Raw genomic sequence first — 54,985 nt, forward strand, 5'->3', positions numbered from 1 at the left:
GCTGCGCCTCGAACAGAACCCGGACACCGGTCAGGTCGTCCTGTGGTGCCTGGGCGAGGCCCATCAGGAGGTGGCCCTGGAGCGGCTGCGCAGCCGTTACGGCGTCCAGGTCGACACGGAAGCGCACCGGGTGCCGCTGCGCGAGACGTTCGCCGGGCGGGCCGCCGGGCGCGGACGGCACGTCAAACAGTCGGGTGGGCACGGCCAGTTCGCGATCTGCGAGATCGAGGTGGAGCCGCTGCCGCCGGGCTCGGGCATCGAGTTCGTCGACAGGGTCGTCGGCGGTTCGGTGCCGCGTCGGTTCATCCTCTCGGTGGAGAAGGGCGTGCGGGCCCAGGCTGCCCGGGGGCTGGCCGCCGGGCGCCCGCTGGTCGACGTGCGCGTCACGCTGCTGGACGGCAAGGCGCACTCGGTGGACTCCTCGGACGCCGCCTTCCAGACCGCCGGGGCGCTCGCGCTGCGCGAGGCCGCGTCCGACACCCGCGTCCAACTCCTTGAACCGGTCTGCGAGGTGAGCGTCCTGGTCCCCGACGACTATGTGGGCCCGGTGATGAGCGACCTCTCGGGGCGGCGGGGCTGTGTCGTGGGAACCGAGCAGAGTCCGGGCGGGCGCACGCTCGTACGGGCCCAGGTGCCGGAGATCGAAGTCGGCCGGTACGCGGTGGACCTGCGCTCCCTGTCGCACGGCACGGGCCGCTTCGACCGCGCCTACGCCCGCCACGAGGCGATGCCGCCGCACGTGGCGGACCGGGTCCGGGCGGAGCGGGAGGACGGGTCCCCCGGCGCGTGACCGGCGCACGGTCGCACAGCCCGTTCGATGCACGCGGGCGACGGGTAGTGGGGTGATCAGGACGATACGCTGTGGTCGCAGCTCAGAAGGTATGCCGCGTACGGTAGTTGGGCACACCGCAGGAGCAGACGTGCGGCGAGTGGGGGCGACAGGTGGCCAACGACGGATTCGACTTCTCACCCGGGGCCCAGATCCCGATCCAGGGCTCGGGCGGCCAGACCGTGGCGACCAATGCCCTGGCCTCGGCGGCGTATCGGGACAGTCCGGTGGAGACGATCCTCGACGCCAACAGCGAGTGGCACAAATCGGTGGTGAAGCCGGGCTCCTCGAAACTCTTCAAGTCCGACTACTTCAAGCCGAATCTCGGCGAGGCGTTCGCCCGTGCCGTCCAGGAGCGGATGCTCGGCGGCGCCCGCAAGGCGCTCATCCAGTCCTTCGGCACGGACCCGCAGACCGTGGTGGAGCACTGCCTGTCGGCGAACAACCTGCGCAAGGCCCGTGACACCCGGCTCACCCTGGTGACCGTGGTGTTCGGCGTCCTGTTCCTGCCCGGCATGCTGGCCTGGGTGATCGCCTTCCGGGTCCGGGACGCGCTCAACAAGTCCAAGGACACGGCGTTCCGCGCGGTCGGCACGATCCTCCTGGCCGCCTTCGGGATCGGCGCGCTGGTTCTGATGGTCAAGCTCCCCCTGGACGGGCTTCTCGCGCTCTACGTCCGGGGCGCGCTCATCGCCCCGGTGATCGGCTGGCTGATCGCCAAGCGGATCGCGGAGACCTCGGCCAAGGACATGCGGGCCCGCTGGGAAGGCCTGCTCTCCGGCACCGGGGTGATCGCGAAGATCCCCGAGGCGGTGCCGAAGAACCCCAACGAGACCGCCCGCGAGGCCATGCGCCAGGGTCTGGAGAAGCTGTCGGCCGAGCAGCAGTCCAACGCCGTCTTCTACGCCGGTCCCAAGGGCGTCCTCGGGATGGGCACCCGCTGGGGCAGCTGGCAGCTGGCCGAGGAACTGCTCCCCAAGGACCCGACCAGGGAGATCCACCAGTTCCGCAGCTGGGACCTGATCCGGATCATCCACGACCAGCTGAAGATGCTGGAGCGCGGACCGCTGAACACCGGTGGCTTCCCGAAGCCGGCCGTGAAGCACTGGATCGTCTCGCCCATCGGGGAGAACGCCGATTCCGTGACGCGCCCCGAGGGCGAGGACGTCGCCACCTTCCAGGTGAAGCCCCACGAGATACAGCGGATCTGCAACCACCAGCAGTTCGGCAGCGGTGACCGGCACTACCTCGGCGTCCAGTTCACCCTGTGGGACGGCCAGCTGGTGATCACCATGATGATCAGCGTCACCGTGCTCCACGAGACCCTGCGCATCGAGGTCACGGGCCACGCGCTGGGACCGGTGCACGGCCTGTTCCTCTCCAAGCCGGCGGCGAAGACGAGGACGGTCAACAAGACCGTCCGCTTCTGGGAGACCCGGGACATCCAGCTGGCGCTGGTGGACGCCAAGGAGGTCGTCCGGCTCGCGCTGCGGGCCCCCCTCACCTGGTATCCGCCGCTGCTGGACTACCTGGGCGGGAAGATCGTGCTGCCCGAGCCCTTCGGGCTGCGGCACGCGTGGGCGGCCAAGCCCTGGAACCACCGCTTCATGGCGGACGACGCGATGCGCGCCGCCACCCCGGTGCTGCGGGCCGTCCACACGGCGGCGATGCGCGTCCTCGCGGAGAACGGCGTCGACACGGAGCGCTTCGACAACCGCTCGATGATACTGAGCGGCCTCGTCCAGGACCCGGCCCCGCGCAAGGCCGACGTCTACGACGCGTAGGGACACGCACGCGAGAGGGGGAGGCCCGGCCGGGCCTCCCCCTCTCGCGTACCGCGCTCAGCGGGCCGGCGGCCAGGCGTCGGCCAGCATCGCCCGGGTGTCGCCGAGCAACTGGGGCAGCACCCTGGTGTGGCCGATGACCGGCATGAAGTTGGCGTCCCCGCCCCAGCGCGGCACCAGATGCTGGTGCAGATGCGCGGCGATCCCGGCGCCGGCCACGGAGCCCTGGTTCATGCCGATGTTGAAGCCGTGCGCCCCGGAGGCCGCCCGCAGCGCGACCATCGCCCGCTTGGTGAAGTCCGCCAGCTCCGCCGTCTCCGGGCCGTCCAGTTCGGTGTAGTCGGCCACATGACGGTAGGGGACGACCATGAGGTGACCACCGTTGTACGGGTACAGGTTCAGCACCGCGTAGACGTGCTCGCCGCGCGCCACGAGGAGCCCGTCCTCGTCGGATTTCGCAGGGATCGAACAGAACGGACAACCGTCCTCGGCACCCGGGCCGCTCGGCTTGTTCTCGCCCTGGATGTACGCCATCCGGTGGGGAGTCCACAGGCGCTGGAATGCGTCGGGCGTCCCCACGCCGATCTGCTGCTCCGGCTCACTCGTCATGCCGATCAGCATATTGCGTCACCCGGGCGGAGCGTGTCGCCGGGGCCGCACCGCCCGGCCGCCCGCGATGCTGAGGCGATGAGCGACCGACCCGCCCCCGAACCACCCGCCCGGCTGACCCGCTGGGAGCGGCGCACGGAGGTTCCGCTCTTCGCCGCGGGGTTGCTCTTCCTGACGGGGTACGCGGTCCGGGTGCTGACCCCGCACGACGACGAGCCCTGGAGGGACCTCGCCCTGATCCTCGTCTGGTCGACCTGGCTGCTGTTCCTCGTGGACTACGGGACGCGGCTGCGGCTCAGCGGACTGGGCGCGCGCTTCCCGCGCACGCACTGGCTCGACACCCTGGTCCTGCTGCTGCCCCTGCTGCGCCCGCTGCGCATGGTCAAGGTGTACGCGGCGGTGCAGCAACGCCGCGACCGCCCGCGGCTCAGCCTGTACGCGCGAGTGATCTCGTACGCGAGTCTGACCGCCGCCCTGCTCGGCTTCGCCGCCTCGCTCGCGGTCTACCACCTGGAACACACGGCCCCCGGCGCCTCGATCCGCACGTTCGGCGACGCGGTGTGGTGGGCGTGCGCGACGCTCACGACGGTCGGTTACGGGGACGCCGCACCGGTCACGTTCTGGGGCCGGACGGTCGCGGCGGGGCTGATGGCCGGCGGCCTGGCGCTGCTCGGCGCGGTCACGGGGTCGTTCTCGTCCTGGCTGATCCAGGTGTTCACCCGGGAGGACGAGAAACGGCCCCCGGAGCGCGGTTGACGCTCCGGGGGCCGTTCCTCGAGTGACGGATCAGACCTGTACGCGGTCCTCGACGGCCTTCGCGATCTTGGCGAGGGCCTCGTCGACCGGGATGCCGTTCTCCTGCGAACCGTCGCGGTAGCGGAAGGAGACGGCGCCGTTGGCCATGTCCTCATCACCCGCGATGATCATGAAGGGCACCTTGGCCTTCTGCTGGTTGCGGATCTTCTTCTGCATCCGGTCCGAGGACGCGTCCACGTCCACCCGCAGCCCCTGCTTGCGCGCCTTGGCGGCGAACTCCTGGAGGTAGGGGATGTGGGCGTCGCCGATCGGGATGCCGACGGCCTGGACCGGCGCGAGCCAGACCGGGAACGCGCCCGCGTAGTGCTCCAGGAGCACGGCGAAGAAGCGCTCGATGGAGCCGAACAGGGCACGGTGGATCATGACCGGGCGCTGCTTGGAGCCGTCGGGCCCGGTGTACTCCAGGTCGAAGCGCTCCGGCAGGTTGAAGTCGAGCTGCACGGTCGACATCTGCCAGGTACGGCCGATGGCGTCCTTGCACTGCACGGAGATCTTCGGGCCGTAGAACGCGGCGCCGCCCGGGTCCGGGACCAGGGGCAGACCCTGCTTCTCGGCGACCTGACGCAGGGTCTCGGTGGCCTCTTCCCAGGTCTCGTCGGAGCCGACGTACTTCTCCGGGTCCTTGGTGGAGAGCTCCAGGTAGAAGTCGGTGAGCCCGTAGTCGCGGAGCAGGTTCAGCACGAAGGTGAGCGTGCGGTCGAGCTCCTCGGCCATCTGCTCCTTGGTGCAGTAGATGTGCGCGTCGTCCTGGGTGAAGCCGCGCGAGCGGGTCAGGCCGTGCACGACGCCCGACTTCTCGTACCGGTACACGGTGCCGAACTCGAAGAGGCGCAGCGGCAGTTCACGGTAGGAGCGGCCGCGCGCGTCGAAGATCAGGTTGTGCATGGGGCAGTTCATCGGCTTGAGGTAGTAGTCCACCCCGTCGTCGAGCTGCATGGGCGGGTACATGCCGTCGGCGTACCAGTCCAGGTGGCCGGACTTCTCGAAGAGCTTGCCCTTGGTGGCGTGCGGCGAGTAGACGAACTCGTAGCCCTCCTCCTCGTGACGGCGGCGCGAGTAGTCCTCCATGGCCCGGCGGATGACGCCGCCCTTGGGGTGGAAGACCGCGAGGCCGGGTCCGATCTCGTCCGGGAAGGAGAAGAGGTCCAGCTCGTTGCCGAGCTTGCGGTGGTCGCGCTTGGCGGCCTCCTCCAGGAACTCCAGGTGCGCCTTCAGCTCGTCCTTGGTCGGCCAGGCGGTGCCGTAGATGCGCTGGAGCATCGGGTTCTTCTCGCTGCCGCGCCAGTACGCCGCGGCGTTGCGCATCAGCTTGAACGCCGGGATGAACCGGGTGGTGGGCAGGTGCGGACCCCGGCAGAGGTCCTTCCAGGACAGGTCGCCGGTCTTCGGGTCGAGGTTGTCGTAGATGGTCAGCTCGCCGCCGCCCACCTCGACGTCCGCGCCGTCGTCCAAGGATGCGGAGCCCTTGATGCCGATGAGCTCCAGCTTGTACGGCTCGTCGGCCAGCTCCTCGCGGGCGGCCTCGTCGGAGACCACGCGGCGGGAGAACTTCTGGCCCCGCTTCTGGATCTCCTGCATCTTCTTCTCGATGGCCTTGAGGTCCTCGGGCGTGAACGGCTTCTCGACGTCGAAGTCGTAGTAGAAGCCGTCCTTGACCGGCGGGCCGATGCCGAGCTTGGCGTCGGGGAAGAGCTCCTGCACGGCCTGGGCCATGACGTGCGCGGTGGAGTGGCGCAGGATGTTCAGGCCGTCCTCGGAGGAGATCTCCACCGGCTCGACGCTCTCGCCGTCCCGGAGCTCGTAGGAGAGGTCCTTCAGCTCGCCGCCGATGCGCGCGGCGACGACGGTGCGCTGACCGGGGAAGAGCTCGCCGGCCGTCGTGCCCGTCGTCACCACGCGCTCTTCCCGCTCGGAATCGCGTTGGATGATCACACGGACGTCTGACACCGGTCTCTCCTGTCTGAGGGGGCGCCTGCCTTCACATGGCCAAGCAATGCGAATCGTACCGAGCCGTACGCCCCCGAAGCGAACGCCTTCCGGGCGGCGCTACCCCTCCTCCCCCGCGCACGCCTCCTCGAAGAAGTCGACGTTCTCCTGGAGGGCCTTCATCAGCCGGTCCCGCTCCGCCTCGTCGACCTGGACGGGCGCGACCTGCGAGGCCCCGGTGAGCCGCCGGAAGCCGCCCCGGTTCTCCAGCCGCCCCTCCACCCGCAGCGGCAGTCCGACCAGGTGGGCGTGGCCCGCGATGCGGTACGCCTCCTCGTCCAGCTCCACGCGGACGTGAGCGACCTCGGCCCCGGCCAGTACCCGCAGCCGTACGATCCCGGCGCCGCGCGGCCCCGACCGGCGCAGCCGGACCACCGCGCCGGTCAGCCGCACCTGCACGGCGGGCTCGTCGCGGAGGTAGCGGGCCCCGGCGGCGCGCAGGGCGGGCAGGTCGCCCGGGGAGAACTCGACGGGCGCGGGGCGGGCCGGGCAGCCGCCCGGGGTGCCTGCGGCGGGCGCCCACCGCAGGTCGATCCGGGCGCCCTCGGAGCCGCGCACCAGGGCGATCAGCGCCTCGGTCAGCTCCCGCCCGACACCTGCCGCGACCGCGCTGTCGAAGGCCTCCGTGCCGCCGGTGGCCCGCTGGTAGTCCACCGCCTCGCGGGTGGCGTGCAGGGCGTGGCAGAGCCGCACGGCGACGGCGCGGCCGGAGGCGACGGGGACGTACGCGGTGAGGCTCCGGCCGTCGGCCCCGGGCCCGATCAGGGCGTCGTCCAGGGCGGCGCGTGCTTTCCGGCGGTGCCGGGCCCCGTGGTAGCCGGCCCGGCCGCGGGCCGCGAGGGCCCCGGCCATGAGGACCTGGCGGGCGGCCGAGCGCAGTTCCTCCGCCTCGGTCCAGCCCGAGGCGCCCGCGGCTCCGGCGGCCGACTCGGGGACCTCGCGCCACCAGCGGATCTCGTCGCTGGGCAGAGTGAGGGAGAGGAGGATGTCGCGGGCTGAGGGGGCGGCGCTGCGGCCGAGGGCGTCGAGGGCCTCCTCGATCAGCTCCCCGCTGTCGGGGAAGGCCGCGTTCTCGGGCACCAGCAGGCTGGTGGTACCGCCGGCGGAACCGGGCGGGGTCCAGCGGCCGTAGCGTCCCGGTGCTCCCCCGCGCCGCTGCCAGCCGTGCCGGCGCAAAAGGGCCCCGAGGACGACGGGGTCGGGCAGCTCCCCACCTGCCCCGGCGAGGGGCGGGGGCCCGGGGTGGGCGCTGGGATGCGAGCGGGGGGCGGGCAGTCCCGCTCCGCCCGTGGGCTCGTCCATCGACCGGTGCATCAGGGTCTCCCTCCGGCCCCGACCCGGGCCATGATGTCGCAGAGTGCGCGGTCGTCGAAGATCCGCGAGGTCGGGATGCGCACAGTGGTCCGGTAGCGGCCCGTCACCGCGTGGCCGGCCAGATTGGTCCAGTAGCAGCAGTGGCGCAGGTCGAGGCCCCCGGGCCCGGCGCGCAGCCAGTCGTCCTGGCTGCGGGGGACGATCATCACGACCAGGATCTTGTGCACCGACACCGGGCTGCGGGCGAGCTTGACGAGGTGGGCGTTGTCGAGCGTGAAGGAGAACGCCCCGCCCGCCGGATGCGGTGGTATCTGGTAGGTGCATTTGAGCTGCACCTTGATGGTCACTTCGTCGTCGACGGTGTGGGCCGGGGCGCCGTGGCTGACGTGCCAGTCGATGCCGTTGTCGGGGAAGGGCTGGGACAGGGAGCATCCGGCCGCCGCCGCGACGGCGTGCAGGTAGCCCACCTGAAGGGTCTCCATGCAGGCGGTGGTGGCGAGGGAGCCGCGCAGCGGCGTGTCGGGCTGCTGCGGCAGCCGCGGCCCGAAGGCCTCGGCGCGGGCGGTTCCCCCGGGGTCGGGCTGCGCGAGCGCCATGGCTCCGTGTGCCTTCCGGGCGTGCCGATCGATGGCAGGGTGGCCTGCCGACGAGTGTCGTGGGCTGGACGGATCGACGGACGTCGGCAGCAACTTCCCGGCGTCCCACCTGTGTTGTCACCGCATCGGACCGCCCGCAAACGGCGTATCAGGCAAACAGCCCGGGTATCACCGAATCGGGCAGAGGAATCATTCCATCTGCCGTGCGGGTGCGAGGAGTTCGGGGATGATGCACTGGTTCGAGGGGCCGCTGGCCGCTTTTGACACGGAGACGACAGGCGTGGACGTCGAGCAGGACCGGATCGTTTCGGCCGCTCTCGTCGCGCAGGACACCGCGGGCGGTCGCGTCCGCGTCACGCGCTGGCTGGTCAATCCGGGGGTTCCGGTCCCGCCGGGGGCGACCGAGATCCACGGTCTGACCGACGGCCACCTTCAGCACAACGGGCGTTGGCCCGCCCCGGTGATGGACGAGATAGCCCGGGCCCTGGCGGAGAGCTGCGCGACGGGCCGTCCGCTGGTCGTGATGAACGCTCCCTTCGATCTGACGCTGCTGGACCGGGAGCTGAAGCGGCATCGGGCGTCGTCGCTGGCCGGGTATCTCGACGGGGTGCCGATGCGGGTGGTGGACCCGAGGGTGCTGGACAAGCACCTGGACCGCTACCGCAAGGGCCGCCGTACGCTCACGGATCTGTGCGCGAGTTACGAGGTGGTGCTCGACGGGGCCCATGACGCGGCGGCCGACGCGACGGCTTCACTGGAGCTGGTACGGGCGGTGTGCCGGCGCTTCTCGACACGGCTGGAGCGGTTGTCGCCGTCCGAGCTGCACGCCCTTCAGGCGACCTGGCACGCGGCCCAGGCGCGCGGCCTGGAGGCGTGGTTCGCGAAGAGCGGGACGCCGGAGACGGTGGATCCGGCGTGGCCGCTGCGCCCGGAACTGCCCGCGGCCGCGTAGGGGGTTCGAGGGGCGGGACATGCGAAAGCCGGTCCGCGTGATGCTGACGGACCGGCTTTCCCCGGTGGGCGATACTGGGTTCGAACCAGTGACCTCTTCGGTGTGAACGAAGCGCTCTCCCACTGAGCTAATCGCCCGGGAACGGGTTGAACCATACAGGGCTTCGAGGGCTTCGTTCAAACCGCTTCTGGTGGGGCTCTACTCAGGGCGGTGCCCGCGGGAGGTGAGTACCGGGAAGTGAGTATCCGAGCGCATGTACGGGCCGGGTGGCCGGGGCCACACTCCCGTACATGGAACACGTGCCCCCGCCCGCCGAGGAACTGGCCCGCCTCGACCGAGAACTGGCCGAGCTGGACGCCCGCCGGGCCCAGCTGCTGACCAGGCGCACCTGGCTGCTCGCCGCGCTGCGGCCGCCCGTGCCGACGACCGCCCCGGGCTGGAACCCGTCCGGCTGGGGAGCACCCCCCGGCACCCCCGCGCAGCCGTGGGGCTATGTGCCGAAGCAGCCGCCCGCCCCGCGCGGCGCGCAGAACGTCCTGCTGACGCTCGGCGGTCTGCTGCTGACGGTCGCGGCCGTCGCGTTCACACTGGTGAGCTGGGGCTCGATGGGGATCGGCGGCCGGTCGGCCGTGCTGGCCTCGGTGACCCTGGGCGCGCTGATCGCCCCGGCGGTGCTGCTGCGGCGGGGCCTCGCGGCCACCGCCGAGGCGCTGGCGGCCCTGGCCCTGGTGCTGACGCTGCTGGACGTCTACGCGGTCCACGCGGTGGCCGCGCCCGACACCGACGGGCTCGGTTTCACGGCCGTCGCCTCGGCGGTGCTCGCGGCGCTGTGGGCGGCGTACGGGCTGGCGCTGGGCAAGCTGCGCCTGCCGTTGCCGGCCGCCGTGGTGCTGGCACAGTGGCCGCTGCTCTTCTGGGCCTGGGCCGCGGGCGCACCGGCGCTGGTGGTCGGGTGGGCGCTGCTGGCGACCGCGGTGCTGGACGGAGCGATCGCGCTGTGGGGCAAGGGCGCCGGGGTGCGGGTCACGGCGTGCGTCGGTGGATCGGCGATGGGCCTCTCGGCCCTGGTGGTGGGCCTGGCACTGTCCACGACGGCCTCCGGGCCGCTCGGGGCGGCGGGACCGGGGGCGCTGCTGCTGGCCGCGGCCGCGGCGGCCCTGGCCGGGGCGTGGCGCACGCCGAAGGGTTTCGCGCGGACGGGCGGTGTGGTGGCGGGCCTCGCCGCGGTGGCCGCGGTGGGCGGCGTACCGGCCGCCGCGCTGCCGGACGGCTGGCGGGTGCTCGCGTATCTGCTGTGCGGCCTCGCCCTGGCCGGGGTCGTACGGGCAGGGGTGCCCAGGGACGCGGCCCGCGGGGTGCTGGCGGCGTCGGGTGCGGTGGTGGCCGGCTCCCTGGCGTGGGCGCTGCCGCCGCTCGCGGCGGTGCTGCTGGGTCCGGTGACGCTGCTGTCGGACGTGTGGGCGGGGTCTCCGGAGGGCTTCCGCTCCGCGCTGGGGTCGACGCTGCCGTGGTCGGAGCTGGCCGCGGCCCCGCTGATGCTCGCCCTGGTGGCCGGGCTGCTGGGGTCGGCGTACCGGTGGTGGCCCTCGGTCGTGCGGATCACGGCGCCGTTGGCCGCGCCGAGGGCGGCGGACACCGGCACGCCGGGAGCGGGAGCGCCGGGAGCGGTCGGGGCCGCGGCGCCTTGGCCCGGCTGGTCCGGCTGGTCCGGCTGGTCCGGTGCTGGGTCCGATGCCCGCAGGAGGCCTTCCGCGACAACGCTGCGCGGGGCCGCCGGTGCGGGGGCGGTGGCCCTCGGCTGGGGTGCGCTGATGCTGGCCGGGGTCGTGCTGGATGTGCCCTACGCGGTCGCGGTGGCCGGGGAGACGGCCCTGGTGGGCGTGTTGCTCGCGCTGGCGGTCCGGGGTGCAGGGAGCGGCCGGAGCGCGTCGGCGGTGCCGGTGATCGCGTTGGTGGGGGCGGTGGCCGGGGCGGTGAGCGTCGGGGTGCTGTCGCTGGCGTCCGAGGGCGCCTCCTACGCGGTGTTCGGCGCGCTGGCGGTGCTGTTCGCCGGGGCGGCGGTCCGGGCGGGGGCCGAGGTGCCGCGTGCGGTGTTCGCGGTCGCCGCGGTGGTCTGGGGCACCGTGCTCACGGGGTTCGCGGGCCGGTCCCTGGGCCTCGCACCGCATGAGTCCGCGCCGTTGATGCTTCTGGTGCCGGCGCTGACGATGCTGCTCGGGGCACGGTTGCGGCGGAACCCGGTGGCGTTGCCGGTGGAGCTGACGGGCGCGCTGGGTGCACTCGTCGCCGTGGGGCTCGCGGTGTCCGACGCGCCGTTCCTGGCCCTGGTGCTGGCGTTGTGCGGGGTGATGGCGTCGGGCGCGGCGGTGCGGCCGGAGCGGCGGCCCGTGGCCGGCTACCTGGCGGCGGCGCTGTTCGTGCTGGCCACCTGGGTGCGGCTGGCCGCCTCGGAGGTGTCGTTCCCGGAGGCGTACACGCTGCCGGTGACCGTGCCCGCGCTGGTGGTCGGGGTGCTGCGGCGGCGCGGGGACCCGGAGGCCTCGTCGTGGACGGCGTACGGGCCGGGGCTCGCGGCGACGCTGTTGCCGAGCCTGGCGGTCGCCTGGACCGACACGGACTGGCTGCGGCCGCTGCTGCTGGGGGTCGCTGCGCTGGTGATCACGCTGCTGGGCGCGCGCTACCGCCTCCAGGCGCTGCTGCTGCTCGGTGGGGCCGTTCTGGCACTGGACGGGCTGCACGAGCTGGCGCCGTACGTGGTGCAGGTCGCGGGCGCGCTCCCCCGCTGGCTGCCGCCGGCCCTGGCCGGGCTGCTGTTGCTGGTGGTCGGAGCGACGTACGAGCAGCGACTGCGCGACGCCCGTCGGCTGAGGGACGCGCTGGGGCGGATGCGGTGAGCCACGCCCGGTCCGGGGCGCGCTGGTCACAGCGCCTCCCGGGCCGGGACCCAGGGCGCAACGCAGAGGGCCCGGGAGACGGAATCCGTCTCCCGGGCCCTCTGTCCGGGTGGGCGATACTGGGTTCGAACCAGTGACCTCTTCGGTGTGAACGAAGCGCTCTCCCACTGAGCTAATCGCCCGGGCGCACCGCAAACATTACCCCATGTCAGCGGTGCTCCCGGACCGTCCCCGGGCTACTCGCTGATCTTCCACGGCATGGTGAGCCCGAACTTCCAGACGTAGATCCCGGCCAGCACCGCCATGATCACGAGCCCCAGTGTGGTGAGGATGATGTTGCGTCGCCGGACCTTGGGATCGAGGGCCCGCTGCGCGGCCTCGGTGACCTTGCGCTTGGTCCAGCGCAGCACCAGCTGGGCCCAGACGAACTCGGTCGCCCAGATCGCCATGCCGCCGAAGATCACCAGCCAGCCGGGCCCCGGCAGCACGAGCATGAGCACGCCCGCGATGACCACACCGAGCCCGACGATGAAGACGCCGACCTGCCAGCTCAGATGGAGCGCTTTGGACGCCTTGATGAAACCCGGCGCCCGCGAGCCCAGCTCGCGCTCCGCCCGGTCCGATTCCCCCGTGGCGGATGCCGGTGCCGCCTGGTCGGCGACCTCGCTCCGCTCGTCACTCTCCGCGTTCATGAAGCTCAACTTACCCGACCTGTCTTCGTCACTGGAATGGGCGCATAACTCAAAGTTACACGCCGCTGAGCGAGGGACCCGAAGCATCACAAATGGGTCAGAGGGGTTTACAACGCCACCGTAGGTGGCATGTCGATTTCGCCGACGTGCGAATCCCCGAGCGCACACTGAGCGAAAGGCCCTGGCGCTTATGAACACCACGGTCAGCTGCGAGCTGCACCTGCGCCTCGTTGTGTCGAGCGAGTCCTCACTGCCTGTACCCGCGGGCCTGCGGTATGACACGGCCGATCCCTATGCCGTGCACGCCACCTTCCACACCGGAGCGGAGGAGACGGTCGAATGGGTATTCGCCCGCGACCTCCTTGCCGAGGGTCTTCACCGGCCCACCGGCACCGGAGACGTCCGCGTCTGGCCATCTCGTAGTCACGGTCAAGGCGTCGTATGCATCGCCCTGAGCTCCCCAGAGGGAGAAGCCCTGCTCGAAGCCCCGGCGCGGGCCCTGGAGTCGTTCCTGAAGAGGACCGACGCCGCGGTTCCGCCCGGCACCGAGCATCGTCACTTCGACCTGGACACGGAGCTCTCCCACATCCTGGCCGAGAGCTGAGCCAGGCAGAGAGCCGCTCGACGCCGTCCGACTCGGGGCGACGGCGTCGTGCTGACAACCTCATAGGGCAGACACCGGCGCCGTCGTCGCGGAATCCACCGCGACGACGGCGTCGGCGCGCGCCCGGCCCCTGCGGCCCCTCCTCCCAGGGGCCGGAGGGGTCCGTTCCGCTCCCTGCCGGGCCCGCAGCGGGCCTGGCACCGCCGGTCCGAGCCAGTAGAGTCAGCCGCCATCGGCAGGCGCCCGCCCGCCGGAAGGCCAGGGAGCGAAGCGTGCTGATCCCTCACGACACCCGGATCGCCCTCGACACGGTGGTCGATCTGGTGAACACCGCACCGGAGAGCGAGCCGCCGAGGGACGACCCCTCGGGCGGACCCACGGGCCGGTCCGAGGACGGCCTCGCCGACATCGCCGCGCTGTACGCCTTCGCGGAGCGGCATCTCATCAGCGGGGTCGGCACGCTCGGCGAGAGGGACCTGACCGCCGTGCGCGATGTCCGGGCCCGTTTCGCCGAGGTCTTCGCGGCGCCCGACCCCCGCGCCGCCGCCGACCTGGTCAACCGGCTCGTCGCGGCGGCCGGGACCACCCCGCAGCTCACCGACCACGACGGCTACGACTGGCACGTGCACTACTTCGCCCCCGACGCCTCGATCGCCGACCATCTCGCGGCCGACTGCGGCATGGCGCTGGCCTTCATCATCGTGGCGGGCGAGCAGGAACGGCTGCGGCGCTGCGAGGCGCCGGACTGCGGGCACGCGTTCGTCGACCTGTCGCGCAACCGCTCCCGCCGCTACTGCTCCAGCCGTACGTGCGGAAACCGGCTGCACGTCGCGGCGTACCGGGCCCGGCGCAAGGAAGCCGCGGGCTGACACCCACACCGCCGCCCCGCACGGTGGCGCGAGGCGTCACAGGACGAAGAGATCGTGCAGGGCGGCCATCAGCAGCAGACCCCCGATCACCGTCAGGAAGATCATCAGGGGCGGCTGGGAGAGCGCGAAGAGACAGCCGCGGGGCTCTTCGGCGGGGGGTGCGGGGGCATCGCCCCGGGAAGTGTCCACCATCTCGGGGTGATCATGACGCACCCGCAGCCGGGTTGGCGATCAACCGGGGTCATTCCCCCGGGAGTTCACCGTCCCGTGGCCATCGGTAATCGCTCCGGCGTACGGGTCGCCGTCAGGCATTCGGGCCGGAGGCGCGAGTGCCCGCGCCCGCGGGACCGGCCGCCGTCTCAGATGCCGTGCTTCTTGAGGATCGCCTCGATGTCGCTGAAGTCGTCGCCGGGCGCGGCGGCCTCCTGCCTCTTCTTCGGCTTCGGCTGCGCCTGCGGCTTCGCGGCCGCCGCCGCGGGCCCCGCCGTACCGCCCGCACCGAGCGAGGGGGCGGAGGCGGCCGGGGCCACCGCCTCGTTCCGCCCGGCCGCCCGCGCGCCCTTGCGTTCCGCGCGGGTGTTACCGCTGCGGCGCTCGATGGCGCGGGTGGTCATGAACAGCAGCCAGGAGAGGCCGAGCACCCCGAAGCCGAGCCAGACGCTCGGCTTGAAGGCGATCCCGGCGACCCACTCGACGACCCCGGTCAGCACGAGCCCGACCGGGACGAGGGAGTAGGCGGCGATCCTCGTCGCGGTGAGGAACCTCTTGCGGTACGCGGTCACCGCGGCGATGCCGAGGCCGGCCGCCGACACCGCGGAACAGATGGTCTCGGCAAGCATGGGGGCCTCCAGGCGCAGGGGATACGTCCCTTCCATCCTGCACCGGCGACCGACGTCGGGGCCACGGCGGTAGCCCACCTCAGGGACATTTCAGGGCCGGACTCCTCCCCAGGGGGTGGCCCGGTCCCGGTTGGGTCGCGCTCGCCCGGCCTGAAAGACTGGGCACATGAGCGATTCCTCCCCCGCGGCACCGGTCGTCGTCGATCTCTGGTGCGACCTCGAATGCCCCGACTGCCACCGAGCCCTCGACGATGTGCACGCCCTGCGCGCCCGGTACGGGGACCGCGTCGAGATCCGGCTGCGGCACTTCCCGCTGGACAAGCACAAGCACGCCTACGCCGCGGCCCAGGCCGCCGAGGAGGCGACGGACCAGGGCCGGGGCTGGCCGTACATCGAGGGCCTGCTTTCCCGTACCTCCGATCTCGGCCGCACGGGCGAGCCGGTACTCCTCGACGTGGCACGGGAACTGGGCCTTGACGCCGAGGAGTTCGACACGGCACTGATCGACGGCCGGCATCTGCTGATCGTCGACGCCGACCAGGCGGAGGGCAAGGCGATCGGCATCACCGGCACGCCCACCTATGTGATCGGCGACGAGCGGCTGGACGGCGGCAAGAGCCAGGACGGGCTGCGCGAGCGGATCGAGGAGATCGTCGACGGCGTCCTGGCCGCACGGGACCGGTAGCGGCCGGCAGCGGGCGGGGAGCGGCTACAGCGCCTTGGCCAGGTTGTAGCGCGTCGTCGCGTAGCCGAGGGACTCGTACAGCCGCAGGGCCGGAGTGTTGGAGGCGAAGACGTGCAGGCCGAGCCGGTCCGTGCCCCAGGTGCGGGTGACGTCCTCGGCGAGCAGCATCAGGGTCCTGCCGTAGCCCCGGCCCCGGTGCTCCTCGCGCACCTCGACGTCGAAGACGTACCCGGCGTCGCCACCGGGCGGCAGCTCCCGGCGGGCCACCCACACGTGTCCGACGACCTCGCCCGCGTGCACCAGCACCTCGAAGCGCACCCCGTCGGTCGCCAGTCCGTCCGGCAGGAGGGTGGCGTGGTCGCCCTCGGACTTGAGCCCGGCCTGCTCGGGCGGCACGCCCCGGTCGATCCAGCCCTGCGCGTACGTACGCACCGCGTCCTGCCGCCAGACGGCGAACTCCTCGTCGCCCATCGCGCGCGAGGTGAGGCCCGCGGGGAGCGGGGCGGTGTCCGGGCCGAGGTCCTTGACCATGTTGCGGCTGCGTTCGGTGTAGCCGAGGGCGGCCGCGAGGCGGCGGGCCGGGTCGTTGTCGGCGGGGACCTCCACCCGCACCCGGGTACAGCCCCACCCTCGCAGCACCTCCTCGGCGGCGAGCGCGGCGATGGTGCCCCGGCCGCGTCTGCGCCGGGGCTCCTCGACGCTGAGCGAGCGCAGCACGCCGGCGCTCGGGCCGAACGCGTCGTCGGTGCTGATCGCGACGGCGCCGACGGGCCGCCCGTTGTCGCACACGTCGTAGTGGCGGGCCCGCGCGCCGTCGGCGCCCTGCTGAAGCGGCCCGGACGGCCGGAGTGTCGTGGTCATCAAGGGTTTGTATCCCCTGCGCGAGGCCCCGTCACGCGCTTTTCCGGGCCGCCGGGCTGTGGAACCGCCCGGGCCCGCTACGGGTCGAGGTCGTCGGCGGCCCGCTCGGCGAAGATCCGCATGGCCTTCGCCGTCACCGGTCCGATCTCGGAGGCCGGCTCGCGGTCGTCGAGGCGGTGCACGGCCTGGACGTCGCGGAGTGTCGAGGTCAGGAACACCTCTTCGGCCTCGGCGAGGACGTCCATCGGAAGGTCGGTCTCCTCGGCCCCGGTCCACTCCACGGCCAGCGCGCGGGTGATCCCGGCGAGGCAGCCGGAGGCCACCGGCGGGGTGTGGATGCGGCCGTCCAGGACGACGAACACGTTGGAGCCGGTGCCTTCGCAGAGGCGGTCGGCGGTGTTGGGGAACAGCGCCTCGGACGCGCCCCGTTCCCGTGCCCGTGCCAGGGCGACGACGTTCTCGGCGTACGAGGTGGTCTTCAGGCCGGCGAGCGCGCCGCGTTCGTTGCGCGTCCAGGGGACGGTGATCACCGCCGTGCTGTCCGGGCGGCGCTTCACCCCGTCGAGGGCGACGACGAGGCTCGGCCCGTCGGTTCCCCGGTCCGAGCCGAGCGGGGAGAGCCCGCCGGTGTAGGTGATCCGCAGGCGTCCCAGCGCGACGGGGTTGGCGTCGATGACCGCGGCGGCGGCGCGGCGGATCTCCTCGTGGTCCGGCTCGGGCAGCCCCAGGCCCCGGGCGGACCGGGTGAGGCGGTCGAGGTGCCGGGTCAGCGCGAAGGGGCGCCCCTCGCTCGTACGCACCGTCTCGAAGATGCCGTCGCCCACGGTCAGGCCGTGGTCGAGCACCGACAGCCGGGCGTCGTCGGCGTCCCGCAGTCCGCCGTTGACCCAGATCCTCATAGCGCGGTCCTTCCTGTCTCCGGATACGCACCCGACGCTACAGCGAGCAGCCGGGAGGCCTTGAGTTCGGTCTCGTCCCATTCGCGCTCCGGGTCCGATCCCCAGGTGATCCCGGCCCCGGTCCCGAACCGCAGCAGCGGCGCGGGCCCGGTCCGGTCGATCCAGAACGTCCGTATCCCGACGGCGAGCGAGGCCGTACCCCGGTCGGCGTCGACCCAGCCGATCGCACCGCAGTACGGCCCGCGCGGGGCCCGCTCCAGCTCGGCGATGATCCGCAGCGCGCTGGACTTCGGGGCCCCGGTGACCGAGCCGGGCGGGAAGGCCGCCGAGAACAGCTCGGGCCAGCCCGCTCCGTCGGCCAGCCGGCCACGGACGGTGGAGACGAGGTGGACGAGACCCGGGTGCTTCTCCACCACGCAGAGATCGGGCACGCTCACGCTTCCGGTGGCGCAGACCCGGCCCAGGTCGTTGCGGACCAGGTCCACGATCATCACGTTCTCCGCGTGGTCCTTGGCCAGCAGATCGCCCTCGGTCCGGCCGGTGCCCTTGATCGGCCCGGACTCCACGATCCGCCCGTCGCGCCGGAGGAAGAGTTCCGGCGACGCGGTGGCGATCTCCACACCGTGGCCCGGCAGCCGGATCGTTCCCGCGTACGGGGCGGGGTTGCCACGTGCGAGCAGGGAGGTCAGGGCGTCGACGTCGGCCCCGGCCCCGCCACCGGGGAGCGGCGCGGAGAGCACCCGGCAGAGGTTGGCCTGGTAGACGTCGCCCGCTGCGATGTGTTCACGGATCCGCCGTACGCCCGCCGTGTAGGCGTCACGGTCCAGCGAGGAGGTCCAGTCCCCGGCGGCGGGCCCGCGCCACGCTCCGGGCACGGGAGGAGGCACCTCCTCCTTGCGCACGTCGGAGAAGCGGGCACAGACGATGCGCCCTTCGAAATCGGCGCATACCGCCCAGAAACCGGATGAGTCGAGAGCCGCGGGATCGTGGGTCACATCCTGCAGACCGGAGGCGATGAGGCCGTCGAAACGGGCCAAGGGGGCGAGGTCGGGCACGCGAATGAGTCTAGGACGGCGCGCGGTGACCTGCGCCGGGGCGAGGTCACCGCAGCACGCTGCACAAACGCGTTTTTGTACTGGCCCGGGAATCCGCTAGAGTTCAACACGTCGCCGGGACGCGCAAGCGGGCCGGGAAAGACAAGCGGACGTAGCTCAGTTGGTAGAGCGCAACCTTGCCAAGGTTGAGGTCGCCAGTTCGAACCTGGTCGTCCGCTCGCAGAAGGTGGGGGATTCTTCCCGGGCCCCCATCCCTGGTGGAGTGGCCGAGAGGCGAGGCAACGGCCTGCAAAGCCGTCTACACGGGTTCAAATCCCGTCTCCACCTCCAAGGACGATTAGCTCAGCGGGAGAGCGCTTCCCTGACACGGAAGAGGTCACTGGTTCAATCCCAGTATCGTCCACTGGTCCGCAAGGATCATCGGTCCGCAAGGATCCCCGCGCGATTAGCTCAGCGGGAGAGCGCTTCCCTGACACGGAAGAGGTCACTGGTTCAATCCCAGTATCGCGCACGTAGTACACGCAGGGTCACCTGCGCGATTAGCTCAGCGGGAGAGCGCTTCCCTGACACGGAAGAGGTCACTGGTTCAATCCCAGTATCGCGCACCACCGAGAACCCCCGGTCGTCACCACGACCGGGGGTTCTTCCGTCGTACGGCCCGCCCCCTCCGCGACCCGGCGGCACGGTGGCCGCCGGGTCGCGGAGGGACGATCAGGACGATCAGGACGAGAACAGCATCCGGCCGAAGCCCTTCTGACGGTGCTGGCCGTAGTGCCCACCGTGACCGCCGTGCTGCGGCGCGCCCCAGGCCGGGGCATGGGCGGCCGGCGCGGCCGGGTAGGCCTGCGGGGCGGGGGGAGCGGGCGGGGCCTGCTGGGACCACTGGGACTCCAGGCGGGTGAGCGACTCCAGCTCGCCGTAGTCGAGGAATATCCCCCGGCAACCGCTGCACTGCTCGATCTGGACGCCGTTGCGGTTGTACGTGTTCATCTGCGCGTGACACTTCGGACACTGCATCATCGGCTCGGCTCCTCGCCCTCGTTGTGCCGTCGCCGGAATGCCTGCCCGGCGACGGTCCGTTCACCCTACGACGCGTGGTCGGCGGCCAACTCGGGCGGCAACGTAGCGATTCGGGCACAGGATTCGATCATCAGCTGTTCGAGCCCGTCCGGATCCCGTCGCTCCGCGGCGCACTTGGCCAGGGCGAGCGCCGCCGTCTGCACCGTCAGCGCGCGGGCCGCGACGTCCAGTTCGGGCCAGGGGTCCCCATCGGCGGGCACCGCGGGTCCCCCGGCGGACCGGTAGGCGTCCAGGAAGGCGGACCAGTCCTCGGGGGCCAGGAGTCCGGCGGCGTACCAGGCGGCGGGCCGGCCGAGGTCCCAGGCCGGATCGCCCGTCCCCGCGTCGTCCACGTCGATGAGCAACCAGGGCCCGTCCGGAGCGGGATGGCGTACGAGCTGGCCGAGGTGCAGGTCCCCGTGGCACAGGAAGCCGGCCCTCCGGGCGGGTGCCGGGGCCTCGGCCCGGGCCCAGGCCGGCAGCGCGCGCCACCCGGCCAGCACGGGCAGGACGGCCGGGTCACCGGGAAGGGCGGCGCGCATCCGGGCGACGGCTCTCGCGGCCTTGGCCGGTCCACGCATCGGCGGGAGCCGGAACGGCGGCGCCGTGCGGTGCAGGCGGGCGAGCAGCACCGCGGCCTCGGCCCAGGGGGCCGCCTCGGGGTCGGTCGGGTCGACGGGCACGCCGAGCGGCCAGAGCGTGACCGGGCGCGGGGCGGGCGCGGGGTGCTCGGAGGGCTCCGGGTACCCCGGGGCGGTGAGCGGCCGAAGCAGGATCCCGGTGAGCCGCGGGGAGGCTGCCAGGGCGATCCGGGCCGCCAGCGCCTCGCGGTCGGTGTCGGCGGCGTGGGCCTTCACGACGATCGCGCCGCTGCGGACCACCGTACCGTCGGGCCGGTCCGCGAGGACCTGCGGCGGCTCGCACACGCAACGCGCCCCGGCGGGGTGGGAGAGGCGGTGCGCGAGGGTGCCCAGGTCATGGACGACTGAGGTCTGGGTGGTGGTCAACGGCTCCCCCGGCGGCGGTCGGCCCGGCCGTGGCACCGGTCCCGCCGTGAGCGTAACGCGAGAGCCCGCCCGGGCGGCCGACCGGACCGGAGGCCGGCGCCGGGGTCGCAACGCCCGGCAGGAAGCCGGGTCGGTCGGTGATGTGCGCGTCGGCACGACGGGAAACGGTTGGGCCCGGACAGCGCGATGCCCGGTCAGCTCCCCAGCTGACCGGACAAACGCTGCCGTCCGCCGCACCCCCGTCCCCACGGGGCTGTTGGCCGGATGTGCGGGTCCGGACCGCTCTTCCGGACCCCGGGCGCCGCTCAGCGCCCCAGCATCACCGCCACGGACGACGCCTGTGTGACCACCGCTTCCCAGCCGCCGAAGACGACCGCGAGCAGGGCCGCCAGGGGAAGGACCATCGCCGTCGCCACCAAGGGGTGGCGGGTGCCGGACGAACGGGTGCCGAACGCGGCGTACGCCCTGCGTCCCTGCGTACGGACCATCGTCCGCGTTGCCGTGTCCGACATGGTTCCTCTCCTGACCTGATGGAAAGCGGCGGGCGTGTGACCTCGGGGGACGAGTGCTGCGCCCACCGCTTGACCTCAACATTAGGTAAGCGCCGAGTACAGGGCGTCATGCCCGCGTACCGAATCCCGGGCCTCCCGGAGGATGAGCCGTCGTCGATCGGCGTACTCCCCTGGGTGGAGACGGACCACCGGAGGTTGGGGTCATCCCGGAGGGGACGCCCGGGCCGGTCCGGCATGCTTCCGGTAGGTGCCGGCCGGCCGCGTGCGCCGGGTGACTTCACTCACGCCCACCGCCCCCGGCGGACGGCCGCCCCCGCGCCCGGGCCCCTGGGACACCACCGCCCCGTGGGCCCGCGCGGCGGTCAGAGCCTCCGTGACGGCCGCGCCCCGGTGCTCACGCGGTGATCCAATCCCCCTTGCCCGGCTGCCCTTTGAGCGGGCCGTTCGGCCGAGGGGCCCGGATCCGGCGTGCCCTGCCCCCTCTTCACCTCTCCCGCCCGGCACGGACAATCGAATCCCCGGCGAGGGCGCGGCCTCTGAGCGCGCCGGGCGCGGGGTACGTAAGCTGTGCCTCGTCAGGCGGACCAGGCAGCGGGGATGGGCAGACGATGGCGATGATGCGGCTCAGGCGCGAGGACCCGCGTCTCGTCGGCTCGTTCCGGCTGCACCGGCGGCTCGGCGCCGGCGGCATGGGCGTCGTCTACCTCGGTTCCGACCGGCGCGGCCAGCGGGTCGCGCTCAAGGTGATCCGGCCCGACCTGGCGGAGGATCAGGAGTTCCGTTCGCGGTTCGCGCGGGAGGTGTCGGCGGCCCGGCGGATCCGCGGTGGCTGCACGGCCCGGCTGGTCGCCGCCGATCTGGAGGCGGACCGCCCGTGGTTCGCGACGCAGTACGTGCCCGGCCCCTCGCTGCACGACAAGGTCGCCGAGGAGGGCCCCCTGGCCGCCGCCGAGGTCGCCTCGATCGGGGCGGCGCTCTCCGAGGGCCTGGTGGCGGTGCACGAGGCGGGGGTGGTCCACCGCGACCTGAAGCCGTCGAACATCCTCCTCTCCCCCAAGGGCCCCCGCATCATCGACTTCGGCATCGCCTGGGCGACCGGAGCGAGCACACTCACCCATGTCGGTACGGCGGTGGGGTCGCCCGGGTTCCTCGCGCCCGAGCAGGTCCGGGGCGCGGCCGTGACGCCCGCGACGGACGTCTTCTCGCTCGGCGCGACGCTGGCGTACGCGGCGATGGCCGACTCCCCCTTCGGGCACGGTAGTTCCGAGGTGATGCTGTACCGCGTCGTGCACGAGGAGGCGCAGCTCCGCGGGGTGCCCGACGCGTTGGCCCCGCTGATCAGCGCCTGTCTGGCGAAGGACCCGGAGGAGCGGCCCAGCACGCTGCAACTGTCCATGCGGCTCAAGGAGATCGCGGCGCGCGAGGCGCAGGGGCTGCACGAGAGCCGGCCGCCCGTCCAGCGCTCCGCCCACGAAGCCGACCGGCCGACCGGCCGGATGGCCGATCCGTACGCGGATCAGCACACCCGCCGCTCGGAGGGCCCGTCGGCCTCCCGCCCCCAGCCGGGCAGACGCGGCGCGCCCGCGCGTTCGGGGCCGCAGCGCACCGGTGGCTCGCGCCCGCAGCAGGCTTCGCGCGACACGACGCGTTCCGGGAAGCGCCAGGGGGCGCCGGCCGGGACGAACGGCCGTCCGGGGACCCGCTCCGGGGGGCGCACGACCTCGGCGGGGCGGCGTCCGGCCAATCCGCGGCTGCTGCGCCAGCGGCTGGTGGTGTTCGTCGTGGTGACGCTGCTGGTGGCGCTGGGCATCGCGGCGGCGCAGGGCTGCCAGGGGCCGGCGCGTGGACTGGGCGGCAGCGGGACCGGACCCGGCACCGGAATCGGGACCGCGCAGCAGGACCGGGCGCCGCAGGCACAGGCCGTGCGGGTGCCGCTGCCCTCGTCCTGACTACCGAGGCCGACCTGAGCTGCCCACGCCTGCCCGCGCCCGGTCGCCCTGACTTCGGGGCCGCGGCCCGGGCCGCCCGTGCTCAGTTCTCCGGACGTCCTGTGGCCACCGCGTAGAAGGCGACGGCCGCTGCCGCGCCCACGTTCAGCGAGTCGACGCCGTGCGCCATCGGGATGCGGACCCAGGCGTCGGCGGCCATCAGCGCCTGCGTGGACAGGCCGTCGCCCTCCGCGCCGAGCATCAACGCCACCCGCTCCAGTCGGTGCGGGGCCGCCTCGTCGATGCTGGTGGCCTTGGCGTCCGGGGTGAGGGCGAGGAGTCGGAAGCCGGCCTCCCTCACCCCTTCCAGCGCCTTGGGCCAGGCTTCGAGCCGGGCGTAGGGGACGGAGAAGACCGCGCCCATGGAGACCTTCACGGAGCGCCGGTAGAGCGGGTCGGCGCAGTCCGGGGAGAGCAGGACCGCGTCCATGCCGAGGGCCGCCGCGCTGCGGAAGACGGCGCCGATGTTGGTGTGGTCGTTCACCGATTCCATGACCACCACCCGACGCGCGGTGGCGAGCAGTTCGTCGGAGGCGGGCAGCGGCTTGCGCTGCATGGAGGCGAGCGCACCGCGGTGGACGTGGTAGCCGGTGACGCGTTCGGCGAGTTCGGGTGCGACGGCGTACACCGGGGCCGGAACCTCGTCGATGACGTCGCGCATGACGTCGACCCACTTGGCCGAGAGCAGCATCGACCGCATCTCGTACCCGGTCTGCCGGGCACGGCGGATCACCTTCTCCCCCTCGGCGATGAAGAGGCCTTCGGCGGGTTCGCGCCGTCGTCGCAGCTCGACGTCGGTCAGACCGATGTAGTCGCTCAGCCGCGGGTCGTCGGGGTCGTCGACGGTGATGAGTTCTGCCACAGGGTGATACTGCCTTGTCCGGTGTGTGGTGCCAACGGCTGGGACGGAGATAGGTAACCGCGGGTTACTTCACGCCTCGTCGACCGACGGGTCCTGGCCGGTCCCCGGTGCGGAGTGCGGGCCGACCGCGACGACCTCGCCGATGACGATCACGGCGGGCGGACGTACGTCCTCGGCGACCGCGCGCTCGCCGACGTCCGCGAGGGTCGCGTCGACCCGGCGCTGGGCGGCGGTGGTGCCCTCCTGGACGAGGGCGACCGGGGTGGCCGGGTCCTTGCCGTGGGCGATCAGGGCGGCGGCGATCGCGCCGATCTTGTCGACGGCCATCAGCAGGACGAGAGTGCCGCGCAGCCGGGCGATGGCCTCCCAGTCGACCAGCGAGCGCGGGTCCTCGGGGGCGACATGGCCGCTGACCACGGTGAACTCATGGGCGACGCCCCGGTGGGTGACCGGGATGCCGGCCGCCCCGGGGACGGAGATGGTGCTGGAGATCCCGGGGACGACCGTGCAGGGAATGCCCTCGGCCGCCAGTGCCTGGGCCTCTTCCATGCCGCGGCCGAAGACGAACGGGTCGCCGCCCTTGAGCCGGACGACGGACTTGCCCGCCTTGGCGTGCTCGATGAGCGCCTGGTTGATCGCCTCCTGGGCCATGAACCGCCCGTACGGGATCTTCGCGGCGTCGATCACCTCGACGTGCGGCGGGAGTTCGTCGAGCAGGTCGCGGGGGCCGAGGCGGTCGGCGATGACCACGTCGGCCTCGGCGAGGAGGCGGCGGCCGCGCACCGTGATCAGGTCCGGGTCGCCGGGGCCGCCGCCGACGAGCGCGACGCCGGGGGCACGGGTGCGGTGGTGCGGGGCGGCGAGGGTGCCGTCGCGCAGGCCCTCGACGATGGCGTCGCGGATGGCGGCGGAGTGCCGGGGGTCGCGGCCCTGGGAGGTGGTGGTGAGGACGGCGACGGTCACGTTCTCGCTGCGGCCGGTGGCCGGGGTCCAGGCGGTGGCGGCCTCGGCGTCGTCGGCCCGCACGCACCAGGTGCGGGTGCGCTCGGCCTCGGCGGAGGCGGCGTCGTTGGCCGTGGTGTCGGAGGAGGCGATCAGGGCGTACCAGGTGTCGGCGAGGTCGCCGTCCTGGTAACGGCGGCGCTCCCAGCGGATCTCCCCGGCGTCCGCCATCGCCTCGACGGAGGGCGTCGCGGACGGGGAGACGAGCGTGATGACGGCCCCGGTGGCGATGAGCTGCGGCAGCCTGCGCTGGGCGACCTGTCCGCCGCCGACGACGACGACACGGCGGCCGTGCAGGCGCAGTCCTACGGGGTACGCGGGGTGGTCGGCGCGGTCGGCATGACCTGCGTGCTCGGCGTGGTCTGCGTGCTCGGCCATGGCGGTACGGGCTCCTCGTGCGGGTGCTGCATAGGGCCGCTGCGGCGGTGGAGCGGCTGTGACGTGCGGAAAGCTGAGGTCTGGGTCGGGAACACGATACGGGGTGGGGGGCGCGTGGGGGCGGGCCTGCCCCCTACCCCGCCTCTTCCCGGAACCGGGGCTCCGCCCTGGGCCCCTCCTGTCCCCGAGCGCCGGACCGGCTGGATTCGGGGCTCCGCCCCGGACCCCGCTCCTCAAACGCCCAAGGGGCTGAAAGGGAGGCCGAGGGCGGGGCTGGAGACCCCCGCCCCCGCCCCTCGCTACTTCTCCGTCACGCCCGCCGAGTCGAACGTCGCCACCTCGTGCATCGCGCGGGCCGCGCTCTGCACGATCGGGAGCGCCAGCAGCGCGCCGGTGCCCTCGCCCAGCCGCAGGTCGAGGTCGACCAGCGGGCGCAGGCCCAGCTTGTTGAGCGCGGCTACGTGGCCGGGCTCCGCGCTGCGGTGGCCGGCGATGCAGGCCGCCAGTGCCTCGGGGGCGATGGCGCGGGCCACCAGGGCCGCCGCGCCCGCGCTCACGCCGTCCAGGATCACCGGCGTACGCAGGGAGGCTCCGCCCAGGAGGAAGCCGGCCATCGCCGCGTGCTCCAGGCCGCCGACCGCCGCGAGCACGCCGATCGGGTCGGCCGGGTCCGGCTGGTGCAGGTCGAGGGCGCGGCGGACGACGTCGACCTTGCGGGCGTGCATCTCGTCGTTGATACCGGTCCCCCGACCGGTCACCTCGGAGGCGTCGATCCCCGTGTACACGCAGATCAGCGCGGCCGACGCGGTGGTGTTGGCGATGCCCATCTCGCCGGTGAGCAGGGCCTTGTTGCCTGCCGCCACCAGGTCACGGGCGGTCTCGATGCCCACCTCGATCGCTGCGAGGACCTCTTCCCGGGAGAGTGCGGGACCCGTCGTGAAGTCCGCTGTTCCGGCGCGTACCTTGCGGGGCAGCAGACCCGGGGTCGCCGGCAGGTCCGTGGCCACGCCCACGTCCACGACACAGACCTCCGCGCCGACCTGGGCCGCGAAGGCGTTGCAGACGGCTCCGCCGCCCAGGAAGTTCGCCACCATCTGGGCGGTGACCTCCTGCGGCCAGGCGGTGACGCCCTGGGCGTGCACCCCGTGGTCGCCGGCGAAGATCGCGACAGCCGCGGGCTCCGGGATCGGCGGCGGGCACATCCGGGAGAGCCCGGACAGCTGTGCGGAGATGATCTCCAGCATCCCGAGCGCACCGGCGGGCTTCGTCATCCGCTTCTGGCGTTCCCACGCCTCGCCGAGCGCCTTCGCGTCCAGCGGGCGGATCGCGGAGATCGTCTCCTGGAGCAGGTCGTGCGGCTCGGCGCCGGGCAGCGCGCGACGGCCGTACGTCTCCTCGTGGACGACCCAGGACAGCGGGCGGCGCTTGGACCAGCCCGCCTGCATCAGCTCGGGCTCCTCGGGGAACTCGTCGACGTAACCGACGCACAGGTAGGCCACGACCTCCAGGTGCTCGGGGAGGCCGAGCGCACGGACCATCTCCCGCTCGTCGAAGAAGCTGACCCAGCCGACGCCGAGGCCCTCGGCGCGCGCGGCGAGCCACAGGTTCTCGACGGCGAGGGCCGAGGAGTACGGAGCCATCTGCGGCTGGGTGTGCCGGCCGAGGGTGTGACGGCCGCCGCGGGTGGGGTCGGCGGTCACGACGATGTTGACCGGGGTGTCGAGGATCGCCTCGATCTTCAGTTCCTTGAACTGCTTCGCCCGGCCCTTGGGCAGCGACTTGGCGTAGGCGTCGCGCTGGCTCTGGGCCAGCTCGTGCATGGAGCGACGGGTCTCCGCGGAGCGGATGACGACGAAGTCCCACGGCTGCGAGTGGCCGACGCTCGGCGCGGTGTGCGCCGCCTCCAGCACCCGGAGCAGGACCTCGTGCGGAATCGGGTCGCCGCGGAAGCCGTTGCGGATGTCCCGGCGCTCGCGCATGACCCGCAGGACCGCTTCCCGTTCGGCGTCGTCGTAACCGGGGGCGGGCGGAGTGAACGGCTCGGCCTGTTCGGCCCGCTCGGTGGATTCGGCCTGTTCGGTGGGTTCCGCAGGTTCGGTGAGCCCGTCGAGCGGCTGTGCCGCCTCGGGCTGCTGCGGTGCCTCGACCGGTCGCGGTGCCTCGGTGTGCTGCGGCGCCTCGGCCTGTGCCTGCTGGTCGGCGGCCTGTGCCTGCTGGTCGGCGGCCTGCGGCTGCTGGTCGTGCTCCAGCGGTTCCGGGAGTTCCGGTGTCTCGATGACCTCGGGACCGCTGCCGTCCTCGGCTTCCGGCGCGACCGGGTCGGCCGCTTCAGCCTCCGTTGCCACGCGGGGCTCGGCGGTGGGCTCGGGGGCGGGGGCCGGGGTGGCTTCCTGCTCCGTTGCGGGGAGTTGCTGAGCCGTCGGCTCCTGCGCCTCCGCTCCCTCCGCTTCCGCCGTCACGGGCTCGGCGGACTCCGCGGGCACCACGGGCTCGGCCGGTCCTGCGGCGATGGGCTCGGGCTGCACGGGCTCGGGAGCGGGCGGCTCGGCCACCGGCTCCGCCGCTACCGCCTCCGGAGCCACAACGGCTTCCGGAGCGGGCACCGCTTGCGGAACCCCAACGGCTTCCGGAGCGGGGACGGCTTCCGGGCCCTCTGCCACTGCTGCCGCCGGGGCCGGCTCGGGGGCCGGTCCGACGGGCTGCTCCTGCTCGGGCTGTACCACCGGCTCGGGCTGTGCCTCCGGCACCACGACAGGCGCGTCCTGTGCCGGGGCCTGAGGTTCGGGGGCTGCGGTCTCCATCGGGACGGCCTGCGCCTCGGGCTCCGGGGCCACGACGGCGGCTTGCCGCGCCTCCACCGGTTCCGACGCCTCGGGGGCAGGCGCGGGCGCGGGCAACTCATCGGCCGGGGCCTGGGCGGGTGCTTCCGTCAGCGCCTCGGCCTGGGCCGCCTGGTTCTCCGGTACGACGACGGGACCGGCAGGGGGCATCTCCGCGGCGGCCGTCTCGGGAACGACCGTTTCTGCCGGGACGGCCTGCGGGGGCTGCTCCGGCTGCTCAACGGCAGTGGGCTGCTGGGGCTGCTCCGGCTGCTCGATCGGGGGCATCGCAACCGCCGCCGGGGCGGGCACGGCCACCGGCTCGGCCGGCAAAACCGCCTGAACCGGCTCCTCGGCCACGGCCGCGGTCTGCTCAACCACCTCGGGCTCGGCCACCGGCTGCTCCGCCTCGACGACCTGAACCCGCTCCGGCTGCTGAGCCTGCTCGGCGGGCGCCGGCTCCACAACGACCTGCTCCGGCTGCGGCTGCGGCGGCTGCGCCCCCCACGGGGCGCCGGCCTGCGGCGGAATCTCGCCCAGCTGCGGGCCGGGCAGGGTCGAGGGGTCCCCGGCCGGGACGTCGACGTGCTCGGGGCCGGGCGTCGGCGGGCCGGCGTGACGTGCGGGAGCGGCGGTCCGAGTGGCTCCGGCGGGGCCCCGGTCGGCCAGTGAGCGCACGACGCCGCCCTGCGTACCGCCGTACGTCGGGGCCTCGGCGGAGGCGGGGCCCCGGTGCAGCGGGCGGCGGGCGGGGGCGGCTGCCGCGTGCGCGCCGACCGGTGCGGGCGCGGGCGCGGGAATGCGTACGCCGTTGAGGTCCACGGAGCCGGAGTCGCGGCCACCGGACTCATGGGTGCTGTGCGTCTCGGCGGGCGCGGAGGCGGCAGCCGCCTGGCCCTGCTGCGCGGGGGCCTGCCGCTGGGGCTGGGCCTGAGGCTGCTGCGCACCGTGCTCGTACGCGGCGGGCTGTGCCACCGCGGTCTGTACGGCGGGCTGGCCCTGCGCGGGAGCCGGGGCGGCCTGCGGGTCGCTCCAGGCGCCCTGGGAGGTCGGCATCAGCAGAAGGTCGTCGTCCTCGGGAGTGTGCTCGGAGGGGTCGAGGAAGGTGTACGCGTCCGGGGCGGGGATGCCCGGCTGCTCCACCATGCCTGCGTTCTCCGGCAGTCCCTCGCCCGGGACCTGGCCGGTGTCAGTCATGCGTACCCCTCGCCCATCGTCAGTGCTCCTTCGGCCCTTCGCCCGGGACGCCGAACCACGGCACGCCGGTGCTCGTCATCAAGAACGAGCGGGCTCGCCGCGCGGCACGAAACGCCCGCGCGGCTTCCTATTCTCGCGGCCGTTCGCCGCCGCGACAGGCAGTTCTGCCACGGCTCACTGTGGACTGCGCCACGTTGCGCGTCCCCCGGGTTGTGCCGTACCACAGTGCGGAACAATGCGGTCCACTTTTCCGGACATTGACGAACGAAGCGACGAACGGCCGGGTGCGGTACAACAATCCGCCAGCCTACCTTCCGCACCGGGCCGAGCGGGTCAGGGGGCGAGGTCCGAACGCCCCGCGGAGAGCAGGAACACGACGGACCTCTCGCGCTCGGTCCACACCTCGGTGTCCAGGTCGACGGACTGGAGCAGCGAGCACTCGACGGTGTAGCCGTTGCCGGTGAGGGCCGCGCCGAGCGCCTCGGCCTCGTCCCGGTTGGAGGCGTGCGTGACGATGCGTTCCGGTCGCCGGTCGATGACGGCCCGGGCCACCGGGACTCCCCCGCCCCCGATCCGTACGACGTCCGGTTCGGGCAGGCGTTCCAGGACGTGCGGGGCGCGGCCTCGGACCACTTGGACGGGGACGCCGAAGGCGCGGGCGGCGGCCTCGGTGCGAGCGCAGGCGGCCGGGTCGTCGTCCACGGCCAGGACCGCCGCGCCGAAGCGGGCGGCCTCGACGGCGAGGGCGCCGCTGCCCGAGCCGATGTCCCAGACCAGGTCACCGGTGCGGGGGCCGAGCCGGGCGAGCTGGGCGGCGCGCAGGCCGGGGAACTCGCCCTCGCCGGACTCCTGCATCCGCTCGGCCCCGGCGGCCCGGTAGGCCTCGGCGGGCAGGGCCCAGCCCCGTATCCCCTGGGGGTAGGCCGGCTGACGGCCGGCGATCCAGGCGCCGGCGGCGGTGGTCTCGGGGCCGCCGCCGATGACGATGACGACGTTGGGGTCGCGCCAGGCGTGGTCGGCCGCCTTGTCGGAGGTGAGGACGGTGACGCGCTCGCGGGCGGTGCCGAGTTCCTCGCAGATCACGAAGGTGCGGTGGACGCCGTCGAGGAGCAGGGCCAGTTCGGCGGGTCCGGCGCCCGGTGAGGTGAGGACGGCGACCTTGTGGTGGGCCCGGCAGACGTTGACCGCGCGGCGCAGGGTGCGGGGGTGGGCGACGACGACCTGGGCGTCGTCCCAGGGCATGCCGGCCCGTGCGAAGGCGGTGGCCACGGCGGAGACGGCGGGGACGACCTCGACCTCCAGGCCGTGTTCGCGGGCGCGCAGGGTGCGGACGACGCCGAAGAAGCCGGGGTCGCCGTCGGCGAGGACCACGGGGCTGCCGCGGTGTCCGGCGATCCTGCGGGCGGCGAGGTCGACGCTGCCGAGGCGGATGCGTTCGGCGTGCGGGGGCACTTCCGGCAGGGTGAGGTGGTGGGCGGCGCCGGCGACGAGCGTGGCGCCCGAGAGCGCGGCCGTGGCCGCTCTGGTCAGTGGCGAGCCGTCCCAGCCGATCACCGTGACCCGGTCGGCCATCGTCGTCTGTCTCCTGGGGTGTCGGAGGGAGCGGGCACTGCCCGTGCGGTGCCGGGCAGGGGTGAGAGTACCTGGTCCGGACCTCGGGCTCGTGGGGGGCCTCGGGCTCTACTTCCAGCTGTTGTACGTGCCGTAGTCGCCGGCGTCGGCGAGCTGCTCCGCGACCCCTTCGAGGTCCTCGGGGAGGAGTCCCCACAGGATCAGGTCGGTGCGGATGTCGGTCCAGCCGCCGTCGGTGCCGTTCTCGGTCCGGGTCCGGGCGATGCGGGCGTTGCGCAGGACGCCCTCGCTGATGCAGCCGAGCTTCTGGGCGACCTGCTGGGAGGCGGTGTTGTCGGCGGGGGTGCGCAGCTCGATGCGTTCGAAGCCCTGGTCGCGGAAGAGCCATTGGGCTATGGCGAGCACGGATTCGGTGGCGTACCCCTCGCCGCGGGCCCAGGGTGCGGTGATGTAGCGGACCTCGGTGGCCAGGGTGCGCCAGTCGGTGTTGAGGAGGCGGACGCTGCCGACGAGGCGCTGGGTGAGGAATTCGGTGACGGCGAGGGCGATGCCGTGGCCCGCGGTGCGCTCCGCGGGAGCGATTCTGCGGACCCAGCGTTCGGCGTCGACCTGGGTGTACGGGTTCGGCCCGTCCATCCACGCGGTGACCGCCTCGTCGTTCATCATCTCGATGTACGCGGGGATGTCGGCCATCTCGAAGGGGCGCATCACCAACCTGTCCGTGCTGATGGAGATGGACGGAAAGGTGGTAGTCATGCGCAGCTCCATGCCGAAGACCGGGTAAAAGCACAGCATGCAGCATCGGGCCCGCCGTGCGCATGGGCGGGTCGGCACGACGGAGCCCCGCGCCTCCGGGAGGGAGGCGCGGGGCTCCGTCGGCAAGTGCCGGGTGGGCGTCAGGACTTGGCGGGGGTGCCGAAGGCCGGGACGATCGCACCCTGGTAGGTGTCCTCGATGAACTTCTTGACCTCGTCGGAGTTGAGGAGCTTCGCGAGCTTCTCGACGCGCGGGTCCTTCTCGTTGCCGTCCTTCACCGCCAGGAAGTTGGCGTACGGGTTGCCCTCGGCCTTCTCCAGGACGAGGGAGTCCTTGCCTGGCTTCAGGTCGGCCTCGATGGCGTAGTTGCCGTTGATGACGGCGGCGTCCACGTCGTCCAGGGCGCGGGGCACGGTGGCGGCCTCCAGCTCCTTGAACTCCAGACCCTTCTTGTCGGTGATGTCGCTCAGCTTGGCGCTGGTGCCGACGCCCTCCTTGAGGGTGATCAGGTCGTTCTCGGCGAGCAGCTGGAGGGCGCGGCCGCCGTTGGTGGTGTCGTTGGGGACGGCTATGGTCTGGCCGGCCTTGATGTCCTTGAGGTCCTTGACCGTCTTGGAGTAGAGGCCCAGCGGCTCCAGGTGGACGTCGACCACGGGCACGATGGTGGTCTTCTGCTTCGCGTTGAAGTCGTCCAGGTAGGGCTTGTGCTGGAAGAAGTTGGCGTCGACCTGACCGTTCTGGGTGGCGGTGTTCGGCAGGACGTAGTCCGTGAACTCCTTGACCTCCAGGTTGAGGCCCGCCTTCTTCGCCAGGTTCTTCTTGACGAAGTTCAGGATGTCGGCGTGCGGCGTCGGGGACGCGGCGACGACCAGGGCCTTGGAGGTGTCGGCGTTGGCGCCGGTCTCGCTCTTGGCGGCCGGGTCGGAGGACGTACCGCAGGCGCTCAGCCCCAGGGCGAGGGCGGCGGCGGAAGCGACAGTTGCGGTGATCTTGATGTTCTTGCGCACGAAAAGTGCCTCTTTCTTGTGGTGGTGCGCCCGGACAAGGAGTTCGGGCTCGGTGGGACAGAAAGTTCTGGGGGGGGCGGGCCTCAGGAGGCGGTGCGGCCGCGGCGGGCCAGCAGCCGGACGGCGATGTCGCCGATCAGCTGGATCACCGTGACGATGACGACCAGCAACGCGACGGTGACCAGCATGAACCGGTTGTCGAAGCGCTGGAATCCGTTGGTGATGGCCTGGGAGCCGAGCCCTTCGCCGCCGACCGCGCCGGCCATCGCGGAGTAGCCGATGAGCACGATGAGGGTGGTGGTGACACCCGAGACGAGCGAGGGCAGGGCCTGCGGGAGGAGCACCTTGCGGACGATCGTGGGGATGGAGCCGCCCATCGCCTGCACCGCCTCGACGAGTCCGTGGTCGACCTCGCGGATCGCCGTCTCGACGAGCCGGGCGAAGAACGGGATGGCTCCGACGGCGAGCGGCACGATCATCGCGGTGGGACCGATGAAGGTGCCGACGACCCAGGTGGTGAAGGGGATCAGGGCGATCAGCAGGATGATGAACGGCAGGGAGCGGCCGATGTTCACGATCACGCCGACGACCTTGTTCACCACGGTGTTCCGCAGCAGTCCGCCCTTGTCGGTGAGGACCAGCAGCACGCCGAGCGGCAGTCCGCCGGCGACGGTGACCAGCGCGGACCACAGCACCATGTAGAGGGTGTCGATGGTGCCCTGGGCCAGCAGGGGCTGCATTTCGGACCAGGTCACTTGACGACCTCCTTGGTGAGCGCGGCGGACGTCTGCTGCTCCGGAACGACGGTGGCGGCGGTCGCGGCGGTCGCGGCGCCGGACTTCGGGCCGGACTCCTCCTCGACGACCTCGGCCTGGAGGCCCTGCTCGCGCAGGAACCCGATGGGCACGACGTTCTCCTCGAAGCGGCCGGGCAGCTCGATGCGCATCCGGCCGATCTGCCTGCCGCCGACGGTGTCCATCGCGGCGCCGAGGATCGAGATGTCGATGTTGTACGTGCGCGAGAGCTGGGAGATGACCGGCCGGGACGCAGACCCGCCCCGGAAGGTGACGTCGACGACCGTGCGGTCGGGGCCGGAGGCGGCCCCGCCGACCGGGAACAGTTCGTGGGCCAGTTCGGAGCCGGGGGTGGCGAGGAGTTCCGCGACGGTCCCGGACTCGACGATCCGGCCGCGCCGCATGAGCGCCGCGGAATCGCAGATGGTCTTGACGACGTCCATCTCGTGGGTGATGAGCAGGACGGTCAGGCCGAGCTGCTGGTTGAGGTCGCGCAGCAGCTGGAGGATGGAGCGGGTGGTCTCGGGGTCGAGTGCGGAGGTCGCCTCGTCCGAGAGCAGCACCTGGGGGTCGCCCGCCAGGGCGCGGGCGATGCCCACGCGCTGCTTCTGGCCGCCGGAGAGCTGACCGGGGTAGGCCTTCGCCTTGTCGGCGAGGCCGACCAGGTCGAGGAGTTCCCCGGCCTTGCGGGTGCGCTCCCGGCCGGAGAGGTTGAGAATCTCCAGCGGCAGCTCCACGTTGTCCAGCACGGTGCGGGAGTCCAGCAGGTTGAAGTGCTGGAAGACCATGCCGATGCGGGTGCGGGCCCGGCGCAGCTCGGCGCTCGCCCGTCGGCCGCGGCCGGCGAGGGCGGTGAGGTCCTGGCCTGCCACGGTCACGGTTCCGGAGGTGGGGCGTTCCAGGAGGTTGACGCAGCGGATGAGGGAGGACTTTCCGGCGCCGCTCTGTCCGACGACGCCGTACACCTCGCCTTCGCGGACGTGCAGGTCGACGCCGTCGAGTGCGGTGACCTCACGGTCGCGCGACTGGTAGACCTTCGTGAGGCCCGTCGTGGTGATCACAGGGGTTTCCGTCACTGTCGAGTGCGCGGCGCGGTGTCCGCCGGGCACGGGGCATTCGTCTGAAGAGACTGTTCGGGCTGGTCGGCCGGGGTCTCGGCATGGCTGCGCGGCGGTCGGCCGGAAGGACAGCGCATGCGCGGGCGCGCTCGTTCCGCGGGGTGCGGACGGCGCAGGCTCGGTCTCGCTTCGGGGCGCGAGGCTCAGGCTGGGGCCCTCAGAAGGCGCGCATTCGACACATACAACGAGCACCGGGCGTGCTGATCGCCTCGGTCGCAAGGGTGCGGCTGCTCGTCGTGGTCATGGGTCAAGTAAAACAGACGTGAGGTCTCCCCGATCCCGGCTGTCCGCATAGCGGACAGGGCTGGATGGCCGGACGTCAACCTTCCGGTTGCGTCGACCGACTCCCGGCGCACGGCTGTGACCTGCGGTGACGGAGCGTTCGCGGGAGCGGGTTCAGGGCCGGGCGGACGCCCGGGGAGCGGAACCTCCTCCACCGGTTGTGGCCAAGGCCACGGTCCGCGCCCCGCGCAGGCGGCCGCCTCCGCGGGGGCCGGGGCCGCACGCGGGCGGGCGTTCCGTCCGTAATACCCTCGACTCATGCTTGACGCCCTGACGGTCGCGGTCGCCGTGGCCGCGCTCGCCCTCGCCGCCTGGTGCGGACATGCCGCCTACCGGGACCAGCCGACGAAGGACTGGCATTTCATCGGGATGGCGGTCGTCTCCGTGCTGGCGCTGGCCCAGTTGGTCGTGGGCGTCGTGCAGCTGGCGCGCGGGGAGCGGCCGGAGCAGGGGATGGCGGTGTTCATCGCGTATCTGATCGGTTCGTTCGCCGCCGTGCCCGCGGCCGGATTCCTGTCGTTGACCGAGCGGACCCGCTGGGGTTCGGTCACGGTGGCGGCGGGCGCGGTCGTGCTGGCGGTTCTGGAGGTCCGGCTCTATGACATCTGGGGAAACTGACGTGAGCGACACCGACCGCCCCGAGGTGGCCGCGGCCCCGAAGCCTGCCTTCGAACTGGGCACCGGGCCCGGCCGGGTCCTGGTCTGGTTCTACGGGGTGTTCACGGTCGCGGCGGCCTCGCGCACGATCGTCGAGATGGCCAGGGGCTTCGACCGGGCGCCACTGGCGTACACGCTCTCGGCCGTCGCCGCCCTGGTGTACGGCTTCATCACGTACTCGCTGGTGCGCGGCGGGGAGAAGGCCCGCCGGGCGGCGCTGGTGTGCTGTGCCGCGGAGCTGCTCGGCGTGCTGGTCGTCGGCGCGTGGACGCTGGCCGAGCCGACCGCCTTCCCGGACTCGACGGTGTGGTCGGACTTCGGGATGGGTTACCTCTTCATCCCGGTGATCCTGCCGGTCACCGGGATGATCTGGCTGCGCCGCGCGAAGACGGTCGCGGTGTAGCGACGCCGTTCCGGCCCCGCCGCGCGCGGCGCACGGTCAGGCGCTGGCCACGTAGTCCCGGTCGGCGGCATCCTTCTCCAGCAGGACCATCCGGACGCCGTCGGCTCCGGTGACGGCCCCGACCTGGGCGTATCCGGCCCGCCGGTAGAGCCGCAGATTGCCCTCGCTGCGGTGTCCGCTGTGCAGCCGGAAGCGGGTCGCCGCCCGCTCGACGGAGAGCGCCGACTCGGCGGCGAGCAGCAGCCGGGCCCCGAGGCCGTGGCCCTGGAGCCGGGGGTGGACGCAGAGCTTGCCGATGAGGCCCGTGCCGTCCGGGTCGGTGCCTCCTCGCACCGAGCCGACGACCTCGTCCCCGAGCCGGGCCACGAACACCAGGTCGTCGGCGACTTCGGCGCGCAGTGATGCGAGGCTCTGGACGAGCGGGTCGATCCGGTAGTTGTCGTACAGCTCCGCCTCGCGCTGGAAGCAGAGGTACTGAAGTCTGAAGATCTGCTCGACGTCCTGTGCCGTCGCCGCCGAGATGGTCACGCTCATGCCCATGTGTGCACGCCTCCCGCTCACCTGTTCGCCGGTTGCCTACCGCTCCCTTCCCGCACGGAAGGAGCGACAACCTCCGCAGCCAGCATTCTGCGCAGACATCCAAGGCAACGGGAACGGATCGGGCCCAAGCTCCCCTGTGACATACCCAACTCCCCTGCGATTTCCCGGTAGGTCGGGTCGTTGGGGGCGAGCATCGCCTCCAACAGCCGGGGGCAACGGCCGGGCAGCCGGGCCATCGCGGAGCGCAGAGCGCGGCGTTCGGCGGCCCCGAGGGCGGCGCGTTCCGGGCAGTCGGCCGGTCCGGCGGCGGGTTCCGTTCCGCCGTACGGGCGTTCCCGCCGGGCCGTCCGGCGGCCGCGGCGGGCCTCGCCCCGCACGGTGTCGCGCACCCAGCGGGCCGCGTCGGCGGGTGGTCCGGCGGCGGCCGGGCGCTCCAGCAGCCGCACCCAGACACTCTGTTCGAGGTCGGCGGGGTCGAGCCCGGCGGCCGGGGCCTCGGCCCTCGCCTCCGCGCGCACCAGGGGTTGTAAGGCACGGACGACGAGGGCGGTGGAAGCGGCCGGGGCGGGATCGTGGTCGAGAAGCGTCATGCCCCGGCGGACGTGCCGGGACAGCCGCCGGTTGCCCCGGGCGGCGCTCCACCACCCGACCGGGGTATGCCGGGGGCGGGCGGCTGACGGCGCACCCCGTGTACGGGAGGTGCGCCGTGCACGCCTCCCGGCCGGTCAGCGCCCGGCGTGGTCCGCCGCCGCGAGCAGCGCCGTGTCCGGATGGTCGGCGAAGATGCCGTCGATGCCGGTGGCGAGGTAGGCGGCGCAGGCGCCGAACACGTCACCGTAGGCGTTGGGGTCGGTGCCGCGCCGGAAGTCGGCGGGCAGGAAGCTGTTCTCGTTGCGCAGCGTGTACGGGTGCAGCCGCAGGCCCTTGGCGTGCGCGTCCCGCACCAGCGTGGTCGGGGTGGTGAGCCGGCCCGAGGCGTCCTTGGGGATGACGAGGTCGAGGGTGGGGCCGATGCCCTGGGCGAAGGAGGCCATCCACTTCAGCCCGGCGGGCTTCACCAGGTCGGCGACGGTGCGCGGGTCGCCCGACTCGACGAAGTCCCAGGGGCGCTCCTTCGGGCCGGACAGCAGGACGACGCGCGAAGTGTCGACGAGGCGCGCGAGGCGCTGGACGGAGCCGGGCTCGAAGGACTGGAGGATGAGCGCGGAGTCGTGGCGGTCCCGGCCGTAGCGGCGCAGCAGCCGGGCGAGCGGCTCCTCCAGGCCGAGGCCGAGCTTGCGGAAGTAGGTGGGGTGCTTGGTCTCCACGTACAGCCAGACCGGCTTGGAACGCTTGCGGCCCTCCTTCTCCGCCCAGCGCAGCACCTCCTCGAAGGTGGGAACCGTCCAGCGGCCGTTGTAGAGGGTGTTGTCCGGGCGACTGCCCGGGATGCGCTCCTTGGCCCGCAGGGTCTTCAGCTCGGCGAGGGTGAAGTCCTCGGTGAACCAGCCTGTGTAGGAGACGCCGTCGATGCTCTTGGTGGCCTTGCGGCCGGCGAACTCGGGGTGGTCGGCGACGTCCGTGGTTCCGGTGATGTCACTCTCGTGGCGGCAGACGAGGTGGCCGTCCTTGGTCGGCACGAGGTCCTGCTCGATGATGTGCGCGCCCATGTCGAGGGCCAGCTGGTAGGAGCCGAGGGTGTGCTCGGGGCGGTAGCCGCTGGCCCCGCGGTGGCCGATCACCGTCGGCACGGGCAGATCGCGCAGCGATCCGTGGCCGCCGCCGTGGCCGCGTCCACGCTCGGCCGCGTGGGCGGTGGCGGGCAGGCCCAGGGCCGCGGTGCCGAGGACCGCGGCGCCCAGGAGGCTCCGCCGGCCAGGGGTCTTCCGCGCACGCTCCGTCATGAATACTCCTCGCTTGGTGATGTCCGGGACCGGTCGAGCGAGGCCCGATCGTAGGCTGGGCGGTGTACGAGAGGACGGCTCCTCGGCCAACATGGCGGAAACACACGTCAACACCGTGTATCCGCTTCGTGAACCCGATGTGCGATCAGCGCATACCCGCGAGTATCGTCCTCACCTGCACCGACCATCACCCGTCGGCACCGGCCACCGCCCGTACGACCCATTCCATCGCGGCCGGCCAGGCCACGACACCGGAGGAACCGTTGTCCCGTCTCACGGTCATCAAGGCAGTGCTCGGACCGATTCTGCGCCTGATGTTCCGCCCACAGGTGGAAGGCGTCGAGAACATTCCCGGGACCGGGCCGGTGATCCTCGCGGGCAATCACCTCACGTTCATCGACTCGATGATCATGCCGATCTGCTGCGACCGGCCGGTGTTCTACATCGGCAAGGACGAGTACGTCACGGGCAAGGGCCTCAAGGGCAAGCTGATGGCCTGGTTCTTCACCGGCTGCGGCATGATCCCGGTGGACCGCGACGGCGGCCGGGGCGGGGTCGCGGCGCTGATGACGGGACGCCGGGTGCTGGAGGAGGGGCAGGCCTTCGCGATCTACCCGGAGGGCACCCGCTCCCCCGACGGCCGGCTCTACCGGGGCCGTACGGGCATCGCGCGGCTGACGCTGATGACGGGCGCCCCGGTGATCCCGTTCGCGATGATCGGGACCGACAAGCTGCAGCCGGGCGGCGCGGGCCTGCCCCGGCCGGGCAAGGTCACGGTGCGCTTCGGCGAGCCGATGGAGTTCTCGCGCTACGAGGGCATGGACCGCGACCGATATGTGCTGCGGGCGGTGACCGACTCGGTGATGGCCGAGGTGATGCGGCTGTCCGGCCAGGAGTACGTGGACATGTACGCGACGAAGGCGAAGGCGGCCTGACCCGTACGGCGGAGGCCTGCTGCCTCACCGGGCGGCCACGGAGAAGGGCCCGCACCCCCTCGGGGGTGCGGGCCCTTCTCCGCTCCGTACGGCCTACGGGTGCTCGACGCCGTCCTCCAGCTTCTGGCCCCGCAGCAGGAACCAGGACGCGACCGCCGCCGCCAGCAGAACCGACGCGCCGACGCCCGCGGCGGACCGCAGTCCGTCGACGAACGCGTCCTGGGCCGCCGAGACCAGTGGCCCGGCCTGGGCGGCGGGCAGCGCCCCGGCGGCCTCGACCGCCCCGCCCAGTGACTCGTGGGCGGCCGACTCGATGTCGGCGGGGATGCCGGACGGGGTCGGGAAGCCCCGGTAGACGCCGGTGACGATGGAGCCGAGCAGGGCGATGCCGAGGGCCGCGCCCAGTTCGTACGCGGTCTCGGAGACGGCGGACGCGGAGCCCGCCTGCTCCTTCGGGACGCTGGAGAGGATCACGTCGGCGGTGACGGTGAAGGCGAAGCCCGCGCCGACGCCGACGACCAGCAGCATGGAGCCGAGCAGCGGATAGCCGGTGTTCTGGTCGAGCAGGGTCACACTGCCCAGGGCCAGTCCGACCGCGGCCAGGCCGCCCGAGACCACGGAGCGGACCGAGAAGCGGCGGGCGGCGAACCCTGCCAGCAGACCCGCGGTCACCGCGCCGATGGCGGCGGGCAGTTCGGCGAGTCCCGCCTCCAGCGGCCCCCGGCCCTGCACCAGTTGCAGGAACTGGGAGAGGAAGAAGACCAGGCCCGACAGGCCGAGAATGGTCAGCAGGTCGGCGAGGACCGCGCCGGAGAAGCCCCGGTGGTGGAAGAGCCGCATGTCCAGCAGGGGCGCGGGCAGCCGCAGTTGCCTGCGGACGAACCAGGTGAGCGCGCCGACGCCGAGCACGGCCGCCGCCCCGGCCTCCCAGCTCACCCCGTGCGCGGCCGCCTCCTTGATGGCGTACACGACACCGATCATGCCGACCAGGGAGAGCCCGACGCTGAGCATGTCCCACGGGCCGGGAGCCGGGTTCTTGGACTCGGGGATCAGCTTGACGCCGACGACGACGAGGACGGCCATCACGGGCAGGTTGATGAGGAAGACCGAACCCCACCAGAAGTGTTCGAGCAGGAACCCACCGACGACCGGGCCGACGGCCGCGCCCGCCGAGGCCATCGCGCCCCAGATCCCGATGGCGAGGCTGCGCTCGCGCGGGTCGTGGAAGAGGTTGCGGATCAGGGCCAGGGTGGACGGCATCAGAGTGGCGCCCGCGACACCGAGCAGCGCCCGGGCCACGATCATCATCTCGGGCGTGGTCGCGTACGCGTTGAGCACGGAGACCGCGCCGAACGCGACGGCGCCGATCAGTAGCAGCTTCTTGCGGCCGATCCGGTCGCCGAGGCTGCCCATCGAGACGAGCAGGCCGGCGATGACGAAGGAGTAGACGTCGCCGATCCAGAGGAGCTGGGTGCCGGTCGGTTCGAGGTCCTCGCTGAGGAACGGGGTGGCGAGACCGAGGACGGTCGCGTCCACGGCCACCAGCAGCACGGCGAGGACGAGGACGGCGAGCGCGATCCACCGCCCCGGGCGGCGTACGGCGTCCGCGGTGTGCTGGCTCTGGTCGATGCCGGTCATTGCTCCACGCTCCGCCGTGCTCCGCCGAGCAGCAACTCGACGATCATGTGTTGGAAATCCTGTGCGGCGACCCGTCCCGCCTGGACGGCCCAGGCGCCGGTGCCGACGAGCCCGTAGAGGGCCTCCGTCAGCCAGGCGGGGGTGAGGTCGATACGGAACTCGCCGCGTTCCTGGCCGCGGCGGAAGAAGGCGGAGACGCGGGCGTCGGCCCGGTTCCATCCCTCGTTGACCTCGTCGCCCTCGAAGAGCTGGTTCTCGTTGACGAGGAAGGACAGCAGTCCGGCGCTGGGCTCGACGGCCGCGATGAGGCGGCGCAGCCCCTCCTCGGAGGTGTCCTCGTCGAGCCGGGCGGCGTCCAGGGCCGCCTCGAACTCCTGGATGCCGAGACTCTCCAGCGCCCTCACCAGGGCGTCGCGCCCGGCGAAGTGGCGGTGGAGGGTGGCCCGGCCGATGCCCGCCGCCCGGGCGACCTCGTCCATGGTGGCGGTCGATTTGCGGGTCAGCAGGGCGGCGGCGCTGCGCAGCACCTGCTCACGATCGAGAGTCATGAGACGACCATAAACCATCTGAGACAAGTTCGTCTCATCGGGAGGGTGTGGGCGCGCAGGAGGCGGGGAGGGCGAAACGCAGAGTGAAGGCGGGACAGGTCGCGAGGCGGGAGGCAGGTCGCGAGGCGGGAAACAAAAAGTGGCCGGAGGTGAACCCACTCCTTGCCACTCTCAACTTATAGCGCACGGGGGGCCTTGCGGCAAGGCCCCCCGTCTGCCGCAGAATCGTCCGCCGTAGCCCGTACGGGACGCCGCCCCCGTACGCACCGCAGATCGGAACCGATGCCGTGACACCCCTGACCACCAGCGCGTTCGACCTCCCCGACCGCCTCTCCCCCAAGGCCGACCCGGCGCTGATCGCGGATGACGAGCAGCACTTCGCGGCCATCGCCCACTGCCTGGAACAGTCGATCACCGAGCTGACCGACCGGCTCGCGGCCGAACGCAGGGCGCCCGGCGGGGCGAGCCGGCAGGCGATGGACCGCGATGCGGAGATCCACCGGCTGACCGGCCGACTGCGCGCCCTGCGCCGGTTCGGGCTCGACCTGTGCCTCGGGCACATGGTCGCCGCGGACGGCTCCGGCCCGCTGTACGTGGGACGGCTCGGGCTGACCGACAGCACGGGCCGCCGCCTGCTGCTCGACTGGCGCTCCCCCGCCGCCGAGGCGTTCTTCGGAGCCACCCACGCCGATCCGATGGGCCTCGCGAGCCGCCGCCGCTACCGCTGGACCGACGGCCGGATCAGCGACTACTGGGACGAGGTGTTCGCCCCGGAGGGCTTCGCCGGGCATGCCGCGCTGGATGACCAGTCCGCGTTCATCGCCAGTCTCGGCGGCAACCGGTCGGCCCGGATGCGCGATGTGCTGGGCACCATCCAGGCCGACCAGGACGCCGTCATCCGGGCGGGCTCCCGGGGCACGCTCGTCGTCGACGGCGGGCCCGGCACCGGGAAGACCGTCGTCGCCCTGCACCGCTCGGCGTATCTCCTGTACTCCGACCCGCGCCTCGGCCACCGCCGCGGTGGCGTGCTGTTCGTCGGACCGCACGAGCCCTACCTGGCGTACGTCGCCGATGTCCTGCCCGGCCTCGGGGAGGAGGGCGTGCAGACGTGCACCCTGCGGGACCTGGTCGCCGAGGGAGCGGCGGCGGGCGCCGAGACCGACCCGGAGGTGGCGCGGCTGAAGGCGTCGGCGGACCTGGTGAAGGCGATCGGGCCGGCCGTCCGGTTCTACGAGGAGCCGCCCGCCACGGGCGTACGGGTTCGGACACACTGGTCCGACATCTGGCTGAGCGCCGCCGACTGGGCGGCGGCGTTCGGGGCCGCGGACCCGGGCACACCGCACAACGAGGCACGGGAGGAGATCTGGGAGGAGCTGCTCACCATCCTCGTGGACAAGCACGACGGCGACGCCCCGGAGGAACACCTGCGCGCCTCGCTGCGGCGGAACCGGGAGCTGTTCGCCCTCTTCGACCGCGCCTGGCCGCTGGTCGAGGCGGCCGACCTGGTCGGCGACCTCTGGTCCGTACCCGCCTATCTGCGTCAGTGCGCCCCCTGGCTGACCTCGGAGGAGGTCGGGCGGTTGCAGCGCCCGGACGCCCTGGCCTGGACGGTGTCCGACCTGCCTCTCCTGGACGCGGCACGGCAGCGGCTCGGCGATCCGGAGGCGTCCCGGCGCTTGCGCCGTCACCGGGCCGCGGCCGCCGCCGAGCGGGAGCAGATGGACCGGGTCGTCGAGAGCCTGCTCGCGGACGAGACCCTGGCCGACGCGGACGCGGACGGCGAGGGTGCGCTGATGATGCTGCGCGGGGCGGATCTCCGGGAGTCCCTGGCCACCGCCGACCCGCCGAGCGGAGCCGAGCCCGACCTGCTGGCCGGGCCGTTCGCGCACATCGTCGTGGACGAGGCACAGGAACTGACCGACGCCCAGTGGCACATGCTGCTCCAGCGGTGCCCGTCCCGGAGCTTCACCGTCGTCGGGGACCGCGCGCAGGCCCGGCACGGGTTCACCGAGTCGTGGCGGGAGCGGTTGGAGCGGGTCGGGCTCGACCGGATCACCCTGGCGTCCCTGACCATCAACTACCGGACGCCGGAGGAGATCATGGCTCAGGCGGAGCCGGAGGTCCGGGCCGTGCTCCCCGACGCCAATGTGCCGGTCTCCGTGCGCGGCAGTGGCATCCCCGTCAGGTACGGCCCTGCCGGGGACCTGGTCACCGTCCTCGCCGACTGGCTCGCCGCGCACGACGACGGGATCGCCTGTGTCATCGGCGACCCCGCGTTCCGGGCGACGCCCCGCGTGCGGTCGCTGACCCCGGAGCTGTCGAAGGGCCTGGAGTTCGACCTGGTCGTCCTCGTCGACCCGGAGAGATTCGGTGCGGGCGTCGAGGGGGCGGTGGACCGCTATGTCGCGATGACCCGGTCGACCCGGGAACTCGTCGTCCTGACGAGCTCCTGAGGCCGGCCGGGGCTGTGGGCGGGCTTTCAGTGCCAGGGCAGTCCTGCCCGGTGCCGCCAGTAGGACTCCGGGTCCTCGACCAGGGCGTCGAGGCCGGCCCGCTGCTCGTCGTCCAGGTCGACGACGGCGGCGTGCAGATTGCCGGAGAGCTGGCCCACCGTGGCCGCGCCGGAGAGCACGACGCCCGCCCAGGGCTGGTGCAGGACCAGCGCCAGGGCGACCGCGTCGCCGCCCACGCCCGCGGCGGCGGCGATCTCCTGGAACACGGCGGGAGCCTCGTCCCCGGCGAGGCGTCCGTTGGCCATGCCCTCCTTGACGATCACGGTGAGCCCGGCGTCGTGGGCCTCGGCGAGCGCCGGCGCGGCCGAGGTCTCCAGGGCGTTGTAGGTGGCCTGGACCGTACGGAAGAGGGGCTCGCCGTCGACCGTGACGGCGAGGGCGGCCCGGATCGCGTCGGCCTGGGCGGGCCCGCTGGTGGAGAGGCCGACGGTGACGCCGTCGGCGGCCAGGGCGGCGAGGCGGCCGAGCAGTTCCTTGTCGGTGAGCGCCGGGCTGTCCGGGGTGACCGAGTGGACCTGGTAGAGGCTGAGGCGGTCGCCGAGGAGGGCGCGGGTCTCGGCGTACTGGCGCTCGAAGGTGGCGAGGCCGTGGTCCTTGACCTCGTGTTCCTCGGCCTCGACGTCCCAGTCGGCGGTGTAGGTGTACCCCCACTTGCTGCCGACGACGAGGTCGGTGAACGAGGGCCGGGCGTCCAGCCACTCCCCCAGGAACTCCTCGGCGCGGCCGTAGGAGCGGGCGGTGTCGACGTACCGGACGCCCTGGGCGTAGGCGGCGTCCAGCAGTTCGTGGGTGCGGGCGCGCAGGGCGTCGGGGTCGCGGTCGGCGGGCAGGTCCCGGTCTCGGTGGAGATTGATGTAGCCGGGCCTCCCGACGGCGGCAAGGCCCAGCCCGATGTGGGCGGTCGGGGTCGTCGCGGCGGCCAGGGCGGCGAAGGGCATCGCGGGCTCCTCGGGGTCGGGTTTCGGTAACTCCTACCCCGGTGAGCCCGCGATGCTCTTCGTCCATCCGGTGCGGCACGGCTCCCGTGCGCGTCTGACCGGCGTTACCGCCGGCGGGCGGTCGCCCAGGCGTGCTGGGCGGCGAGGTCTTCCTTCACCTCGGCGAGCTGTACGGCGACGGCGGAGGGGGCCGTTCCACCGCGGCCGTCGCGGGAGGCGAGGGCGCCCCGCACGTTGAGCACCGTACGGACCTCGGGGGTGAGGTGCTCGGAGATCGTGGCGAACTGCTCGTCGGTGAGCTGGTCGAGCTCGATGCCGCCCCGCTCGCACTCCTTGACGCAGGCGCCGGCCACCTCGTGCGCCACCCGGAACGGGACGCCCTGCTTGACCAGCCATTCCGCGATGTCGGTCGCGAGCGAGAAGCCCGCGGGGGCCAGCTCCTCCATGCGCTCGCGGTTGACGGTGAGGGTGGCCATCATCCCGGTGAAGGCGGGGAGCAGGACCTCCAGCTGGTCGCAGGAGTCGAAGACGGGCTCCTTGTCCTCCTGGAGGTCGCGGTTGTAGGCGAGCGGGAGCGCCTTGAGCGTGGCGAGCAGGCCGGTCAGGTTGCCGATGAGGCGGCCGGACTTGCCCCGGGCCAGCTCCGCGATGTCCGGGTTCTTCTTCTGCGGCATGATCGAGGAGCCGGTGGAGAAGGCGTCGTGCAGGGTGACGAAGGAGAACTCCTTCGTGTTCCAGATGATGACCTCCTCCGCGATCCGGGAGAGGTTCACACCGATCATCGCGGTGATGAAGGCGAACTCCGCGACGAAGTCCCGCGAGGCGGTGCCGTCGATGGAGTTGGCGACCGAACCGTGCTCGAACCCGAGGTCGGCTGCGACCGCCTCCGGGTCGAGCCCGAGCGAGGATCCGGCGAGCGCCCCGGAGCCGTACGGGGAGACGGCGGTGCGCTCGTCCCACTGGCGCAGCCGCTCGGCGTCCCTGGACAGGGACTGGACGTGGGCGAGCACGTGGTGGGCGAAGAGGACGGGCTGGGCGTGCTGGAGGTGGGTGCGGCCGGGCATCGCGACGTCCGCGTGGGCCTCGGCGAGGCCGACCAGGGCGCCCTGGAGGTCGGCGATCAGGCCGCCGATGGTCCGGGCGTGGTCACGCAGGTACATCCGGAAGAGCGTGGCGATCTGGTCGTTCCGCGACCGCCCGGCCCGCAGTTTGCCGCCGAGGTCGGCGCCGAGGCGCTCCAGCAGCCCGCGCTCCAGCGCGGTGTGGACGTCCTCGTCGGCGATGGTCCCGGTGAAGGAGCCGTCCGCGACGTCGGCTTCGAGCTGGTCGAGCCCGGCGAGCATCCGGCTCAGCTCGTCCTCGCTGAGCAGGCCCGCCTTGTTGAGGACGCGTGCGTGGGCGCGGGAGCCGGCGATGTCGTACGGGGCGAGCCGCCAGTCGAAGTGGACGGACGCGGACAGCTTGGCCAGCGCCTCGGCCGGTCCGTCGGCGAAACGCGCGCCCCAGAGCCGGACGTCACCGTTGTTGCTGCTCACTGCGTGCTCCTCAAGAAAAGGCGAAGGCAAAGGCCAGGACGTGGGCCAAGGTGCGGATATGCGGCCGCCTCCCTGCCGCGTGACGACGGGGAGGCGGCTGTACAACGAGGGAGGGTCAGGCGAGGTCGCGCTTGGCCGCGATCTTGGAGGAGAGGCCGAAGATCTCGATGAAGCCCTGCGCCTTGGACTGGTCGAAGGTGTCGCCCGAGTCGTAGGTGGCGAGGTTGAAGTCGTACAGCGACTCCTCGGACTTCCGGCCGGTGACGACGGCGCGGCCGCCGTGCAGGGTCATCCGGATGTCGCCGGTGACGTGCTGGTTGGCCTCGTTGATGAAGCCGTCCAGGGCGCGCTTCAGCGGGGAGAACCACAGGCCGTCGTAGACCATCTCGCCCCAGCGCTGCTCGACCTGCCGCTTGTAGCGGGCCAGCTCGCGCTCGACGGTGACGTTCTCCAACTCCTGGTGGGCGGTGATCAGCGCGATGGCGCCGGGCGCCTCGTACACCTCGCGGGACTTGATGCCCACGAGCCGGTCCTCGACCATGTCGATCCGGCCGACGCCCTGCGCGCCGGCCCGCTCGTTGAGCTGCTGGATCGCCTGGAGGACGGTGACGGGACGGCCGTCGATGGCGACGGGCACGCCCTCCTTGAAGGAGATGACGACCTCGTCGGCCTCGCGCTGGGCGGCGGGGTTCTCGGTGTACTCGTAGATGTCCTCGATCGGCGCGTTCCAGATGTCCTCCAGGAAGCCCGTCTCGACGGCGCGCCCGAAGACGTTCTGGTCGATGGAGTACGGGGACTTCTTGGTGGTCGCGATCGGGAGGTTCTTCTCCTCGCAGAAGGCGATCGCCTTGTCCCGGGTCATCGCGTAGTCGCGGACCGGGGCGATGCACTTCAGATCGGGGCCGAGCGCGGAGATGCCGGCCTCGAAGCGGACCTGGTCGTTGCCCTTGCCGGTGCAGCCGTGGGCGACGATCCCGGCGTTGTGCTTGTGCGCGGCGGCGACGAGGTGCTTGACGATCGTCGGCCGGGAGAGGGCCGAGACCAACGGGTAGCGGTCCATGTAGAGGGCATTGGCCTTGATCGCCGGGAGGCAGTACTCCTCGGCGAACTCGTCCTTGGCGTCCGCGACCTCGGCTTCGACGGCACCGCAGGCGAGCGCGCGCTTGCGGATGACGTCCAGGTCCTCGCCGCCCTGGCCGACGTCCACGGCAACGGCGATGACCTCGGCGCCCGTCTCCTCGGCGATCCAGCCGATGGCGACGGAGGTGTCCAGGCCGCCCGAGTAGGCGAGTACGACGCGCTCGGTCACGGGTTTCTCCTTACGGTGCAATCACTGATGGGTATAACTATGCAGTCCTCTGTATTGTTTGTCAAAACAGCAGGTCAGGGTGGTACGCCTGGCCATACGGGCGGCAGAGCCGGGAAGCGGAGCGGCACCGCGGGGCCGGGGTCCGGATGATGAAACGCGCTGCTCAGCACCCTCGCCGGAGGCCGATAATCGCCTCATGGGAAAAACGCACGAACGCATCGACGGACGGCTCAGAACCTTCATCGAGGAACAGCGCATCTTCTTCACGGCCACCGCCCCGCTGGACTCCGACGGCACGGTGAACCTCTCCCCCAAGGGCCTGACCGGCTCCTTCACCGTCCTCGACGAGCGGACCGTCGCCTACCTGGACTTCGCCGGGAGCAACGCCGAGACCGTCGCCCACCTCCGGGAGAACGGACGCATCACCCTGATGTGGTGCGCCTTCCAGGGGCCGCCGAACATCGTGCGCGTGCACGGCCGCGGTGAGCCGGTCTTCCGCGACGACCCCCGTTTCCCCGGGCTCCTCGCCCGCTTCCCCGGCGTCGACCCGGCCCCGCACGGACTGCGCGCGATCATCGTGGTGACCGCCGAACTGATCCGCGACACCTGTGGGTTCGGCGTGCCGTTCCTGAGCTACGACGAGGACCGCACGCTGCACGCGGACCGGTTCCAGCGCGACGACGACGAGAGCCTCAGCGCCTACTTCGCGAAGAAGGAGGACATCGCGACGAGCATCGACGGGCTGCCGGGGCTGCCGCTCCCGCTGCCGCCCCTGCCTGCCGCGCTCCCGAAGTGAGCCCGTCCCGTCCGGAGTGAGCCGCTGGGCCGTACGGAGCAGGTCCGGTGGGGCGTGCCCGCCGACCGCCGTACGGTCCGGAGCATGCGCAGATCACTGGTGACCGCCGCCGTACTCCTCGCCCTGGCCGGCTCCCTCGGGGCCGGGCCCACCGACGCCCCGTCCCTGCCGGACCGGCTGGCGGACACGGGCGGCGGCTCCCAGCTGATCACCGCCGAGGCCCAGGACACCGGCTCCACGACCGGGACCGTGACGTGGTGGGAGCGGCGCGGGGGCAGATGGACGGAGGCCGGTTCGGCGCCCGCCCGGTTCGGGGAAGGCGGGCTGGCCGAGGGGGCGACCCGGGAGCAGGGCACCGGCACCACGCCCACCGGGCTGTACGACCTGCCGTACGCCTTCGGCATCGAGGACGCCCCGGCCGGCACGACGTACCCCTACCGCGAGGTCACCGAGGACTCCTGGTGGTGCCAGGACAACGACGCGCGCGCGTACAACCGCTGGGTGGAACCGCGTCCGGCGGACTGCCGGGCGGCGGAGGCCGAGCACCTGGTCTCCTACGGCACGCAGTACGCCCGCGCGCTGGTGATCGGGTTCAACTACGACCGTCCGGTGCGCGGCAGGGGGGCGGGCATCTTCCTGCACGTGAACGGGCGCGGGGCGACGGCCGGCTGCGTCTCGGTCCCGGCCGCCGCCATGGCGGAGATCCTCGCCTGGGCGGACCCGGAGCGCGAACCGCACATCGCGGTCGGCACCTCTTCGGGCCCGACCGCGATCACGCGCTACTGAACAGGGATGATCAGCGGTCGTTCTGAGCGAGCCTCAGCAGATGGTCGGCGAGCGCCTTGCCACCGTTCGGGTCGCGGCTGATGAGCATCAGCGTGTCGTCGCCCGCGATGGTGCCGAGGATGTCGTGCAGTTCGGCCTGGTCGATGGCCGAGGCGAGGAACTGGGCCGCACCCGGCGGAGTGCGCAGCACCACGAGGTTGGCCGAGGCCTCCGCCGAGATGAGCAGTTCGGCCGAGAGCCGGCGCATCCGCTCTTCCTTGGCCGAGCCGCCGAGCGGGGCCTGCGGGGTGCGGAATCCGCCCTCGCTCGGCACCGCGTAGATCAGCTCGCCGCCGGTGTTGCGGATCTTCACCGCGCCCAGCTCGTCGAGGTCCCGGGAGAGCGTCGCCTGGGTGACGCTCAGCCCGTCGTCGGCGAGGAGCTTGGCCAGCTGGCTCTGCGAGCGGACCGGCTGCCGGTTCAGGATGTCCACGATCCGGCGGTGGCGGGCGGTGCGGGTCTGCGGCACGGACGGCCCGCCGTGCTCGGATTCCTGCGCCTCGGTCATCGTCGTCGCCTCATTCTCCGGAGGGTCATGCTCCGGATCGTCCGTCCCCGTATGCCGCGTCGAGAGCGCTCGGCAGGATCTCCAGGAACGCGTCCACCTCCGCGTCACCGATGATCAGCGGCGGCATGAGCCGTACGACATCGGGGGCGGGCGCGTTCACCAGGAGGCCGGCTCCCTGGGCCGCCTGCTGCACCTGCGGTGCGAGGGGTCCGGTGAGCACGATACCCAGCAGCAGACCCGAGCCGCGGACGTGGGAGACCAGCGGGTGTCCCAACCCCTCCACGCCGTCGCGGATCCTCTCCCCGAGCCGTTTGACGTCGGCGAGCACGCCGTCGGCCGCGAGGGTGTCGATGACGGCGAGTCCGGCGGCGCAGGCGACCGGGTTGCCGCCGAACGTCGTGCCGTGGTGCCCCGGCTTCAGCAGGTCGGCCGCCGCTCCGAAGGCGACCGTCGCGCCGATCGGCAGACCGCCGCCGAGTCCCTTGGCGAGGGTGACGATGTCCGGCTCGACGCCCTGGTGGGCCTGGTGCTCGAACCACTGGCCGCACCGGCCGATGCCTGTCTGGACCTCGTCCAGGACGAGCAGGGTGCCGGTCGCCCGGGTGATCTCCCGGGCGGCCTCCAGATAGCCCTCGGGCGGGACGACGACGCCGTTCTCGCCCTGCGTCGGCTCGATGATGACCAGCGCGGTGTCGGTGGTCACCGCTGCCCGCAGCGCGTCGGCGTCCCCGTACGGCACATGGGTGACGTCACCGGGCAGCGGGCGGAAGGGCTCCTGCTTCCCGGGCTGGCCGGTGAGGGCGAGCGCGCCCATCGTCCGGCCGTGGAAGCCGCCGTCGGTGGCCACCATGTGGCGGCGTCCCGTGAGCCGGCCGATCTTGAAGGCGGCCTCGTTGGCCTCCGCGCCGGAGTTGGCGAAGAAGACCCGCCCCTGACGGCCGAACAGCTGGAGCAGCCGCTCGGCGAGCGCGACGGGCGGCTCGGCGATGAACAGGTTCGACACGTGTCCCAGGGAGGCGATCTGGGTGGAGACGGCCTCGACGACGGCGGGGTGGGCGTGGCCGAGGGCGTTGACCGCGATACCGCCGACGAAGTCGAGGTGGCGGGTGCCTTCCTCGTCCCAGACGTAGGCGCCCTCGCCGCGGACGAGCGGCAGCCGGGGCGTGCCGTAGTTGTCCATCAGCGCGCCCTGCCACCGCTGGGTGAGTCCCGCAGTCTCTGTGACAGTCTCTGTGCCGCTCATGATTTCCCCTGTTCAGGCCCTGTGTGTACGTCGATGGGGGCGTCGGGCACGACCATCGTGCCGATGCCCTCGTCGGTGAAGATCTCCAGCAGGATCGAGTGCTGGACGCGGCCGTCGATGACGCGAGCGGTCTCGACGCCGTTGCGCACGGCGTGCAGACAGCCCTGCATCTTGGGGACCATGCCGCTGGACAGCTCGGGCAGCAGCTTCTCCAGCTGGCTCGCGGTGAGCCGGCTGATGACGTCGTCGCTGTTGGGCCAGTCCTCGTAGAGCCCTTCGACGTCGGTGAGGACCATCAGAGTCTCGGCGTTCAGGGCGGCGGCGAGCGCGGCGGCCGCGGTGTCGGCGTTGACGTTGTAGACGTGGTGGTCGTCGGCGGAGCGGGCGATGGAGGAGATGACCGGGATGCGGCCGTCGTCCAGCAGCGCCTGGATGGCCCCGGTGTCGATGGCGGTGATCTCGCCGACCCGGCCGATGTCGACAAGCTCGCCGTCGATGGTGGGCCGGTGCTGGGTGGCGGTGATGGTGTGGGCGTCCTCGCCGGTCATGCCGACGGCGAGGGGGCCGTGCTGGTTGAGGAGGCCGACCAGCTCGCGCTGGACCTGTCCGGCGAGCACCATCCGGACGACGTCCATCGCCTCGGGGGTGGTGACCCGCAGCCCGGCCTTGAACTCGCTGACCAGGCCCTGCTTGTCGAGCTGGGCACTGATCTGCGGGCCGCCGCCGTGCACGACGACGGGCTTGAGGCCGGCGTGCCGCAGGAAGACGACGTCCTGGGCGAAGGCCGCCTTCAGCTCCTCGTCGATCATGGCGTTGCCGCCGAACTTGATGACGACGGTCCTGCCGTGGTGCCGGGTCAGCCAGGGCAGCGCCTCGATGAGGATCTGTGCCTTCGGGAGTGCGGTGTGCTTCCGCGCGGTGCTCATGAGCTGTACGCGCTGTTCTCGTGGACGTAGTCCGCGGTGAGGTCGTTGGCCCAGATGACGGCCGACTCGGTGCCGGCGGCGAGGTCGGCGGTGATCCTGACCTCCCGGTAGCGCATGTCGACGAGTTCGCGGTCCTCGCCCACGCTGCCGCCCTTGCAGACCCAGACGTCGTTGATGGCGACGTTGAGCCGGTCCGGCTCGAAGGCGGCCTTCGTGGTGCCGATGGCGGAGAGGACGCGGCCCCAGTTGGGGTCCTCGCCGTGGATGGCGCACTTGAGGAGGTTGTTGCGGGCGATGGACCGGCCGACCTCGACGGCGTCGTCCTCGGTGGCCGCGTTGATCACCTCGATCCGGATGTCCTTGGACGCGCCCTCGGCGTCGCCGATGAGCTGCCGGGCCAGGTCCGCGCAGACGACCCGTACGGCCTCGGCGAACTCGCCCTGTTCCGGGGTGATGCCGCTGGCGCCGGAGGCCAGCAGCAGCACGGTGTCGTTGGTGGACATGCAGCCGTCGGAGTCGACCCGGTCGAAGGTGGTCCGGGTGGCCCCGCGCAGGGCGGCGTCCAGCGCGGGGCTCTCGACATCCGCGTCGGTGGTGAGGACGACGAGCATGGTGGCCAGGCCCGGGGCGAGCATGCCCGCGCCCTTGGCCATGCCGCCGACGGTCCAGCCCTCGCCGCCCGCGACGGCCGTCTTGTGCACGGTGTCGGTGGTCTTGATGGCGATGGCGGCCTTCTCGCCGCCGTGCTCGCTGAGGGCGGCGGCGGCCTGCTCGATGCCGGGGAGCAGCTTGTCCATGGGGAGCAGAAGACCGATGAGCCCGGTGGAGGCGACGGCGATCTCGCCCGCGCTGTGGCCCTTCAGCACCTCGGCGGCCTTCTCGGCGGTGGCGTGGGTGTCCTGGAAGCCCTGGGGGCCCGTACAGGCGTTGGCTCCACCGGAGTTGAGGACGACGGCGGTGACCTCGCCGCCCTTGAGGACCTGCTCCGACCAGAGCACCGGGGCGGCCTTGACGCGGTTGGAGGTGAAGACGCCCGCGGCGGCGCGACGCGGCCCGTCGTTGACCACGAGGGCCAGGTCCGGGTTGCCGCTCTCCTTGATTCCCGCGGCGATGCCCGCCGCGGAGAACCCCTGTGCTGCCGTGACGCTCACGGTGCCACTCCGATCGTCGAAAGTCCGGTGTCCTCGGGGAGTCCGAGGGCGATGTTCATGCTCTGGAGGGCGCCGCCCGCGGTGCCCTTGGCGAGGTTGTCGATGGCGCTGATCACGACGATCCGCCCCGCCGCCGCGTCGTACGCGACCTGGACCTGTACGGCGTTGGAGCCGTACACCGCGGCGGTGGCGGGCCACTGCCCCTCGGGCAGCAGGTCCACGAACGGCTCGTCCGCGAACGCCTTCTCGTACACCTCGCGAAGGCTCTCGGCGCTCACGCCGGGCCTCGCCTTCGCGCTGCACGTGGCGAGGATGCCGCGCGGCATGGGCGCGAGGGTGGGCGTGAAGGAGACGGTGACCGGTTCGCCGGCGGCGGCGCTGAGGTTCTGGATCATCTCGGGCGTGTGGCGGTGCCCGCCGCCGACGCCGTACGGGGTCATGTTGCCCATCACCTCGGAGCCGAGCAGATGCGGCTTGGCCGCCTTGCCCGCCCCGGAGGTGCCCGACGCGGCGACGATCACGGCCTCCGGCTCGGCGAGACCGGCCCCGTACGCCGGGAAGAGCGCGAGGGACACGGCGGTCGGGTAGCACCCGGGCACGGCGATGCGCCGGGACCCGGCGAGCGCCGACCGCCCGCCCGGCAGCTCGGGGAGCCCGTAGGGCCAGGTCCCGGCGTGCGGGGACCCGTAGAACGCCTCCCAGTCACCGGCGTCCTTCAGCCGGAAGTCGGCCCCCATGTCGACGACGAGGACCTCCTCCCCCAACTGCTCGGCGACGGCGGCGGACTGCCCGTGCGGAAGCGCCAGGAAGACGACGTCGTGGCCGGCGAGCGCCTCGGCGGTGGTGGGTTCCAGCACCCGGTCGGCCAGGGGCCGCAGATGCGGCTGGAGCGACCCGAGCGCCTGCCCGGCGTTGGAGTGCCCGGTGAGGGCGCCGATCTCGATGTCCGGGTGTGCCAGCAGGAGACGGAGCAGCTCCCCGCCGGCGTAGCCGCTCGCCCCTGCCACTGCTGCTCGTACCACCATCGGTAACCCTCCTGATTGATGGCATGACTATACGCATCGACGCACTTTTATGCAAAGAGTCATCGATGTGAGGCAGCACTTGACCAGAGAGCGTCAGCCATCAATAGTTAAGAACATGCCTAACTATGGCGGGTCGCTGGACCGGGTGTTCCAGGCGCTGGCGGACGGCACGCGCCGGGCGATGGTGGAGCGCCTGATCCGCGGGCCGGTGTCGGTCGGCGAACTGGCCAGGCCGCTGGAGATGTCGCTGCCGGCGGTCATGCAGCACATCCAGGTGCTGGAGGCCTGCGGGCTGGTCAGCTCCGAGAAGACCGGCCGCGTCCGTACCTGCCGCATCGAGCCGGACGCGCTGCGGGCGGCCGAGGACTGGCTCGCCGAGCAGCGCACGTTCTGGGAACGGCGTCTGGACCGGCTCGGCGACTACCTGCTCGATGATCCCGGCACACCGGAGCAAAGGGGTTCCCTGTGATGATCGACCGTTCCGTCACGCACGCCACGTTCACCCTGGAACGCCTCTACCCGGCCACGGCGGCCCGGGTGTTCGCCGCATGGGCCGACCCGAAGGCGAAGGCCCGCTGGTTCTCCACGCCCGACGCGGACCATGAGCTGGACTTCCGGGTCGGGGGCCGGGAGATCAACCGCAGTCGCCCGGACAGCGGCCCGTCGTTGACGTTCGAGTCGCTGTACCGCGACATCGTCCCGGACGAGCGCATCGTCTACACCTCCGTGCTGCACGTGGGGCAGGACCTCGCGACGGCGTCGCTGACGACCGTGGAGTTCTGCCCGGCCGACGGGGGCGCCCGGCTGGTCCTCACCGAGCAGGGCACCTTCCTCGACGGCCGGGAGGCGCCCTCCTGGCGGCGGCTCGGAACCGGCGACTGGCTCGACGCCCTGGGCGTCGGGCTGGGTGCGGGAGGACAGGGGTGAGCTCGCGGCCGCCCCGCTCGAAGGGGCGGGTGCCGGTGTTGCTCGGCA

The 54,985-nt window shown here is 72.4% G+C and carries 51 protein-coding genes and 7 tRNA genes (1 of these 58 running past the window's edge); 22 read left to right on the forward strand and 36 right to left on the reverse strand.

Annotated features, from left to right (window positions below):
• Together ACIRJT_RS09970 and ACIRJT_RS09975 are read left to right on the forward strand one after the other, a co-directional pair.
• On the forward strand, positions 1 to 790 hold the 3' portion of the coding sequence (locus ACIRJT_RS09970; protein WP_403906900.1) for an elongation factor G-like protein EF-G2. 1,436 nt of this gene lie to the left of the window's left edge; 790 of the gene's 2,226 nt are visible here — the last part of the coding sequence; its start codon lies beyond the left edge, outside the window; the stop codon is at positions 788 to 790.
• Positions 791 to 942: 152 nt separating this feature from the next.
• Positions 943 to 2,613, forward strand: a complete 1,671-nt coding sequence (locus tag ACIRJT_RS09975) for a hypothetical protein (protein WP_403906903.1) — start codon at positions 943 to 945, stop codon at positions 2,611 to 2,613.
• 57 nt (positions 2,614 to 2,670) lie between these two features.
• Here the strand turns inward: ACIRJT_RS09975 and ACIRJT_RS09980 are convergent, their stop codons facing one another.
• Entirely contained in the window at positions 2,671 to 3,234 is a 564-nt protein-coding gene (locus tag ACIRJT_RS09980; protein WP_403906906.1) for an HIT family protein, read from the reverse strand.
• Between the two features lie 66 nt (positions 3,235 to 3,300).
• Here ACIRJT_RS09980 and ACIRJT_RS09985 point away from each other — a divergent pair, with 66 nt between their 5' ends.
• A complete protein-coding gene (locus tag ACIRJT_RS09985) occupies positions 3,301 to 3,978 on the forward strand; it encodes a potassium channel family protein (protein WP_403906909.1) in 678 nt (225 codons plus the stop codon).
• 30 nt (positions 3,979 to 4,008) lie between these two features.
• Here ACIRJT_RS09985 and thrS read toward each other — a convergent pair whose 3' ends face one another.
• The 3 genes from thrS to ACIRJT_RS10000 all read right to left on the reverse strand — a co-directional run bounded on the left by thrS (position 4,009) and on the right by ACIRJT_RS10000 (position 7,934).
• Positions 4,009 to 5,985 (reverse strand): threonine--tRNA ligase, encoded by a 1,977-nt coding sequence (gene thrS, locus ACIRJT_RS09990; protein WP_403906912.1) that lies wholly within the window; start codon positions 5,983 to 5,985, stop codon positions 4,009 to 4,011.
• Between the two features lie 99 nt (positions 5,986 to 6,084).
• Positions 6,085 to 7,338: a hypothetical protein gene (locus ACIRJT_RS09995; protein WP_403906915.1), complete on the reverse strand. Its 1,254-nt coding sequence runs from the start codon at positions 7,336 to 7,338 to the stop codon at positions 6,085 to 6,087.
• Complete coding sequence (locus tag ACIRJT_RS10000; protein ID WP_403906917.1) at positions 7,338 to 7,934, reverse strand: DUF4365 domain-containing protein; 597 nt, start codon at positions 7,932 to 7,934, stop codon at positions 7,338 to 7,340. The genes ACIRJT_RS09995 and ACIRJT_RS10000 overlap by 1 nt, the downstream gene beginning before the upstream one ends.
• 226 nt (positions 7,935 to 8,160) lie before the next feature.
• On the opposite strand from ACIRJT_RS10000, the gene ACIRJT_RS10005 reads away from it, so the two are divergent.
• Positions 8,161 to 8,886, forward strand: coding sequence for a 3'-5' exonuclease (locus ACIRJT_RS10005; RefSeq protein WP_403906919.1), 726 nt, complete (start codon positions 8,161 to 8,163; stop codon positions 8,884 to 8,886).
• Positions 8,887 to 8,951: 65 nt separating this feature from the next.
• On the opposite strand, the gene ACIRJT_RS10010 is transcribed toward ACIRJT_RS10005, so the two are convergent.
• Positions 8,952 to 9,023 (reverse strand) — tRNA-Val (locus ACIRJT_RS10010).
• Positions 9,024 to 9,176: 153 nt separating this feature from the next.
• Between ACIRJT_RS10010 and ACIRJT_RS10015 the strand changes: the two genes are divergently transcribed.
• Positions 9,177 to 11,780, forward strand: a complete 2,604-nt coding sequence (locus ACIRJT_RS10015) for an SCO7613 C-terminal domain-containing membrane protein (protein WP_403906922.1) — start codon at positions 9,177 to 9,179, stop codon at positions 11,778 to 11,780.
• 110 nt (positions 11,781 to 11,890) lie between these two features.
• Here the strand turns inward: ACIRJT_RS10015 and ACIRJT_RS10020 are convergent.
• A tRNA-Val gene (locus ACIRJT_RS10020) sits at positions 11,891 to 11,962 on the reverse strand.
• A gap of 54 nt (positions 11,963 to 12,016) precedes the next feature.
• Positions 12,017 to 12,472 (reverse strand): TIGR02611 family protein, encoded by a 456-nt coding sequence (locus ACIRJT_RS10025; protein WP_397800829.1) that lies wholly within the window; start codon positions 12,470 to 12,472, stop codon positions 12,017 to 12,019.
• Between the two features lie 190 nt (positions 12,473 to 12,662).
• Between ACIRJT_RS10025 and ACIRJT_RS10030 the strand changes: the two genes are divergently transcribed.
• Positions 12,663 to 13,076: an SsgA family sporulation/cell division regulator gene (locus ACIRJT_RS10030; protein WP_003959770.1), complete on the forward strand. Its 414-nt coding sequence runs from the start codon at positions 12,663 to 12,665 to the stop codon at positions 13,074 to 13,076.
• Positions 13,077 to 13,348: 272 nt separating this feature from the next.
• Positions 13,349 to 13,945, forward strand: a complete 597-nt coding sequence (locus ACIRJT_RS10035; RefSeq protein WP_403906924.1) for a CGNR zinc finger domain-containing protein — start codon at positions 13,349 to 13,351, stop codon at positions 13,943 to 13,945.
• 36 nt (positions 13,946 to 13,981) lie between these two features.
• Here ACIRJT_RS10035 and ACIRJT_RS10040 read toward each other — a convergent pair whose 3' ends face one another.
• Both ACIRJT_RS10040 and ACIRJT_RS10045 read right to left on the reverse strand, forming a co-directional pair.
• Positions 13,982 to 14,137 (reverse strand): hypothetical protein, encoded by a 156-nt coding sequence (locus tag ACIRJT_RS10040; RefSeq protein ID WP_164494018.1) that lies wholly within the window; start codon positions 14,135 to 14,137, stop codon positions 13,982 to 13,984.
• Positions 14,138 to 14,304: 167 nt separating this feature from the next.
• Entirely contained in the window at positions 14,305 to 14,784 is a 480-nt protein-coding gene (locus tag ACIRJT_RS10045) for a hypothetical protein (protein ID WP_403906927.1), read from the reverse strand.
• A 166-nt stretch (positions 14,785 to 14,950) separates the two neighbouring features.
• Between ACIRJT_RS10045 and ACIRJT_RS10050 the strand changes: the two genes are divergently transcribed.
• Positions 14,951 to 15,469: a DsbA family protein gene (locus ACIRJT_RS10050; protein ID WP_403906929.1), complete on the forward strand. Its 519-nt coding sequence runs from the start codon at positions 14,951 to 14,953 to the stop codon at positions 15,467 to 15,469.
• Between the two features lie 24 nt (positions 15,470 to 15,493).
• Here ACIRJT_RS10050 and ACIRJT_RS10055 read toward each other — a convergent pair whose 3' ends face one another.
• The 3 genes from ACIRJT_RS10055 to ACIRJT_RS10065 form a co-directional block, all read right to left on the reverse strand.
• Positions 15,494 to 16,330 carry a GNAT family N-acetyltransferase gene (locus ACIRJT_RS10055; protein ID WP_403906931.1) on the reverse strand — a complete coding sequence of 279 codons (837 nt, stop codon included), beginning with the start codon at positions 16,328 to 16,330 and terminating at the stop codon, positions 15,494 to 15,496.
• Positions 16,331 to 16,407: 77 nt separating this feature from the next.
• On the reverse strand, positions 16,408 to 17,229 hold the full coding sequence (locus ACIRJT_RS10060; protein ID WP_403906934.1) for an aminotransferase class IV: 822 nt from the start codon (positions 17,227 to 17,229) through the stop codon (positions 16,408 to 16,410).
• Positions 17,226 to 18,284 carry a chorismate-binding protein gene (locus ACIRJT_RS10065; RefSeq protein ID WP_403906937.1) on the reverse strand — a complete coding sequence of 353 codons (1,059 nt, stop codon included), beginning with the start codon at positions 18,282 to 18,284 and terminating at the stop codon, positions 17,226 to 17,228. Before ACIRJT_RS10065 ends, ACIRJT_RS10060 begins: the two co-directional genes overlap by 4 nt.
• 145 nt (positions 18,285 to 18,429) lie before the next feature.
• Between ACIRJT_RS10065 and ACIRJT_RS10070 the strand changes: the two genes are divergently transcribed.
• From ACIRJT_RS10070 to ACIRJT_RS10090, 5 genes are all read left to right on the forward strand, one after another.
• Positions 18,430 to 18,502 (forward strand) — tRNA-Gly (locus tag ACIRJT_RS10070).
• 38 nt (positions 18,503 to 18,540) lie between these two features.
• Positions 18,541 to 18,614, forward strand: a tRNA-Cys gene (locus tag ACIRJT_RS10075).
• A gap of 1 nt (position 18,615) precedes the next feature.
• Positions 18,616 to 18,687 (forward strand) — tRNA-Val (locus ACIRJT_RS10080).
• Between the two features lie 36 nt (positions 18,688 to 18,723).
• Positions 18,724 to 18,795 (forward strand) — tRNA-Val (locus tag ACIRJT_RS10085).
• A gap of 22 nt (positions 18,796 to 18,817) precedes the next feature.
• Positions 18,818 to 18,892 (forward strand) — tRNA-Val (locus ACIRJT_RS10090).
• A gap of 112 nt (positions 18,893 to 19,004) precedes the next feature.
• Here ACIRJT_RS10090 and ACIRJT_RS10095 read toward each other — a convergent pair.
• From ACIRJT_RS10095 to ACIRJT_RS10105, 3 genes are all read right to left on the reverse strand, one after another.
• On the reverse strand, positions 19,005 to 19,304 hold the full coding sequence (locus ACIRJT_RS10095; protein WP_398603179.1) for a zf-TFIIB domain-containing protein: 300 nt from the start codon (positions 19,302 to 19,304) through the stop codon (positions 19,005 to 19,007).
• A 65-nt stretch (positions 19,305 to 19,369) separates the two neighbouring features.
• A complete protein-coding gene (locus ACIRJT_RS10100; RefSeq protein ID WP_403906940.1) occupies positions 19,370 to 20,350 on the reverse strand; it encodes a phosphotransferase family protein in 981 nt (326 codons plus the stop codon).
• A 305-nt stretch (positions 20,351 to 20,655) separates the two neighbouring features.
• The gene (locus tag ACIRJT_RS10105) at positions 20,656 to 20,862 is read right to left on the reverse strand and encodes a hypothetical protein (RefSeq protein ID WP_018959421.1); all 207 of its coding nucleotides are present in this window, start codon (positions 20,860 to 20,862) and stop codon (positions 20,656 to 20,658) included.
• Positions 20,863 to 21,470: 608 nt separating this feature from the next.
• Here ACIRJT_RS10105 and ACIRJT_RS10110 point away from each other — a divergent pair.
• A complete protein-coding gene (locus ACIRJT_RS10110; protein ID WP_403906943.1) occupies positions 21,471 to 22,811 on the forward strand; it encodes a protein kinase in 1,341 nt (446 codons plus the stop codon).
• A gap of 82 nt (positions 22,812 to 22,893) precedes the next feature.
• Here the strand turns inward: ACIRJT_RS10110 and ACIRJT_RS10115 are convergent, their stop codons facing one another.
• From ACIRJT_RS10115 to ACIRJT_RS10150, 8 genes are all read right to left on the reverse strand, one after another.
• The gene (locus tag ACIRJT_RS10115) at positions 22,894 to 23,712 is read right to left on the reverse strand and encodes a TrmH family RNA methyltransferase (RefSeq protein WP_403906946.1); all 819 of its coding nucleotides are present in this window, start codon (positions 23,710 to 23,712) and stop codon (positions 22,894 to 22,896) included.
• A 69-nt stretch (positions 23,713 to 23,781) separates the two neighbouring features.
• Positions 23,782 to 25,092 carry a uroporphyrinogen-III C-methyltransferase gene (gene cobA, locus ACIRJT_RS10120; RefSeq protein WP_403906950.1) on the reverse strand — a complete coding sequence of 437 codons (1,311 nt, stop codon included), beginning with the start codon at positions 25,090 to 25,092 and terminating at the stop codon, positions 23,782 to 23,784.
• Between the two features lie 299 nt (positions 25,093 to 25,391).
• A complete protein-coding gene (cobT, locus tag ACIRJT_RS10125) occupies positions 25,392 to 29,108 on the reverse strand; it encodes a nicotinate-nucleotide--dimethylbenzimidazole phosphoribosyltransferase (protein ID WP_403906952.1) in 3,717 nt (1,238 codons plus the stop codon).
• A gap of 333 nt (positions 29,109 to 29,441) precedes the next feature.
• Positions 29,442 to 30,680 (reverse strand): precorrin-6y C5,15-methyltransferase (decarboxylating) subunit CbiE, encoded by a 1,239-nt coding sequence (gene cbiE / locus ACIRJT_RS10130; protein ID WP_403906955.1) that lies wholly within the window; start codon positions 30,678 to 30,680, stop codon positions 29,442 to 29,444.
• Between the two features lie 108 nt (positions 30,681 to 30,788).
• Positions 30,789 to 31,475: a GNAT family N-acetyltransferase gene (locus ACIRJT_RS10135; RefSeq protein WP_403906957.1), complete on the reverse strand. Its 687-nt coding sequence runs from the start codon at positions 31,473 to 31,475 to the stop codon at positions 30,789 to 30,791.
• 101 nt (positions 31,476 to 31,576) lie between these two features.
• A complete protein-coding gene (locus ACIRJT_RS10140; RefSeq protein WP_403906960.1) occupies positions 31,577 to 32,443 on the reverse strand; it encodes a MetQ/NlpA family ABC transporter substrate-binding protein in 867 nt (288 codons plus the stop codon).
• 83 nt (positions 32,444 to 32,526) lie between these two features.
• Positions 32,527 to 33,198, reverse strand: coding sequence for a methionine ABC transporter permease (locus ACIRJT_RS10145; protein WP_403906962.1), 672 nt, complete (start codon positions 33,196 to 33,198; stop codon positions 32,527 to 32,529).
• Positions 33,195 to 34,298, reverse strand: a complete 1,104-nt coding sequence (locus ACIRJT_RS10150; protein ID WP_403906964.1) for a methionine ABC transporter ATP-binding protein — start codon at positions 34,296 to 34,298, stop codon at positions 33,195 to 33,197. Before ACIRJT_RS10150 ends, ACIRJT_RS10145 begins: the two co-directional genes overlap by 4 nt.
• A 597-nt stretch (positions 34,299 to 34,895) precedes the next feature.
• On the opposite strand from ACIRJT_RS10150, the gene ACIRJT_RS10155 reads away from it, so the two are divergent.
• Positions 34,896 to 35,255 carry a hypothetical protein gene (locus ACIRJT_RS10155; RefSeq protein ID WP_103507461.1) on the forward strand — a complete coding sequence of 120 codons (360 nt, stop codon included), beginning with the start codon at positions 34,896 to 34,898 and terminating at the stop codon, positions 35,253 to 35,255.
• A gap of 1 nt (position 35,256) precedes the next feature.
• Positions 35,257 to 35,697, forward strand: coding sequence for a hypothetical protein (locus ACIRJT_RS10160; protein WP_403906967.1), 441 nt, complete (start codon positions 35,257 to 35,259; stop codon positions 35,695 to 35,697).
• A 36-nt stretch (positions 35,698 to 35,733) separates the two neighbouring features.
• Here ACIRJT_RS10160 and ACIRJT_RS10165 read toward each other — a convergent pair whose 3' ends face one another.
• The 3 genes from ACIRJT_RS10165 to ACIRJT_RS10175 all read right to left on the reverse strand — a co-directional run bounded on the left by ACIRJT_RS10165 (position 35,734) and on the right by ACIRJT_RS10175 (position 38,120).
• Positions 35,734 to 36,237, reverse strand: a complete 504-nt coding sequence (locus ACIRJT_RS10165; RefSeq protein ID WP_403906969.1) for a GNAT family N-acetyltransferase — start codon at positions 36,235 to 36,237, stop codon at positions 35,734 to 35,736.
• Between the two features lie 17 nt (positions 36,238 to 36,254).
• Positions 36,255 to 36,827: a sigma-70 family RNA polymerase sigma factor gene (locus ACIRJT_RS10170; protein WP_403906971.1), complete on the reverse strand. Its 573-nt coding sequence runs from the start codon at positions 36,825 to 36,827 to the stop codon at positions 36,255 to 36,257.
• A 135-nt stretch (positions 36,828 to 36,962) separates the two neighbouring features.
• Positions 36,963 to 38,120 (reverse strand): glycerophosphodiester phosphodiesterase, encoded by a 1,158-nt coding sequence (locus tag ACIRJT_RS10175; RefSeq protein ID WP_403906973.1) that lies wholly within the window; start codon positions 38,118 to 38,120, stop codon positions 36,963 to 36,965.
• A gap of 263 nt (positions 38,121 to 38,383) precedes the next feature.
• Here ACIRJT_RS10175 and ACIRJT_RS10180 point away from each other — a divergent pair, with 263 nt between their 5' ends.
• Positions 38,384 to 39,055, forward strand: coding sequence for a 1-acyl-sn-glycerol-3-phosphate acyltransferase (locus tag ACIRJT_RS10180; protein WP_050359578.1), 672 nt, complete (start codon positions 38,384 to 38,386; stop codon positions 39,053 to 39,055).
• A 93-nt stretch (positions 39,056 to 39,148) separates the two neighbouring features.
• Here ACIRJT_RS10180 and ACIRJT_RS10185 read toward each other — a convergent pair whose 3' ends face one another.
• Positions 39,149 to 40,693, reverse strand: a complete 1,545-nt coding sequence (locus ACIRJT_RS10185) for an MFS transporter (protein ID WP_403906975.1) — start codon at positions 40,691 to 40,693, stop codon at positions 39,149 to 39,151.
• Complete coding sequence (locus ACIRJT_RS10190) at positions 40,690 to 41,241, reverse strand: TetR/AcrR family transcriptional regulator (protein ID WP_371622485.1); 552 nt, start codon at positions 41,239 to 41,241, stop codon at positions 40,690 to 40,692. The genes ACIRJT_RS10185 and ACIRJT_RS10190 overlap by 4 nt, the downstream gene beginning before the upstream one ends.
• 287 nt (positions 41,242 to 41,528) lie before the next feature.
• Here ACIRJT_RS10190 and helR point away from each other — a divergent pair, with 287 nt between their 5' ends.
• Complete coding sequence (gene helR, locus ACIRJT_RS10195) at positions 41,529 to 43,694, forward strand: RNA polymerase recycling motor ATPase HelR (RefSeq protein WP_403906978.1); 2,166 nt, start codon at positions 41,529 to 41,531, stop codon at positions 43,692 to 43,694.
• Between the two features lie 26 nt (positions 43,695 to 43,720).
• Here helR and ACIRJT_RS10200 read toward each other — a convergent pair whose 3' ends face one another.
• The 3 genes from ACIRJT_RS10200 to ACIRJT_RS10210 all read right to left on the reverse strand — a co-directional run bounded on the left by ACIRJT_RS10200 (position 43,721) and on the right by ACIRJT_RS10210 (position 47,536).
• A complete protein-coding gene (locus ACIRJT_RS10200) occupies positions 43,721 to 44,692 on the reverse strand; it encodes an aldo/keto reductase (RefSeq protein WP_403906980.1) in 972 nt (323 codons plus the stop codon).
• Positions 44,693 to 44,796: 104 nt separating this feature from the next.
• Positions 44,797 to 46,227 (reverse strand): argininosuccinate lyase, encoded by a 1,431-nt coding sequence (argH, locus tag ACIRJT_RS10205; protein WP_403906983.1) that lies wholly within the window; start codon positions 46,225 to 46,227, stop codon positions 44,797 to 44,799.
• 115 nt (positions 46,228 to 46,342) lie between these two features.
• Entirely contained in the window at positions 46,343 to 47,536 is a 1,194-nt protein-coding gene (locus ACIRJT_RS10210; RefSeq protein ID WP_403906985.1) for an argininosuccinate synthase, read from the reverse strand.
• Between the two features lie 196 nt (positions 47,537 to 47,732).
• Here ACIRJT_RS10210 and ACIRJT_RS10215 point away from each other — a divergent pair, with 196 nt between their 5' ends.
• Complete coding sequence (locus ACIRJT_RS10215) at positions 47,733 to 48,332, forward strand: pyridoxamine 5'-phosphate oxidase family protein (RefSeq protein WP_403906987.1); 600 nt, start codon at positions 47,733 to 47,735, stop codon at positions 48,330 to 48,332.
• 84 nt (positions 48,333 to 48,416) lie between these two features.
• Positions 48,417 to 49,118, forward strand: a complete 702-nt coding sequence (locus tag ACIRJT_RS10220; protein WP_403906989.1) for a L,D-transpeptidase — start codon at positions 48,417 to 48,419, stop codon at positions 49,116 to 49,118.
• Positions 49,119 to 49,128: 10 nt separating this feature from the next.
• Here ACIRJT_RS10220 and ACIRJT_RS10225 read toward each other — a convergent pair whose 3' ends face one another.
• The 5 genes from ACIRJT_RS10225 to argC are packed head-to-tail and all read right to left on the reverse strand — an operon-like array spanning position 49,129 to position 54,010.
• Complete coding sequence (locus tag ACIRJT_RS10225) at positions 49,129 to 49,665, reverse strand: arginine repressor (protein WP_371622490.1); 537 nt, start codon at positions 49,663 to 49,665, stop codon at positions 49,129 to 49,131.
• 25 nt (positions 49,666 to 49,690) lie between these two features.
• Positions 49,691 to 50,908 (reverse strand): acetylornithine transaminase, encoded by a 1,218-nt coding sequence (locus ACIRJT_RS10230; protein ID WP_403906992.1) that lies wholly within the window; start codon positions 50,906 to 50,908, stop codon positions 49,691 to 49,693.
• Positions 50,905 to 51,834: an acetylglutamate kinase gene (gene argB, locus ACIRJT_RS10235; protein ID WP_403906994.1), complete on the reverse strand. Its 930-nt coding sequence runs from the start codon at positions 51,832 to 51,834 to the stop codon at positions 50,905 to 50,907. The genes ACIRJT_RS10230 and argB overlap by 4 nt, the downstream gene beginning before the upstream one ends.
• Positions 51,831 to 52,985, reverse strand: coding sequence for a bifunctional glutamate N-acetyltransferase/amino-acid acetyltransferase ArgJ (gene argJ / locus ACIRJT_RS10240; protein WP_403906997.1), 1,155 nt, complete (start codon positions 52,983 to 52,985; stop codon positions 51,831 to 51,833). Before argJ ends, argB begins: the two co-directional genes overlap by 4 nt.
• On the reverse strand, positions 52,982 to 54,010 hold the full coding sequence (gene argC, locus ACIRJT_RS10245) for an N-acetyl-gamma-glutamyl-phosphate reductase (RefSeq protein WP_403906999.1): 1,029 nt from the start codon (positions 54,008 to 54,010) through the stop codon (positions 52,982 to 52,984). Before argC ends, argJ begins: the two co-directional genes overlap by 4 nt.
• A 115-nt stretch (positions 54,011 to 54,125) precedes the next feature.
• On the opposite strand from argC, the gene ACIRJT_RS10250 reads away from it, so the two are divergent.
• Together ACIRJT_RS10250 and ACIRJT_RS10255 are read left to right on the forward strand one after the other, a co-directional pair.
• A complete protein-coding gene (locus ACIRJT_RS10250; RefSeq protein ID WP_403907001.1) occupies positions 54,126 to 54,479 on the forward strand; it encodes an ArsR/SmtB family transcription factor in 354 nt (117 codons plus the stop codon).
• A complete protein-coding gene (locus ACIRJT_RS10255) occupies positions 54,479 to 54,937 on the forward strand; it encodes an SRPBCC family protein (RefSeq protein WP_403907004.1) in 459 nt (152 codons plus the stop codon). The genes ACIRJT_RS10250 and ACIRJT_RS10255 overlap by 1 nt, the downstream gene beginning before the upstream one ends.
• Positions 54,938 to 54,985 lie beyond the last annotated feature (48 nt).

It is taken from the genome of Streptomyces sp. NPDC102283, from assembly GCF_044766265.1.
Taxonomy (GTDB): domain Bacteria; phylum Actinomycetota; class Actinomycetes; order Streptomycetales; family Streptomycetaceae; genus Streptomyces.

Coding starts and splice junctions, on each gene's coding strand:
- ACIRJT_RS10230 (WP_403906992.1), bottom strand. CDS start 50,908: ATGAGCGGCACAGAGACTGTCACAGAGACTGCGGGACTCACCCAGCGG.
- ACIRJT_RS10055 (WP_403906931.1), bottom strand. CDS start 16,330: ATGACCACGACACTCCGGCCGTCCGGGCCGCTTCAGCAGGGCGCCGAC.
- ACIRJT_RS10175 (WP_403906973.1), bottom strand. CDS start 38,120: ATGACGGAGCGTGCGCGGAAGACCCCTGGCCGGCGGAGCCTCCTGGGC.
- ACIRJT_RS10105 (WP_018959421.1), bottom strand. CDS start 20,862: ATGTCGGACACGGCAACGCGGACGATGGTCCGTACGCAGGGACGCAGG.
- ACIRJT_RS10000 (WP_403906917.1), bottom strand. CDS start 7,934: ATGGCGCTCGCGCAGCCCGACCCCGGGGGAACCGCCCGCGCCGAGGCC.
- ACIRJT_RS10050 (WP_403906929.1), top strand. CDS start 14,951: ATGAGCGATTCCTCCCCCGCGGCACCGGTCGTCGTCGATCTCTGGTGC.
- ACIRJT_RS10170 (WP_403906971.1), bottom strand. CDS start 36,827: ATGACGCTTCTCGACCACGATCCCGCCCCGGCCGCTTCCACCGCCCTC.
- ACIRJT_RS10135 (WP_403906957.1), bottom strand. CDS start 31,475: ATGCTGTGCTTTTACCCGGTCTTCGGCATGGAGCTGCGCATGACTACC.
- ACIRJT_RS10110 (WP_403906943.1), top strand. CDS start 21,471: ATGGCGATGATGCGGCTCAGGCGCGAGGACCCGCGTCTCGTCGGCTCG.
- ACIRJT_RS10095 (WP_398603179.1), bottom strand. CDS start 19,304: ATGATGCAGTGTCCGAAGTGTCACGCGCAGATGAACACGTACAACCGC.
- ACIRJT_RS10040 (WP_164494018.1), bottom strand. CDS start 14,137: ATGGTGGACACTTCCCGGGGCGATGCCCCCGCACCCCCCGCCGAAGAG.
- ACIRJT_RS10220 (WP_403906989.1), top strand. CDS start 48,417: ATGCGCAGATCACTGGTGACCGCCGCCGTACTCCTCGCCCTGGCCGGC.
- ACIRJT_RS10025 (WP_397800829.1), bottom strand. CDS start 12,472: ATGAACGCGGAGAGTGACGAGCGGAGCGAGGTCGCCGACCAGGCGGCA.
- cbiE (WP_403906955.1), bottom strand. CDS start 30,680: ATGGCCGACCGGGTCACGGTGATCGGCTGGGACGGCTCGCCACTGACC.
- ACIRJT_RS10185 (WP_403906975.1), bottom strand. CDS start 40,693: ATGACCGGCATCGACCAGAGCCAGCACACCGCGGACGCCGTACGCCGC.
- ACIRJT_RS10015 (WP_403906922.1), top strand. CDS start 9,177: ATGGAACACGTGCCCCCGCCCGCCGAGGAACTGGCCCGCCTCGACCGA.
- ACIRJT_RS09980 (WP_403906906.1), bottom strand. CDS start 3,234: ATGCTGATCGGCATGACGAGTGAGCCGGAGCAGCAGATCGGCGTGGGG.
- argC (WP_403906999.1), bottom strand. CDS start 54,010: ATGGTGGTACGAGCAGCAGTGGCAGGGGCGAGCGGCTACGCCGGCGGG.
- cobA (WP_403906950.1), bottom strand. CDS start 25,092: ATGGCCGAGCACGCAGACCACGCCGAGCACGCAGGTCATGCCGACCGC.
- ACIRJT_RS10030 (WP_003959770.1), top strand. CDS start 12,663: ATGAACACCACGGTCAGCTGCGAGCTGCACCTGCGCCTCGTTGTGTCG.
- ACIRJT_RS10165 (WP_403906969.1), bottom strand. CDS start 36,237: ATGGGCATGAGCGTGACCATCTCGGCGGCGACGGCACAGGACGTCGAG.
- ACIRJT_RS10155 (WP_103507461.1), top strand. CDS start 34,896: ATGCTTGACGCCCTGACGGTCGCGGTCGCCGTGGCCGCGCTCGCCCTC.
- ACIRJT_RS10200 (WP_403906980.1), bottom strand. CDS start 44,692: ATGCCCTTCGCCGCCCTGGCCGCCGCGACGACCCCGACCGCCCACATC.
- ACIRJT_RS10225 (WP_371622490.1), bottom strand. CDS start 49,665: ATGACCGAGGCGCAGGAATCCGAGCACGGCGGGCCGTCCGTGCCGCAG.
- ACIRJT_RS09995 (WP_403906915.1), bottom strand. CDS start 7,338: ATGCACCGGTCGATGGACGAGCCCACGGGCGGAGCGGGACTGCCCGCC.
- ACIRJT_RS10045 (WP_403906927.1), bottom strand. CDS start 14,784: ATGCTTGCCGAGACCATCTGTTCCGCGGTGTCGGCGGCCGGCCTCGGC.
- ACIRJT_RS10255 (WP_403907004.1), top strand. CDS start 54,479: ATGATCGACCGTTCCGTCACGCACGCCACGTTCACCCTGGAACGCCTC.
- ACIRJT_RS10215 (WP_403906987.1), top strand. CDS start 47,733: ATGGGAAAAACGCACGAACGCATCGACGGACGGCTCAGAACCTTCATC.
- ACIRJT_RS10005 (WP_403906919.1), top strand. CDS start 8,161: ATGATGCACTGGTTCGAGGGGCCGCTGGCCGCTTTTGACACGGAGACG.
- ACIRJT_RS10190 (WP_371622485.1), bottom strand. CDS start 41,241: ATGACTCTCGATCGTGAGCAGGTGCTGCGCAGCGCCGCCGCCCTGCTG.
- ACIRJT_RS10250 (WP_403907001.1), top strand. CDS start 54,126: ATGCCTAACTATGGCGGGTCGCTGGACCGGGTGTTCCAGGCGCTGGCG.
- cobT (WP_403906952.1), bottom strand. CDS start 29,108: ATGACTGACACCGGCCAGGTCCCGGGCGAGGGACTGCCGGAGAACGCA.
- ACIRJT_RS10060 (WP_403906934.1), bottom strand. CDS start 17,229: ATGAGGATCTGGGTCAACGGCGGACTGCGGGACGCCGACGACGCCCGG.
- ACIRJT_RS09985 (WP_403906909.1), top strand. CDS start 3,301: ATGAGCGACCGACCCGCCCCCGAACCACCCGCCCGGCTGACCCGCTGG.
- argB (WP_403906994.1), bottom strand. CDS start 51,834: ATGAGCACCGCGCGGAAGCACACCGCACTCCCGAAGGCACAGATCCTC.